This is a genomic window from Chromobacterium sp. W521 (assembly GCF_052805975.1).
Map to the genome: position 1 here is coordinate 1 of NZ_JBRBAF010000001.1, position 57671 is coordinate 57671.

Genomic DNA, 57671 nt, shown 5'->3' on the forward strand with positions numbered 1-57671 from the left:
ACGCATGCGGTTTCTCCCGGGATGGCGGATTCGGCCGGCGCGGGCGGCGGCAACGGCACGCCCTCCCCGTCGTCGAAAATCAATTCCAGCTTGTCGGCGGCGCTCAAGCGCACGCTGCGCAAGGCGCGGTCGGCGGCGCGCGCCTCCAGCACCCCGCGGGCGATGGCCGGCATCACCCGCTGGCGGAGCAAGTCGCCCACCGCGCGGCCGCTGGCCGGGTGCCTGGCCACCGCGCGGGCGATCCAGTCCGCGGCCTCGGCGTCGGCGCGCCAAGCCAGGCCATTGGCGCTCAGGCGCAGGCCGATGTCGTCCAAAGCCTGGCGCGCGATGCCGGCCAAGGCCGGTTCGCCCAGCGGCCGGAAGGCCACTACCCGCATCCGAGCCAATAGGGCCGGCGCGAAACGGCGCTGCAAGCGTTCGCGCGCCAGCGCGTCCAGCCGGGACTGCGAGACTTCGGGCTCCGCCGCGCAAGCAGCCTCGATTTCGGCGTCGCCCAGATTGCTGGTCAGCAAAATCAGGCAGTTGCGGAAGTTGATGTGCCGCCCTTCGCCGTCCTCCATCCAGCCCTGGTCGAACACTTGGTAGAACATTTCGTGCACGTCCGGGTGGGCGCGGTCGAACTCGTCCAGCAAGAGCACGCTGTAGGGTTTCTTGCGCACCGCCTCGGTCAGCCGGCCTCCTCGGCCGTAGCCGACATAACCCGGCGGTGCGCCTTTCAGCGTGGACACGGTGTGGGCTTCCTGGAATTCGTTCATATTGAAGCGCAAGAGATTGCGCTCGCCGCCAAACAGCGCCTGCGCCAACTCAGCAGCGGTCTGACTCTTGCCGGTGCCGGTGGGGCCGGCCAGCAACATCACCGCCAGCGGCCGGCGCGGATCGCCCAGGCCGGAGTGCGCCACTTGCAGCGCCTCCACGATGGCGTCCAGGCCGCTCTCCTGGCCCCGTATCCGCTGGTTCAACCCTTCGCGCAGGGCCATCAGGCGTCTCGCCTCGTCTTGCGCCATCTGGGTGACCGGCACCTGGGTCCACTCCGACAGCACTTCGGCGATGGCGTGAGCGTCCACCCAGGGACGCACCAGCCGATCGGCCCCGCTCAGGGCTTCGGCCCGCTCAGAATCGCCGGCGCCCGCTTCCAGACCGCCCAGCCAGGCGCCCACTTCGGCGCGCTGCTCGCTCAGGGCCGCGTCCAGTTCGTCGGCGCGCGCGGCGGTGTCGGCGCGTTCCCGCTCCAGTTCCGCCGTGTCTTCCGGCGTGGACAGCCCCAGCCTCGCATCGCTGGCGCGCCAGTTCAGCGCTTGTTCCAGCGTCATGGCGCGGTGACGCAGCCGGTCCAGCGCCGCCGGCTGGCAGCTCTGGCTCATCGCCACCCGCGCGCAAGCGGTATCCAGCAGGCTGATGGCTTTGTCCGGCAACTGCCGCGCCGGCAGATAACGGCGCGACAGCGTCACCGCCGAGCGCAAGGCGGCGTCGGCGATGCGTACGCCGTGATGGCCGGCGAAGCGCGGCGCGATCATGCGCAGCATGTCCACAGCAGTGTCGTCGTCCGGCTCGTCCACCGCCACGGTCTGGAAACGGCGCACCAGGGCGGCGTCCGGCTCGATGAACTGCTTGTACTCCGCCCAGGTGGTGGCGGCCACCATGCGCAGCTGGCCGCGCGCCAACATCGGTTTGATCAGGTTGGCGGCGTCGCCGGTGCCGGCGTTGCCGCCGGCGCCGATCAGGGTATGGGTTTCGTCGCAGAACAGAATCACGGGGGCCGGGGACGCGATCACCGCGTCTATCACCGAGCGCAGCCGCTGCTCGAACTCGCCGCGCGCGCCGGCGCCGGCTTGCAGCCTGGCCACGTCCAGGGCCCAGATTTGCGCGCCGCGCAGGCCGGGCGGCACTTCGCCCCGATGAATGCGCTGAGCCAGCGCCTCGGCCACCGCGGTCTTGCCCACGCCGGCCTCGCCCACCAGGATGGGGTTGTTCTGCCGGCGCCGAGACAGCACGTCGATCACCGCGCGTAATTCGGCGTCGCGGCCTATCACCGGATCCAGCTCGCCGGCGGCCGCCTGCTCGCTCAGGCTCACCGCCCATTGCCGCAGCACCGCGCCTGGGTCGGCGGCCTCTCCGGCGGCGGCTTGCGAGACAGGCGCGTCGGACGCTTCCGGCCAAGCGCCGGCCAGCGCCTCGTAACGCTCGACAATATCGTCCAGCGACAACTTCGCCAGCGCCTGGCCCACTCTATGCTGCAGCCAGCGCCGCGTAGGCTCTTCGTCCAGCCAGGCCAGCAAGAGATGGCCGCTGCGCACCTTGGCGGCCGGCGCGGCCACCTGGCTCCAGCTGATGGCTGGCGCCACGCTGCGCTCCAGCGCCGGCGAGATGTCGCGCAGCGATTCTCCGCCGGCTTCGGCGGCCTCCAGCGCCTTGCCCACGCGTTGCAGCGCGGCGACCGGATCGCAATCCAGCGCCTCCAGCAAGAGCGCGACGTCGCCGCCGCCTCGGCGCAGCAGGCAGAGCAGCCAATGATCTAAATCCACCAGCGCGTGCCGGCGCGAGCGCCCCAACGCGGTGGCTTCCACCAAGGTGTCGTATGCGGTTGGGCCTAAGCGGCCGAAGATGCGTTCTCGGTTCACAGCGGATCCTGGAATGATTCATACACGGTGAGAGTCCGGAGCGAGACGCCGGGGCGGGACCATGCGTCCACCCCCAGGCGCATGCGCCCCACCTTGCCTGCCAGTTCCGGCCGGGTGCGGACCTGGACCTTGATGACCGGAGCGGCCCGGCCATCAGCGAAATCGGCGGCGACGGCGAACATCGCCAGCACCGCGGGCGAGCCGCGCCGCCAGCGGGCAAACTCGGAGGCGTCGATCGGCCCTATGGTGATGTCCAGCGCGTGCTGGGCGTCCCAGACCCGGCTGCCGACGCGCCAGTTTCCCAGCCGGCGCGGCCCTCCGACGCCGCGCAGCGGTATCCAGCGCCCCTGGCGCGGGGACAGGCGCACCGGCGCGCCGAAATAGCCGGCCAGGATTTTTCGCAAGTCCGCCAGCGAACGGCGCGGCGCGTGATAAGCGCCGGGATGGCTGCGACGGCAGGCGGCGGCGTGCGGGTCCAACAGAGACTCCGCGTCCGGCGCGGCGCCGGCCAATGCGGCGACGCGTTCAGCGAAGGGGTGGCGACCGCGCTCGTAGCCCAGCGCCGGGTGCATCGCCGCGCGGGCGGCGTAATGCAACCAGGCCAGATCGCCGCAAGCCAGATTGACGAAGCGTTCGAAGGCGGCGTTGCGCTCCAGCCGGCGCTCGTGCAGCGCGTGCTCGGTGATGTGCAGCGGCAAGGGGCCGTAGGGCGCGAACAGACCGAAATGGCGGCACACCACGCTGACGCGCGGCGCGGCGTCGTCCTCAGCTTCCTCCACCCTCACCCCGCTGATTTCGCCGCTGGCGAAGTGCATGTCGGCGGCCTGCTCCAGGCCCAGCCAGTCCGGCCGGCGACGCAGCCGGCTTGCCGCGGACGCGTCCGGCAAGCGCCATTGCCAGGTTTCGACGCGGCGCATCAGTTCGAAGAAAGTGCGCTGCGGGCTCAGCTCCCGGATCATCTGCTGCCGTTTCATTGCAGTTCTCCGTCTGTACGCAGGGTATTGCCGTGCCGGCTGACCAGCTCTCCGTCCAGCCGCAGGCTGACCTCGATGCCGTCGTTGAGCGTGACCGCCTGGGCCAGCGCCTGCGCCAGCAGCCGGCCGAACAGCCAGCCGCCTCGGTCCGCGTGCATCACGGCGGCAATGTCGATGTCCACCAGGGCGGCGCGCACCAGGGCTTGCGGCGAGCTCCGGCCTGCGGGCAAAAAGCCGGCTTGCAGATGCGCGGCCTTCAGGCTGTCTATGCGCTGCCGGTCCAGCGCCAGCTCCGGCTGAGCGGCCAGCCGCAGTTGTTCTGTCAGCCGCGCGCTGATGTCTTGACGGCCGGCGCCGCGCAAGCTGAGCGGATTCAAGCCGATATGGGCCACCGCTTGCCAGCAGCGCTCCTGGTCCGGGATCGGCCGCGGCGCGCTGGCAGGCCACAGGCATTCCAGCCGCGCCACCGCGCCGCCCTCGGCCCGCAGCTCCGCGGCAGGCAAGTCCTCTGGCCGCCAACCGCGATCCGCCACCAGCGCGCGCCCGGTCAGCGTGGCGATGTCGTCCAGACCGATGTCGCCGGCGCAGGCGGAAATGGTGATCAAATCGTGGCTGCCCAGTGTGTCGGGGCGCGCCTGTCGCGGGCCCTCGCTTTGGAGCGCCGGCTCGCGGCGCAACGAGTAGCGCGCCGCCGCCGGGCCGCTCTGGTAGCCGCCGGCGTCCAGAGCCGGCCGCGCTTCGCGAGAACGGCCGTTGCTATCGCACACATTGACTTCCAGCAAGCGCCACAAGTGGTGCTCCGCCGGCCGCATCCGGTCCACCGGAATCCATTGTTCGGTCTGGTTCGGGTCGTAAGGCACCGGGTCCAGCCGCTTGGGGTAGAGATTGATTGCCGGGGTGGCGAACAGACGGAACTGGTCCGCGTCGACTTCGCCTATCAAATCCAGCGGCGCCTGGCGCAAAGCCAGGATCAGCTCGAAGCCGCGCGCCGACGGCGCCCGCGCCGCCAAGGCCGCCAGCGCGTCCAATTCCACGCTGAGCAGCCGCGCCGGCTGGGCGAAGTATTCGCGCAGCAGCCGCAAGCCCGGCAAACCGCCCGCGTCGGCGGGCAGCAGCGCCTCGGCCTCGTCGGCCGCGGACAGGCGCAGGCCGCTGAGCGGCAACTCCAGCAGGACTTCGCCGCCGCGCCCGTCGTCAGCCGTGGCGTACCAGGCGCCGACGTCGGCCAACATGGCCCGGTGCAGCGCGTAAGCGCGCGGCAGATCGCCGGCCAAGCTCAATTGCAAGGGTTTGGCGCCGCCTTCCACGGCGGCCAGGTCGCCCAGCGCCACCGTGCCCTCCAGCTTGAAGCTCAGTCGCAAGGCGGCCTGGGACGAGGCCAGCCGCCGCGCCAGTTCGGCGGATATCCGGGCCAAGCCGCGGCCGCATTCCGCTCGCTCCAACCTAAGCGGCAACAGCGTCACTTCGCGCCCGGTGGAGAAAGTGACGGGCCGGGCCGCGCCCGGCAGCGTCGCCTGGATCAGCGTGCCGCGCGGCATGCTGCGGCCGCGAAAGGCCTCAGGCGAAGCAAAGTCCGGATGGAAGGCGAAACTGCTGATCGCCGGCGTGGCGCTGAGATAAAGCGGGCAGACCCGGGCCAGCGCCTGACGCGCGAATTCGGCGCATTCCAAGTCCAGCCGGGTTTGCACTCGGGCCGACAGAAAAGCCACGCCTTCCAGCAGACGCTCGACAAAGGGGTCCGCTACCGAATTTGGCCGTAAGCCGAGCGCCGGAGCGATCTGCGGATGCTCGCGGGCGAAACGCGCGCCGGCTTCGCGCAGATGGCGCAATTCATTATTGTAGTGATCGAGGAAATTCATCCGGCTACCCCTGCCTCCGCCGTGCGCGGCAGGCCAAAATAGCCGTCCAGATAGTTAAGCGTCAGGCAAAGCCGCAATGTTTCTCCGCCTTCGCGGGTCTGTGCGGCCACGTCGAAATACAGCAGTTGCCGCGCAAGCGGCCCGCTGCCGGCGCGCGCGCTCACTTCCACTCGCTCCGGGTCCAGCCTCGGCTCGAAGCGGCGGATCGCGTCGCGAATGTGAGCGCAGACGCGCGCCGGGTCGATCAGGCTGGACTTCCTCTCCGCCAGCGGCGGCCGCCCATAGTTCCACACCGAAGTCTCCAGCTGGCTGCCCGGCGCCAGCGGCAGGCGCGCGCCGCGCAGCGCGGCGTTCATCAAGTGCGCCAGATCGCGCGCGATGCTGACGGCGAGCGTCTCTCGCCCGGCGCGGGCGGACAGTTGGTCGAATAATCGTGGCGTCATGGCTGCCCGGCGCCGCCTGAGCGGCGCCGTCCCGATAGTGATAGAGAAGAAGGCCGGAAAGACCCGGCTCAAATGGCTTAAACCGCGGCGTTCAGCTTCAGGTCGTAACCGGCCTTGATCACCGCGCCCATGGTTCCGTCGTTACGCTGTTCGCGATATTCGAACTCGATCTTGGCGAAGTTGATCTTGATCTCGTCGGTGGGGAGCACGCTTTCCACATCGCCGCTGCCGTGGCCCATGATGGCGTAGGGCATATTGCCCAGCGTGCGGAACGAGGACACCAGGCCGCTGGCGAAGGTGATGATCATGAAGTCCTGCTGCCCGTTGCCGGACTTGCGGCAGATCAACTTGGCGCGCGGGATGTGCTCGCCGGTGGCGCACATCAGGAACAGCTTGGGCGAGGCCTTGTTCGAAACCATGCGGAACTCGAAGTCTTTCATTTCCACCTTGCCGGCGCCGCCGCCGCTGCCGAAGCCCCATTTACCCGAGTTCTCCTCGGCCCATTGCCAGCTTTGGATCTGGATCAGGCCCGAGTACTGCTGGTCAGTTGATTCCCCTTCGACTCCTTCAATCTGTAGAAAGTAGTCAACCAATGCATTTGCCATGTTGCGATACTCCGAAAAAAAAGTGATGGACATGTCAGACCTGAAATGGAATGCAAGCGCCGGGGCGACTCAGGTCGTTCCCGCCCCGCGCCAAACCGGCCGCCGTCAAACCCCGCTCACAGCTTCGAAAGCTGGGGAGAAACGAGCCGAAAACGCTTGAAAAAACGCAATGCGCGAGCGACGCTTGAGCCTTTGGAAACGGCTTCCAACGCGGCTTCACCAACACGCGGCGAACCTGGAGCGGCTTCTCAGCGGGCGCCCTCCTGCTTGGCCGACGGCAGTTTGGAAACCAGCCGCAGCGACACGGTCAAACCTTCCAGCTGAAAGTGCGGCCGCAGGAAGAACTGAGCGCGGTAATAACCCGGGTTGTCCGGTAGTTCATCCACCAGCACCTCGGCCGCGGACAAGGGGCGCTTGGATTTGGTGATCTCGCTGGAAATGCTCGGGTCCCCGTCCACGTAGTTCATCAGCCAGTCGTTGAGCCAGCGCTGGGTGTCTTCCCGCGACTTGAAGGAACCGATCTTGTCGCGCACGATGCACTTGAGGTAATGGGCGAAACGGCAGGTGGCGAAGATGTAGGGCAAGCGCGAGGACAGATTGGCGTTGGCGGTGGCGTCGTCGTCCTCGTACACCGCCGGACGGTGCACGGTCTTGGCGCCGATGAAGGCGGCCATGTCCGAGTTCTTGCGGTAAACCAGAGGCATCAGGCCGGATTCGGACAACTCATGTTCGCGGCGGTCGGAGATGGCGATCTCGGTGGGGCAATGCAGCTCCACTTCCTTGTCCTGCGACGGCAGCACGAACTTGGGCAACACTTCCACCGCGCCGCCGGACTCCACGCCGCGGATCTTGGTGCACCAGCCGTAGGTGCTGAAGGCGCGGGTGATGTTGGCCGCCATTGCGTAAGCGGAGTTGGCCCAGCAAAAATCGCTGGCGCGGTTGGGATCCACCTTCTCCTCGAAACCGAACTCCTCTATCGGCTGGGTCTTGGGCCCGTAGGGCACCCGCGCCAGGAAGCGCGGCAGGGTCAGCGCCAGGTAACGCGAGTCGTTGCTTTCGCGCAGCCGGCGCCAGAAGGCGTATTCGGTGGAGGTGAATATCTTGGACACGTCCCGCGGATTGCCCAATTCGCTCCAGTCGTCCATTTGCAGCAAGCTGGGCGCGGCGGCGGAGATGAAGGGCGTGTGCGCGGCGGCGGCGATCTTGGACATCTCGGTCAGCAAGGCCACATCCTGAGCGCTGTGGTCGAAGTGGTAGTCGCCAACCAGGCAGCCGAAGGGCTCGCCGCCGAACTGCCCGTACTCCTGCTCGTAGATCATCTTGAAGATCGGGCTTTGGTCCCACACCACGCCCTTATAACGGCGCAGGGTCTTGCCCAGCTCTTTCTTCGACACGTTCAGGTAGCGGATTTTCAGGTTCTCCGTGGTGTCGGTGTTGGAGACCAGGTAATGCAGGCCGCGCCAGGCGCCTTCCAGCTTCTGGAAATGCTCGTTGTGCAATACCAGGGTGAGCTGTTCCGAGATCTTCCGATCCAGTTCGGCCACCAGTTGCTCCACCGTCTGCGCCACGTCTTCGCGCACCACAACCCGGCTGCGGCGCGCATAGGCCAGCAAGGTCTGTACCGCGCTTTGCACCGCTTCGGCGGCTTCATTGGTGCGCGGTCGGAAAGAACGGCGCAGGATGTCCTTCAATCCGTCGTCTACCGTCGTTTCGGTCTGCCCGGCCGCGGCCGGCGCCAGCATCTCGGCGTGGGTGCTCATTTCGCCTCCCCGTCGGCTTGGACCGCGTCGCCCGGCGCGGCGGCGTCGTCCGCGGGCAAATGCAGGTCTTTCAGCAGCTGCTCGATCAACTCTTCGGCCGCCACCTTGCCGTCCATATAGGTCAACAATTCCTTCAACTGGCTGCGCGCATCCAACAACACCGCCAGTTCAGGGATCTTTTTCACCACTTCGGCCGGCTCGAAAGACTCCATGGAATCGAAGCTCAAGTCGATCGGGATCAAGGTTCCGTCGTCGGTGATCACGTTCTTCACGTGGTAGCTGAGTTCCGGCGCAATCTGCGCCATCCGCAGGTCGAAGTTCTCCACGTCGATTTCGGTAAAACGACGGTCTTCTACCGCGCCCAGCGGCTCGGTGTTGTCGCCGGACAAGTCCGCCAACACCCCGGCCACAAAGGGCAGCTCCACTTTTTTCTGCGAACCGTAAACTTCCACGTCGTATTCGATTTGCACGCGGGGCGCACGACTTTCCCCGATGAACTTCTGCGCATCCTTCTGTCGCGCCATGGCATATGTCCTTTCCCTGATATTGGTTGACTACCCTTGTGAAGACCGGGGGCGATCCAATTTCGCCACCAGCGCATCCGATTCGGCGAACAACTCCGCCATCAACTCCTCAAAACCCGCGCCCAACATCCTCTTGGCGCGCAGCAAAAAAATCGGCGCCGGATGTCCTGGCTCGTGTTCGCGGAAATACGCGACGATCAAGTCCAGCGCCGCCGCCACCTCCTCCCGGCTCTTTAAGGCGCCGGCAGGCAGCGCCCTTGCCGCCGGGGCCGCCTCGCTCAAGGCGGGCGCCTCATCGGGGAGCGCGGCTAACGCCGGCGTCAGCGCGGCTTCCAGCTCGTCCAGCAAGGCGATCAGACCGGCGCAGTCAAACTGCTCGGCAAAACCTTCGCTCTCGCTCAGCGCCGTCAAGCCCGCCAGGCCGGCGCGCAGCCGGGACAGGTCCCGCAGCGCACGCTCCCGCGCCGCCGGCCCGGCTGCGGCGGGGTCCTTGGCCAATTGACCGACACTGACCTCGCTGTCCGCGCTTAGCCGGCTGTGCGCCAGTTGATGCAGGAAGGCCGGCCCGCACAGCCAGGCCAGATGCAAGGCATGGGTTTCGCCCGCCGGCGCGTCCGGCTGACCGGCCGGGCGGATATTTTCCAGCGGCTGCGCCGCTATCGCTCCCAACGCCGCCAAGCCTTCCGCCGCGCCGGCCAGCCCTCTCTGAGCCACCGCCGCGCGCAGCAGCCACACCCCTACCCGCACATCGGCCGCCTTGCTCAGCAAAGTGCGGCACGCGCTTTCCACGCTGGTCCAATGGAAGGGTTCCGCGCCCTTGCGCAGAGGAACGTGGCCCACCGCGTCGTATTCGCAGATCGCGGCGTCGACGCGGGCAAAATCGGCGTCGAAATCCAACTCGTCCAAGACTGGACTTTCCGGCAAGGCGATATCAGCGATGGCGTAACTCATGGTTTCAGCGTTCATGGCGAAAGTTTGATCCCGGCTGCTGCCCTGCATAGGGCAGTCTCAATATTTTGAATAAGGCGCCGATAAATACCTGGCCCTCTTTCTCAAAAACTCGAGAACAAAGTTATAAGCAAACGCTTGAGCCTGTCCAAACAAAAAGGCCAACGATTGGCTTGCGGAAAAACAGAGGGGAAATGGAAAAAAATCGCACGGCAATACAAATGCATGCCACGCTTTTCATGACAGACGCGCATGCGTGCCATCAGCGAATGGCTTAGCGGACCCTTGAAGACAAGGCTTGCCGAAGGGGTGGCGGGAGACAAAGAAGACAAGACAGGAATGCTGCGAAAAGTTTAATCGCAGTCTATTTTCAAGGAGGCTTTAAAAACATACGCCTCGTTCACAAGCTGCGGATTTTATTTGCACTTTCTTCGGAGAAAGGCGGACGCGCGCTTGCGCGGGCCCGGCATGCTTGCGTGCCGGCCCGCATAGCCTCGGCCTTTATCTTCATCCGTATTGCGGGCCCTCTAAAAAATGGTGAGACAGGCTTGGGCAATGTGAAAAATACATACTTATTAGTATAATTTTGAGAAAAGTTTTTTATATTATGATTTACTTAGTGTAAATTGGCATAAACTCACGAATTGCTGAAAACTTGCCTCGCATTTCGGTTTTATTAAGCCAATACTTAAAAAATCGATGTACCCCAGCTTGTGCCCCGCTCAAAAGCGCAAGGTGCAAATTCACATTCCGGTCAAACATTGTTGCATTTGATACACAAAACCCACCGACTGGGAATGGCGCCATTTTTGCACGTTAGCATATTTAGATGATTGGGCACGTCTTAAGGCCTTATCGGCATAAATCAAAAACAAGATTAGGGTTATCCCTAATCTTGCACAATAAAATAAACGATTGTTTAATTTTGAAAGTGTTTAGATATTTTTATTAAAATTCTTGCCGGCGATCAAAATAATAAACCCCGTCATTGACGGGGTTTATTATTGCCAGCAATCGCCTATTAGATTTGCGTTCAGACCTAATCCAGCACACGATCACGTTTTTTCAAGCAAACTCGCCGGCCTCCAGCGACTTGCCCACCAAGCGCTCACGCAGATCGAGAATTTCCTTGACCAGAGCCGCGCGTAGTTCCAGTACCAAAGCCAGCAAAGTGGCCATGCGCCGGCGCGGCTCCAGCTTAGCCAGATCTTTGGGTTTCATTTGCCGCCCTTCCGCCGCCAGCTTGCCCATTCGCTGTTGCGACACCAGGTTCTGCAAGCCCGTAGGCAGCGATAAGGCATCTATCGCCTTCAGCTTTTCCAGATTCTGCAGCATCCGCAGCAAAGCCGCGCGCGCCTGCAAAACAATGGCCACCAGCATGGCCATGCGCCGCTGCGGCTCAAGCTCGGCCAGGTCATGACAACTCATGCCGTCGCCCGAGCGCGCCCACTCCAGCATCCGTCTCGGCCCCACCAACTGAGTCAAATTCGAAGGCAAGGCCAAGGCTTCCACCACCCTTAAGCGCTCCAGTTGCGGCGCGGCGCCGCGCGCGCGCTCAGAATTCAGCCGCAGCCAGGCCAATGTCGTCAGCTTTCCGCCCTCCCTCAACTCCAGCAAAGCATCCAGCCGTTCGCGCTGGCCGGCGCTCAAAGCGTCGTTAAGCCGAGCGTAGACTTGACGCGAGCCCAAGGTCAGCGCGGCCGCGCAACTGCGGTCTATCACCCCGATGCTCGGCAAAACAATGCGGCGCTCGCGCAACCAGGACACCATCGCTTGCGCCAAGGTCAACGCCTGGTCGGTTTGATTGGCCAGCCTGGTCAGATGGCGCAATGCCGCCTGGCCGTCCTCGGCTCGGTAAGGTCTCAAGCCCAGATAAGCGTAAAGCTTGACCAGATGTTCGCGCCGGGTCTGATCGCGGGTGGCGTAGCGATCCCAGTCCGACTCCTTTGCCCCCAATGCGGCCGCCACCCGCCGCAATAGCCGGGGAGCCGGCTGGCAGCCCTCGTCCAAAGCGATGCCCGGGTGGCGCAGATAGCACAGCAGTACAGCCACCCCCAGCCGATTGGCGCTACCGCGGTGCTGCTGGATCAAGGCGAAATCCTGTTCGCTGAAAGCGGTTAACTGATTTAGCTCGTATTCGTCCTCTGGAGGCTCCAGCAAGCTGGCGCGCTCCAATGGCGAGAGCAACGGACGTCTTGGCATGATTCTCTTCCCCTGGCCTTGGCCAATGTGTGCTGCGCCGGACAGGCAGCCCGCCGGCGGTGTCACCATGCTCCCCGCTCTGGCGGCGGTATGGAGCCCTTAGAACCTGTTCAAAGCCTGCTGCGCGTCTGCGATACGGCGGTAAAAACCGCTTCGAAATGCTCATGCATCTTGATGTACGCTCCGCATTCTCATCCGTTCCGCCTTGTCTCGCGCTAGCTTGCGGGCCTTTGAACAGGTTCTTACCGCCCGCCGTCGCGGGCATGACGCCAGCGACGAAAGGGCTAATTAAAACATTTTGAAGATATGCTTTCTTCTATGGTAAGCAAATATTTGTGATAGCTAGTATCGGGTGGAGTTCCCAAACTTATGCCATTTTCTTATGGCGAGATATGTATTAATCATTCGACACTTATTTATTCATGAATAAAATGACATTGGGTTTAACCGAACAGCGCCAGGCCATGAAAAAACCCGCCGGCGGCGGGCTGTGCGACTGGCGGTTTTAACGCCGAGTCAGGCATCTCACAAGCGGTATTGCGATAGGGTGGCGATCTGTTCCTTGGCCAACCGGTCCAGTTGCTGCGCGCTGCTAGCGGTTTCCTGCGCCGCTGAGCTGGCTTCCTCCGACATCTGGGCAATGCTTTCCACCTGCACCGCGATATTGTTGGTTGCGCTGCCCTGCTCCTTGATCGCCGCGGAAATCTCGCTCACCATGCGCACGGTGTCGCCGGTTGCGCCCCCTATCTGACGGATGGCGGTATCCGCGTCATCCGCCCTCTCCACACTGTTTTTCACAAGATCTTCCGCGGTTTGCATCTGGGTGCTGGCCTGGCGCGAGCGCTCCTGCATCGCCGACAAGGTGCTGGAAATTTCCTGAGTGGAACTGGTGGTGCGCTCCGCCAGCATGCGCACCTCGTCCGCCACAACCGCGAAGCCACGCCCCATCTCGCCGGCGCGCGCCGCCTCTATAGACGCGTTCAGCGCCAACAGATTGGTCTGATCGGCAATGTCCTTGATCACACTGACCACGGCATTGACCTGGCCGCTGAATTTTTCCAGTTCGCGAATGCTGCCGGCGGCTTCATCCACCGCCCGAGAGATTTGACGGATATCGTTGATGGTCTGGCTGATGGTGGTGGAGCCCTCCATCGCCATGGTGCCGGCGGAGCTGGCCAAGCTATGGGTTTCCTGTGCGCGGTCGGCCACATGGTTGACGCTGACCGTCATCTGTTCGATGGTGGCCGCCACATTAGCCGAAGAGCTGCTTTGGGACGCTGCCGCCGTGGCCACTTGCTCGGCAGTCTGGTTCAGCGCCTGAGAAGCGCCGGCCACCTCCTGGGCGCCTGACAGAATGGCGCCGAGATTTTGCTGCAAGCGGCCCAGCAAATCATTGAAGGCGCTGGCGGTTACGCCGATCTCATCCATGCGCGCCACCGGAGCGCGACGGGTGAAATCCAGCTGTGCGCTGACCTGTTGGATGGTGTCTTGTATCTGCGCCAGGCCGCGGCGGATCACCGAGAGCACCTGACCGCCCAACAAGGCAACCAGCGCCACCACGAGCGCAATGAAACCGGCCATCATCCAGAGTGTGCGCTGAGAGGCGGCTTCGTTCGCCTTCTGGATTTCGGCGGCCACTTGCATATTGAAGGCAACGTGCGCGTCAATCGCCTTGCGAAACGCTTTGGTGCTCACCCCTATCGCTCCGCTGATGAACTCCTTATTGGTCGCGGCGATATCATTGGTGTTGGAGATGGCGAATAATTTCTGTCTGCCTTCTCGCAGTTGCGCCAAGGTGCGAAGGTCTTCATCCAGCAGTTTGCGGTCGCGCTCATCGTAAACGTCGCTCTTGCCGTAAGTGTCGAAGGCGCTGTCCAGTACCTGGTCTGCTTGCTTGACCATGTCCTCGGCCGCCCGCTTGTCTTCCGGCCGGCTGGCCAATACATGGCGGATAATCCCGCTACGCATATCGATGAAGCCGCTAGTCGCCTTGTTCAGGTCTCGCACGCTGGGAATCAGATTGCCCAAGGCATCGTCGAAACGATGCTTGGCCTGTTGTTGTTCCCACAGGCCGTAGCCGCCTACAGCCAGCACCGCCAGCAAGCTGGCCGACAGCAGCATTACTATTCTTTGCACAATCGTCATCAACGCTCTCCTCTGTTTTTACCGCGCATGCCAGGATGGACGGCTTCCATGCGATCACTATAGGCGATTGAGCCGGCAAACCGACGGGTAACGCGGATTCATGCATTTGGGAACTTCTGTCCATGCCAACCAATCTCACCCCACCAATAGTGATTAATATAGTCAGTTTCACCCGGACACATGGCCTCAAGGGAGAACCGAATGTTTGAATCCTGGATCCGTTTTTCCGTACTCCTGTCTATAGGAGTGACTGTGCTGTCGCTGGCCATCACCGGCTTTCTGCTGTTTCGTTCTTTCGACTGGACCTCGCAACTGCGCGGCCTGCCCGGTCCATGGCAGCGCGAAAGCGTGAAAGACGGTATCCGGCTCAATGCCGACGTGCTGTCAATCCGCCAAACCGGCTTGCTGGTCAACCAAGTGCCTATGATGCGTTTGGAATTGAAAGTATGGCAGGACGGCTTTAGCCGGGAACTGACGATTGAACAACTGATAGACTTGGGCAATATGCCGCGAGCAGGTGAGAAAGTGGAAATCATGGTGGACCGCCATGATCCGTCTCGCGCTTCTTATCTGCGCTTGGCGCCGGCGGGAGACGCGCCGGCAACGCGTTTCCCCTAGAACGGTTTACGATTTTTCGTGCCAAGCCGAGACAAGGCGGAAACGGCTGAGAAAACGACGCGCGCCACGCTTCACAACGCACGGCAGATCGTAAACAGGTTCCGATAGATCGGGTTTGACGCGGCGCTAGGCCCGAGTCGATTTTCGCGGCCGCCTGGCGCGCCGCTGCAATAGTTCTTCCAACTGAGCGCTGATTTCCAGCGACGCCTTCACGCCCAGCCCCTGTTGCAGCGCGTCGCGCTGCGGCGGCGCGGCCTGGGCGAACAGCATGGTCTCCCTCAGCAAGGCGTTCATCGAATCCAGCCCACCCTGAGCATGCGTTTGCAAGCGCGCGTTGATGCGGCGCAGGCTGTCGGCCACGTCGATGGAATCCGTGACCGCGCTGTTCAGCCGCATCAGCTGCCCTATTTTCAGGTAGTCCTGCAACTTGATGGCGCCGCTTTGGCTCATGGTCAGCACCAGGCCTTCGATGATTCTCTCCAGCGCGGCTTGCCGCGCAACCAGCATCTCCAGAATGTCATCCATATCCACTCCTCAATATCAGGCGCGTCAAAGGCAGACTAACAAGTAAACAGTTTTAAATACATATTAATTTAGACCAGTTTACGCATCTGCTTTATCACGCCGGGTTTTTATCGGCTTATGGCATCAAATATTCAATATGGGAAACGGGTTTGGCAAGCGAAATACCGCAAGGCTCAGGCATTGTCAGCCTGGCTGTCGCCAAATTGCGTCGCGGCGACAAACAAAAAAGCGGCGGGCAATGCCCGCCGCCACTCGGAAATTGAATCCCTATTACATTAAATTCTGCTCGGCCACGTTCAGGTTCAAGTCAATCATCTGCTCGCTGCCGCTCCGCTCCGCTCCCGCCTTGCCGTCCAGCCGATCGGCCTCGATCGCGTCCAGATAGGCCGGCGTGATATCGCCGGTAATGTACTCGCCGTTGAAGCAGGAGGTTTCGTAGCTGCTCAGCTTGGGATTGACGCTGCTGACCGCCTCTTCCAGCGCGGACAAATCCTGATAGATCACCGCATCGGCGCCGATTTCTTCCGCGATTTCGGCCTCGTTGCGGCCCGTCGCCAGCAGTTCCGCGCGAGTCGGCATATCGATGCCGTAGACGTTGGGGAAACGCACCGCCGGGGCGGCCGAGGCGAAATACACCTTCTTGGCGCCGGCGTCGCGCGCCATCTGCACGATTTCCTTGGAGGTGGTGCCGCGCACGATGGAGTCGTCCACCAGCAGCACGTTGCGGCCCTTGAACTCGCAGGCCACCGGATTGAGCTTCTGACGTACCGATTTCTTGCGCACCGCCTGGCCCGGCATGATGAAGGTGCGGCCGATATAGCGATTCTTGATGAAGCCTTCGCGGTACGGCAGGCCCAGGTGGTTGGCCAACTGCAAAGCGCTGGGGCGACTGGTGTCCGGGATGGGCATGACTACGTCGATGTCCAGTTCCGGCAAGGCGCGGCGGATTTTCTCCGCCAGCTTCTCGCCCATCACGATGCGCGCCTGGTAGACCGAGGCGCCGTCAATCACCGAATCCGGCCGCGCGAAGTACACGTATTCGAACAGGCAAGGCGCGTGGCGGGTGTCGCTGGCGCAGCTGCGGGCGTGGAATTCGCCGTCGAAGCCGACGAACACTCCCTCGCCCGGCTGCACGTCGCGCAGCAGGTTGAAACCGGAACAGTCCAGCGCCACGGACTCGGACGCGAACATGTATTCGGTCTTGCCGTTATTGACGCAAGTGCCTATCACCAGCGGGCGGATGCCGTTGGGATCGCGGAAGGCCACCAGGCCGTAACCGGCGATCATCGCCACCACCGCATAGGCGCCGCGCACGCGGCGATGCACCGCTTCGATGGCGCCGAACACCGCGTCCACGTTCAACTCGTTGCCGCTGAGCCGCTGGGTCAACTCGTGGGCGAACACGTTCAACAGCACCTCGGAGTCGGAGTTGGTGTTGATGTGGCGCAGATCGTGGCGGAACATGTCCGCTTTGAGCTCTTCGGTATTGGTCAGGTTGCCGTTGTGCGCCAGCACAATGCCAAACGGCGAATTGACGTAGAACGGCTGCGCCTCGGCCAGGCAGGAGGCGGAGCCCGCTGTGGGATAGCGCACGTGGGCGATGCCGGCGGTGCCCAGCAGGGAGCGCATATTGCGGGTGCGGAACACATCTCGCACCATGCCGCTGCCCTTGTGCATGTGAAAGGTCTTGCCATTGGTGGTCACGATGCCGGCGGCGTCCTGACCTCGATGTTGCAGCACCTGCAAACCGTCATACAGCAACTGGTTGACCGGAGCCTGACCGACCACGCCTAGAATTCCACACATCTTTTGCTCTCTTCCCTACAACTAAAGAAACGGACAAAAAAACAAGACAAAGAAAAAGGCGGAATCTTGAAGTGAAGATATCAAGATATTCCGCCTTGTTCACCAGCTACCCGGTGTAGTGGAGGTTATCGGCCAGCATCGCCGGTAACCAGGGCCTTAATGATAAGGCCACCGATTCAAATGGCGCCGAGAGCACGGCATTCCTCCACATGGGTTGTCGCGGCAGATCGCTCAAGCCGCCCACCAAAACCAGGGCCGTCACCAGCACCAGCCCGCGAGCCAGGCCGAACACCGCCCCAAACAATCGATTGATCCCGCCCAGGCCCACACTGTCCAGCATGCCGGTCAGCGTGACCCGCAGCAAGGCCGTGGCCAGCCAGGCCAGGAAAAACACCGCTACGAAACCCGCCACCAGCCGCAAGCCTTCCGAACTGAGTTCGCCGGGCAAAAACGCCGACACCACAGGCGAAAACTGCTTGGCGCACCAGAAAGCGATCAGCCAGGAGCCCAGCGACAGCACTTCGGCCACCAAGCCGCGCATCATCGCCACGAGAATGGAGCCGGCGATGATGGCGATGGCAATATAGTCGAAGATGGTCATGACGGCTACTTGGTCACGATAATGCCGTTAACGCCGGCCTTGGCCAGCTTCTGCAAAGTGGCTTGCGCCTCGGCGCGGCTGTTGAACGGCCCCACCCGCACTCGGGTCACTTCGCCCTTGCTGGTCTGCACCTTGCTGAAATGGGCGGACACGCCTATCGACGACAACTTGGATTTCAAGGCGTCGGCCTTTTCCGGGTCCGATAGCGCCGCCAACTGGATGACCGATTTGCCCTCGCTCTTGGCGGAGGGCTCCTCTTTCTTCGCCGCGGGCTTGTCCAGCGAGTCGAAGCGCCCCTCAAGGATGGCCGCCGGGTCCGGCTTGCGCGCCGGCTTTTCATCCAGCTTGATCTCAGGCTTTTTATGCTCGGGCTTGGCTTCGGGCTTGGCCGGCTTTGGCTCCGGCTTGTGTTCGGGTTTGGGCTTGGCTTCCGCTTTCGGCTCGGCTTTGACTTCCGGCTTGGGCTCCGGCTTCACCGCTGGGGCGGGTTGCGCCGCCGGCATGGCCGGCGTCACGGAAGACAGGTTGGCCGCCAGTTCGGTGGCGCCTGGCTTGGACGCGGGCGAGACTTCGGCCAGCGCCGCGGAGGCCGGCTGGGCCGGCGGCGGCACGGCGCCCGCAGGCGCTTCGGCGTGATTGGCCGCCGGCGCGGAAGCGCCCGCGCCCAGCACTTCTATGGATTCCGGCTTCATCTGCTGCTCGGGCAGGCGGCCCACTACATTCCACAAAACGACGGTGGCGACGGTAACCAATACCACAGCGCCCACCAGACGGCGTCTGGCGCGCTTGCGCAACAGGATCAACTCCTCGTGTGTGGATAAAGCCATGCTTTCCTCAAGCCGGGTGTTGCCGGGCTTCCATCACCTCGGCAACGGTGTGGAAGGAACCAAAAACGACAATTCTATCACTCTCCTCCGCCTGCGATAAGGCCGCCGACCAGGCTTGCGCCACCGTGGCGAAGGATTGCACCCGCGCGATGCCCATTTCCGCCAGCCTGGCGGCGATGCGCTCGCCGCTCTGCCCGCGCGGCATGTCGAGGCCGCCGACGAACCAAGCGTCGAACTCCTCCCGCGCCAAAGACGCCACCTGCTCCAGATCCTTGTCCTCCAGCATGGAGAACACCGCCAGCCGGTTGCGGGCGAACGGCAGCTGTTTCAGGCTGGCCGTCATCGCCTTGACCGCGTGCGGATTGTGGCCCACGTCCAGCACTACCGCCGGTCGCCCCGGCAGCACCTGGAAGCGGCCCGGCCACTCCACCTCCAGCAAACCGCGCTTAACCGCGCCCAGGCTCACCGGCAGACGAGGCTTCAAGCACTCCAGGGCCGCCAGCGCGGCGGAGGCGTTGATCATCTGATAACCGCCGCGCAAGGCCGGCAGAGGCAAGGCGTGGCGGTGGGCGTCGCCCATGTGGAAGGACCACTGGTTGTCCATGCGCTGATAGCCGAAATCCGGCCCGTACAGCTTCAAATCCGCGCCGATGGCCCGTGCGTGCTCGATCAGACGCCGCGGCGGATTCGGGTCCGCGCACAGGGCCGGCTTGCCGGCCCGGTAGATGCCGGCCTTCTCGAAGCCGATATCCTCGCGGTTGTCGCCCAGGATGGCTTGGTGATCGATATCCACGCTGACCACCACCGACACGTCCGGCTCGAAAATGTTGACCGCGTCCAGGCGTCCGCCCAGCCCCACTTCCAGCACGATCACATCCACCTTTTCCGCAACGAAGCTGTGCACCGCCGCCAGGGTGCCGAACTCGAAATACGTCAGGGAGGTGTCGCCGCGCGCGGCGTCTATCGCCTCGAAGCTGGCGACAATGCGCTCGTCGCTGGCCGGGGCCAGATCGATGGCGATGCGCTCGTTGTAGCGCAGGATATGGGGAGAAGTGTAAGTACCCACCTTGAAGCCGGCGCAACGCAGCATCGCGGACAGCATCGCGCAGACCGAGCCCTTGCCGTTGGTGCCGGCCACCATCACCACAGGGCACGACGGTTGCAGTTTCATCGCGGCGCGCACCCGCTCCACGCGGGCCAGGCCCATATCGATGGCGGTGGCGTGCAGGCTTTCCTGCCAGCTTAGCCACTCGGCCAGAGTCTTGTGTCCAGTCATTTCGTCTCAGTATCGTCCGAGGCTTGAAACCACAGCAAATAAGTCCGCAAGCGGCGGCGGCCGTCCGCCGGCGCCGAATCCGGCCACAACATCAATGCGCGCCGGCGGCCGCCTATGCTCACATTCAACACCGTCAGCCACGGAGTGACGAAGCAGTCGTCCAGCGGGCTAGCCGGCAGCGCGGACTCGCGCCATAAGGTCAAACGCCCCAGGCTGTCCACTTCCAGCCGTCTGAAACGGCCGGCGTCGCCCCAGCCGTCGGCGTGCAAGGCCCGCCAGAGCAAGAAGGCCGCAACCGGCAGCAAGGCCAGCCAGGGCGTCGGCAGATAGCGGACCACCGCCCAGGCCAGCAGCGCGCCGGCGGCGGCCGCCAGCGACAGCCAGAGGCGGGAGGGCCTCAACTCGAAGCCGAAAGACTCCAGCCGCTGCCGCCGGCTCATTGCTTAGAGATCCAGCGCCGGGTTGTTGCTGATGTCGGCGTCCACGCTGTCTATCACCGTGGAATGGATCTCCACGTCGAACCACTCCCAGAATGCCTTCAAGGACAGATCCTTGGGCCATGTTTCTTCGTCCTCGTACCAGGACGCCAGTTCCATCTTGAACAATTGTTCATAGATTTCGTCGATGTAGGCGACGCCCTCTTCCGGCTCGTCGAACTCCGGCAGCAGGATCACGGTGCAGTCGGTGCGCAGGCTGTCCAGCGCCAGATCCATATCGTTGTCCGGGGCCTGGTTCAGCCAATCCAGGAACGGTTGTTTCGGTTTGATCACGGCCACCGAGCGGTCAACGAAGTACATAGCATGCCTTTCATTCAAGTTTGGCCGGCATTGTAACAGCACAAACCGCGCGGCGCTAAGCGTGGAAGCGTGACCGGCATGTTACAATCCGTGCATTTTTCCATACAGAAAACAACACGCACCATGGCTCTGATTACCGTCGAAAAAGCCTGCCTGGCTTTTGGTCACCACGCATTGCTGGATAACGTCGATTTTGCGCTGGAGCCGGGCGAAGTGGTCGGCTTGATCGGCCGCAACGGCGCCGGCAAGTCCTCGCTGCTCAAAAGCGTGGCCGGCGCGGTGGCGCTGGACGACGGCCGCGTCAACATCAAGGGCGACGTCAAGGTAGCCTATGTGCCGCAAGAGCCGGAGCTGGCCCCGGAGCACACGGTGTTCGAAGCCGTGGCCGAAGGCCTGGGCGACTTGAAAAGCCTGCTCACCGAATACCATCAGGTCACCCATCAACTGACCCAGGCGGACGCGGACCACGAACAGGCGCTAACGCGGATGGAGCATATCCAGCACGAACTGGAAGCCCGCGGCGGCTGGCAGTTCGACGCGCTGATCTCCTCCACGCTCTCGCATCTGAACCTGAACCCGGACGCGCGGATCAGCGAACTGTCCGGCGGCTGGAAAAAACGCGTGGCTTTGGCGCGCGCGCTGGCCGCCAAGCCGGACGTGCTGCTGCTGGACGAGCCCACCAACCACCTGGACGTATCCGCCATCGAATGGCTGGAAACCCTGATCAAGAGCTATGGCGGCAGCGTGCTGCTGATCACCCACGACCGCCGCTTCCTGGACAATGTCGCCACCCGCATCGTGGAGCTGGACCGCGGCATTCTGCGCAGCTATCCGGGCAGCTTCTCCAGCTACCATGTGCGCAAGGCGGAAGAACTGGCCATAGAGGAAGAGCAGAACCGCATCTTCGACAAATTCCATGCCCAGGAAGAAGTGTGGATCCGCAAGGGCATCGAGGCGCGCCGCACCCGCAACGAAGGCCGCGTGCGCCGGCTGGAAGCCATTCGCCGCGAGCGTTCGGCGCGGCGGGAGCGTGTTGGCCAAGTCAACTTTCAGCTTAACGCCGGCGAGCGCTCCGGCAAGCTGGTGGCGGAGCTGGAGCACGTCAGCAAGGGTTTTGAGGGCAAACCCCTGATCCGCGACTTCACCACCCGCATCCTGCGCGGCGACAAGATCGGCCTGATCGGCCCCAACGGCGCCGGCAAAACCACGCTGCTCAAACTGATTCTGGGCCAGCTGGACGCGGACAGCGGCAGCGTCAAGCAAGGCAGCAAGCTGGAAATCGCCTATTTCGACCAGTTCCGCGAGCAACTGGACGAAGACAGCAGCGTGGCCGACATCATCAGCCAGGGCAACGACTTCGTGGAAGTCGGCGGCGTGAAGAAACACGTGATGAGCTATCTGGAAGACTTCCTGTTCTCGCCGCAACGCGCGCGCAGCCCGGTGCGCTCTCTGTCCGGCGGCGAACGCAACCGCCTGTTGCTGGCCCGGCTGTTTACCCGCCCGGCCAATGTGCTGGTGCTGGACGAGCCCACCAACGACCTGGATATCGACACGCTGGAACTTCTGGAAGACGTGATCGCTCAATATTCGGGAACCGTGTTCCTGGTCAGCCACGACCGGGCTTTCCTCGACAACGTGGTCACCCAGGTGATCGCCTTCGAAGGCAACGGCCGGCTGGAAGAATATCCAGGCGGTTACCAGGACTGGATCGACACCAAGGCGCGCATGGCGGCGATGAAACCCGCGGAAAAGCCCCGGGAAGCCGCCGCTCCGCAGGAAAAGGCCAAGGACAAGCCCAAATCCGCGCGCAATAAACTGTCCTACAATGAGACGCGAGAGCTCGCCGCGCTGCCGGACGAGATCGCCGCGCTGGAAACCGAGCAAGCCAGCCTGAATCAGCAATTGCTGGACCCCAACTGCTACCGCGACACGCCCAAGGAGGCCATCGCCTGGCAGCGCCGGGTGGAGGAAATCGACGAATTGCTGATGGACAAGCTGGCGCGCTGGGAAGAACTGGAGTCAAAGCAACAATGAGCAAAACCCTGCCGCCTTCGCCTTCTTCGCCGCTGGACCGGCGCGCGCTGCTGCGCGGCGCCGCGCTGCTGTCGCTGGCCGGCTTGCTGGCCGCCTGCGGCACCACGCCCTCCAAGGTGGCGGGCGGCCGAAAACCCCGCCCCTCCGGCGACCTCAGCCTCTCCGGATTGAAAGCCGACGGCGCCAGCCGGGAAATCCTGATCTACACGCTGGGCCTGCTGGGCCTGGACTACAAGTTCGGCGGCACCAATCCCGAGGCCGGTTTGGATTGCAGCGGCATGGTCGGCTACATCTACCAGAACGCCGTCGGCGTCACGCTGCCGCGCACCGCCGCCGAAATCGCCAGCGTGGCGCGCCCCATCCCGGACAGCCGGATGCGGGTAGGAGACCTGGTGTTCTTCAACACCATGAACCGCCCGTTCTCCCACATGGGCATCTTCATAGGCGACGGCAAGTTCGTGCACGCGCCGCGCACCAATAGCTCCATCCGCGTGGCGCGGCTGGACAACAGTTATTTCGCGGCCCGTTACGAAGGCGCGCGCACGCTGTTCAGCTAAGAGCGGCTAACAAAAATCAGCTTTACGGCTGAGGCAAGGCGCGCCGACGCAGGCGGTACTTGAGTGAGTACCGCTTCAGAATGCTCATGTACCGTATGTACATTCCGCTTCTTCAGCCGTTTTCTCCTTGTCTCGCTCTTGCTCGAGAGGCTTTGAACGGGCTCTATAAGGCCAATGCCGCGGAAAAATGTGACCACGGACGGCTCGTTATGAGCAGGTTGAATGGGACGCTTGCCCCAGCAAGGCCTTCTCCACCTCATCCAGCGCCCGCGTCGCGCCCTCCTCGGCCGCCATTCTCAAGGCCAGCTCACGGCAGGCTCGGCCCACGCCCGGCTCCGCCAGCAGCCGGCCCAGCAAGCGCTCCATCCTCCCCGCGGACACGCGCCGCGCCGGCAACACTTCCGCCACGCCCAGGCTCTTGGCTCGCTGGCCGTTGTCGAATTGGTCGTAGGCGTAAGGCACGATCAACTGCGGAATCCCGGCGCGCATCGCGTCCGCCATCGTGCTGACGCCGCCGTGGTGGGCCAGCGCCGCCGCCCGCGGCAACAACGCGGCGAAAGGCGCGTGCGCCTGCCACAACACGCTTTCCGGCAATGCCGGCGGCAACTGAGCCGCATGCGAGGTGATGAACAGCCCGCGCCGCCCCATCCGTTTCAAAGCCTGCAGCGCGGCGGCGAAATAAGCCGCCGCGTGCCGATGACCCGTGCCCGGCGTGAATACGATGGGCGGGTCGCCAGCGGCAAGAAAGGCCTCCAGTTCGCGGGACAGCCCCGGCGCCTCCGCCGCCGCGGGCAGCACAAAGTCGCCCTGCGAGAATGGACGCGGCCAGTCCGGCTGCATGGCGGCGAACCAGCGCGGAAACAGACTGACAGAGGCGTTGGGCGCCCTCAGCACATGCTCGAAAAAGTGCGGCTCCGCCGGCAAACCGCGCTGGGCGCGCGCCGCGTTCAAACCGGGCAGCGTTCTGGCGTTGAACCAGCGGTGCAGCGCCCGCCACAACAGGCCAACCCCGGCCGGCGGCAAGCAGCGGGGAATCCTCAGGGAGCCCATGGTGCGCAAATCGTGGCGGCTGCATAGATTGGACGGCGCGAGATACGCCGTCACGATACGCAACTCCGGCCTGGCCGCCCGCGCCAGAGCCGCCATCGGCACCAGAAGGGGGTGGCACAGCACCACGCAATCCTCGGCGTCCGGCAGGTCTTGCGCCAACTCGCACAAAGCGACCAGGTCCGGAATCAAACCGTTCCAGATCACATCCCACCCTTTGCGCTCATGCCATAGATCCGGGTTGTCCAGCACCGCCTGTCCTTGTTCGCGGCTGCTAAACAGCCGATACGGCAGCCCGGCGGCGCGCACCGCCTCCTCCTGCAGCGCCGGCGCCAGCAGCAACGCGCGGTGACCGCGAGCGCTCAAACCGCGCGCCAGCGCGATGAAAGGCTGCATGTCCCCGCCGGTGCCGCTGGAGGCCACGATGATCAAAGGCCCGCGCGTCGAATCCGCGCCGGCGTGCGGCGGCTCCTGACTCATCGCCTGCCTCCTTTTGCTATTGCGACAAGGCATTTTAAGTCAATGTCATTTCAAGAACAAAAAGAAAACCGCCCCGGAGGGCGGCTGGCTTGCCGGCGGCGACCTGAAACCGTTTTCATCAGCTCGCCGACGCGCGGTAGATCGTAAACAGGTTCTAGAGAGTGAACTGCTGCACCACCCCGCGCAGCGACACCCCGCGCTCCAACAGATTGACCACGCCTTGCTGCGCTTCTTCCGCCGCAAGCCGGTTTTCCTCCGCCGAGCTGCTGACCGACTCCACGCTGCCGGCCAGATGCTGGGAGGCGTTGGCCTGCTCGCGCACCGCCGCGGAGATATCGCCCATGCCGCGCGACACGCCCTGAATCTGCACCGAGAAGCCCTGCAAGGTGTCCTGGGCCTCGCCGGCGTGATTGACGCTGGCGTCCACGCGGTTCACCGCCGCGCGCATGCCGGAGATGGCGGAAGCGGAATCCTGCTGCACGGAATCAATCATCGAACCTATCTCCACCGTCGCATTGGCCGTGCGCTCGGACAGCTTGCGCACCTCATCTGCCACCACCGCGAAACCGCGTCCCTGTTCGCCGGCCCGCGCCGCCTCGATCGCCGCGTTCAAAGCCAAGAGATTGGTTTGATCGGCGATATCCTTGATCACCGCCACAATCATATTGATCTCATTGGTGCGCGAATCCAGTTGATCCAGCTTGCCCGCCAGCTGGGTCACTTCCTGCTGCACCGTCCGCATGCCCTCCACCGCGTTCTGAATGTATTGCACCGTGGTCTGGGTCTGTCCTTCGAACGAAGACATCAGCTTGGCCGCGTCCTCGGCGATTTCCGAGACATGGGCGATGCTCACCGCCAGCTCTTCCACCGCCGCCGCGCTGCCGCGCACGTCTTCCGCCTGCTGACCGGAACGCGCGGCCACGCCGCCCACCAGTTGATCTATGTGCTGGGACTCGCTCTGCACCGCGTCGGATTCGCCGCGGATCTCCAGCAGGCGCTGACGCAGCGCCTCCATGAAGGTGTTGAACGAAGACGCGATTCGGCCCACTTCGTCTCGGCTGCGCACCGGCATGCTGCGCGCCAGGTTCCAGTCGCCGCCGGCCAGCTGTTGCAAGGCCACGTTCAACTCATTCACCGGCTGCACCATGCGATTGGCCAACAGCAAGGCCACCAGCTGGGACATCAGCAACAGGCCCAGGCCCACCGCCCCGCTTTGCCACAACACCTGAGTGCGCAAGGCCTCCACTTTTTGCAAGGAGGTGTCCACCCCCACCACGTAGCGCATGCCGCTGGCCGAGGTGAACGGCACGAACACCGAACGGAACAGGCCGAACTCGCCCTGGTACTCCTCGTACTGGACGCTGCCGCTATTGAAGGCCGCGGCCAGGCCGGCCGGCACATCCTTGTATTCCGCCAGGAACCACTGCTGGTACTGGCCGGACTTCACCTCGTTCGGGCTGGCGGAAGAACTGGTGTACAGCACGCGGCTCCCGCGCTGAATGGTGGAATACGCGTAAGCCAAGCCGCTGTCCCTCGCAAAATCGGTCAGTTGCTTGGTGGTGACCTGACTATTGGGATTGCTGTCCGGCAATTGATCGTGGAAATTCTCGCCCACCATCTGGCGCGCCGCGTAGGCGGCGGTCAGCAAGGTCTGATCCACGCCTTTCATTTCGGAGTCCACGGTGCTGCGATAGGCGTAGATCGAATAAACCGCCACAATCAGCAAGCTCACCAAAGTAAAAGCGGCGGATAGTTTGGCCCGCAAGCCCCAGTCCTTGTTCAAGACACTCATACGGATGCATTCCCTCGACATTCATTCCAAAAACAACTCCCCGCCGGCGGTGTATCCGGGACGCGCCGGACCGGCGCCGCAAGTCCAGGCAGTGGATCATTCAGTAATCGACAAGAGGCGATGACGACGCCGCAAAGTGGTGCGGAGCGAGCGGGGAAAGATAGACAGGCGGCGGCGCGCGGGGACATGCGGCCCGTTGCGGCGGCGAGCGCTGAATATGGAAAGTGATGATAACGCCAATTAAACGCGAATCAATGCGAGGGGCTTTGGTAGTTTGCACATAGCAAGTGCATAATCGCTTTTTCTCCAGATAAAGCGACTCGTCCCCGCTTTGTTTTTAAAGGATATTTTATAAATAAGCGTCGGAAAACCATGGTGTTTACGTAAAAACACCTATCGCCGCTGTATCTATCTTCAGGCCCTGCGTATCCCCGACGCCCGGCGGGTGGCAAGCAGCTTCACGGGTCTCAGAACGTGTTTACGATCGTCAACAGGCTCTCAAGCGCGCAAACCCTGCAACAACCTCGCCAAGCGCTCCAAAGACATCACCTCGTCCACCCCGCCGCGAGCAATGGCCGCCTGCGGCATGCCAAACACCACGCAGGAGGCCTCGTCCTGGGCCAGCGTGCGCGCGCCGGCGTCGTGCATCTCGCGCATGCCGCGCGCGCCGTCGTCCCCCATGCCGGTAAGAATCACCCCCACCGCATTCGCCCCGGCGCTCACGGCCACCGAACGAAACAGCACGTCCACCGACGGCCGGTGCCGCGACACAGGCGGCCCGCCCTTGACCTCGGCCACAAACTGTTTCTGCCGGCGATGCAGCAACAAATGCTGGCCCCCCGGCGCAATCAACACCTTGCCGGCGCTGACCACGTCGCCGTTCCTCGCCTCCCTCACCTCCACCTGGGCCAGTTCGTTGAGGCGGCTGGCGAAGATAGACGTAAACCCCTCAGGCATGTGCTGCACCACCGCCATGCCCGGGCAGTGCGGCGGCAAGCGTTGCAGCAGGAACTCCAGCGCCTGGGTGCCGCCGGTGGACGCGCCCAGCGCGATGACGCGCTCCGTGCCCTGCGCCGGCCGGCGGCGCTCCGGCGGCGCGTCTAGAATGGCGTCGGCGGTCAGCTTGGGCGCCGGATAGCCGGACGGCGCCGCTTGCTTCAGCGCTTCCACCCTCACCCCCGCCGCAGCGTACACCTCGTCCACCAGCCGTTTGGCGTTCTCGGCGAAATTCGTCTTCGCGTTGACCAGCGGCTTTAGCAACACGGACACCGCGCCGGCGCTCATCGCCTCCAGCGACACCCGCGCGCCCTCGGTGGTCAAGGCCGAGCAAACAACCACCGGCGTGGGCCGCTCCGCCATCACCTGACGCAAAAAGGTCAGCCCGTCCATTCGCGGCATCGCCAGATCCAGAATGATCACGTCCGGCCAGCGGATTTTCATCCGATTCATCGCGTAAATGGGGTCCGGCGACGCGCCCAGCAGCTTGATGTCCGGCGCGGTGGCCAGCATTTGGCTCAGCATCTCGCGCGCCACCGCGGAGTCGTCAACTATCAGAACATTGATGCTCATCGATTCTTCCGCTCGCAAGGTGAGAATCCAGCCGGTACCGCGACGGCGCCTCTTGCGCCAGAGGCAGCGTCAGGTGCCGGATGGATTCCGAATGTCCGATGATCAAATGCCCGCCCTGCCGCAGTTTGTCGCACAGCGACAGCAGCACTCGCAGCTTGGTGGCCTCGTCGAAGTAAATCAGCACATTGCGCAGGAAAATCACATCGAAATGGCTATGGGCGAAGTGAGAGGCGTGCAGCAGGTTCAAATTGGAGAAGCTCACCTTCTTCGCCAGCGCCGGCGCCACTCTCACCATGCCGGCGTATTCGTCGCGGCCGCGCAGAAAATAACGCCGCCACAGTTCCGGCGGAGTCTTGCGCGCGCGCTCCACCGAGTAGACCGCGCGCCGGGCCAGGAGGGTAACCCGGGTGTTGATGTCGGAGGCGTACACCCGCCAGTTGCCCTGCAAGCCCAGCGCCTCCGCCAAAACCATCGCCACCGTGTACGGTTCCTCGCCAGTGGAACAGGCCGCGGACCACACCCGGAACTCGCCGTTGCCCTGCAGGCGCGTCGCTTTTTGCCGCAGCCAGAAAAAATGCTCAGGTTCCCGGAAAAAATAGGTTTCGTTGGTGGACAGCAGATTGATCGCATATTGCCGTTCCGCCTCGTTGGCCGGGTCCGAAATCAAGCGCCAGTAAGCCGCGTAGCTGTTCAGGCGCAAATGGCGGATGCGCTTGGCCAGCCGGGACTGAATCAGCGAACGCTTGCTCACCGGCATGGAGATGCCGGCGGTCTGGTAGATGAAGCGGCGCAGCTGGAAAAACTCCCCGTCCGTCAGCAAGGGCGTGGCAAGCAGCGACTCCTCCAGGGCAAGCATCTATAGCGCCTCGATGTCGTCGCTCAGAAACTGTTGAGTCACCACCTCCGCCATCTCGCTGAGCTCGGACACCGACAGCGCCTGACGCACATTCAGCAAAATGGCGAAGCGCTGATTGATGGTGGCGATGCCTTGTATGAAGTCGCTGCGGATATTGGAACCAAAGCTGGGCGAGGGGTCGATCTCGCTTTGCGGGATCTCCAGCACCTCGCACACCGAATCCAGCAGGATGCCGATGTCCGCGTAACCGCCCTCCAGTCCCGGCAGCGACAAAATGGCCACGCAGGTGGACGCCTTCAGGGCGGTTTGGCCGCGGCCGAAGCGCACCGACAAATCGATCACCGGCACCACCGCGCCGCGCAGATTGATGATGCCGCGCACGAAATTGGGCATCATCGGCACCTCGGTGATGCCGTCGAACTCGATGATTTCCCGGATGAAGTTGATCTGGATGCCAAACAAATCCTCGCCCAGGATGAAAGTGACGCAATGGAATTTCTGGCCCCCGCTGTCCTGGCCGGCCGGCTGCTCGCTGTTTCTCATTGCCGCGCTCCTCTCAATACTTGGAGAACTTGTCCTCGTCCACGCTCAGGTCCAGGTCGTCATCGTCGTCCATCGGCGGCGGCGGCGCGGCCTTGCCGGCGTGCAGGTGACCAATGTGCACCATGCGGGACTTGCGCCCTCGGGTATTGCGCAGCTTGAATTGCTGCATCAGCTCCTGCAACTGCATCGCCGCGGAGCTCAATTCCTCGGAGGTGGAGCTTAACTCCTCTGCGGAAGTGGCCGAGGACTGCATGCCGCTGCTGATTTGCGTCACCGCGCTGTTGATCTGATCGATGCCGGAGCGCTGCTCGCGCGAGGCGGCGGAAATCTCCTGCACCAGGCTGGCGGTCTGGTCTATGCCGGGCAGCATTTCTTGCAATAGCGTGCCGGCTTTCTCCGCCACGCTCACGGAACGGCTGGCCAGATCGCCTATCTCCCTGGCCGCCACCTGGCTGCGCTCCGCCAGCTTTCTCACCTCCACCGCCACCGTGGCGAAACCCTTGCCGTGCTCGCCGGCGCGCGCCGCCTCGATCGCCGCGTTGATGGCCAACAAATCGGTTTTGTTGGCGATATCGTTGATCACCGTGATCCGCGACGCGATCTCCTTCATCGCGTGCACCATATCGCTGACCGCGCTGCCGCCCTGAGTCGCGCTGGACGCGGACTTGGACGCAATGCTCTCGGTTACGCGCGCATTGTCCGCGTTCTGCGTCACCGTGGCCGCCATCTCCTCCACCGAGGCGCTGGTCTGCTCAATGCTGGACGACAGCTCGGACGAGGTTTGCGCCAGGGAATTGGCGGTGGACGACACCTCCTCGGACGCCGAGCCTATCGCCTCCGACATCGCGCTGACCTCGGACAGCGTCTCGGACAATCGGTGCGCCATGGACTTGATCGAATACAACAGGCTGGAGGTGTCGTCCGGATGCAGCTTCACCGGCACGGACAAATCCCCTGCCGCCACCCGGCTCACCACCTGCACCGTATAGGAGGGGTCCCCGCCCAGTTGCTTGAGCAGGCTGCGCGTCACCATCACCCCCAGCGCGATGCTCAACAATACCGCCGCCACCGCGATGCCCACCAACATCCGCAAGGCGTCCGTGCTGATGACCTTGGTTTCCACCAATGAGTTATCGGCCAGCTTGGCGTTCAGGTTCACCAATTCGGTCAGCACCGCGTCTACGGCCTGAAAGGCTGGCCAGCCCTTCTCCGCCATCAGCTTCAGCGCCAGCTTGTTGTTCTCGCCGTCGCCGCGGTCGGTGTAAGACAACCGTTTCACCTCGGTGGCGTAGGGCTGGTAAATGGCCCAGGCGGCGTCAAAGCGACGCAGCGCGTCCACTTCCGGCGGCGTCAAATCCGTCTTGCGGTAAGTGTCCAGGCTGGCGTTCATGCTTTTGTCAAAGCCCGCCATTTCCAGCTCCACCGCGTCCATCGTCTTGGTGTCCGTTTCGGCGATATAGCGGTACAAGGAGCGGTTGCTCGCCATGGCGTAGCGCGCCGCGTTGCCGATATCTTTTATCGGCATCAGCTGATTATCGAACAAGTTCACCATCACCATGGTGATGCGCTCGGTGGCGGTGTAGCTGACAAAGCCCAGCGCCAGCAAAAAGCACAGCACCACGCCAAATGAAAGACCCAGCTTGGTCTTGACCTGCGCATTGTGAAACCACTGCATGGCTTACCTCCCGGCGCGCACAAGCGCGCTAAATAACGTCGCTCGCCTGCGCCTCGCTGGACTGGCGAATCCGCCTGCGCTCGCGACGGCAGGCGTGATGAATCAACTGCGGAATATCCAGCACCAGCGCCGGCTTGCCGTTGCCCAGGATAGTGGAGCCGCTGATGCCGCGCAGCGATCGGAAAATCTCGCCCAAGGGTTTGATCACCGCCTGCACTTCTCCCATCAAACGGTCCACCACCACGCCGGCGCGGTTTTCCCCGTAATGCACAATCACCACGTACTCCGGCTGCGCGGCCGGCGGCAGATTGAACAGCTCGCGCAAGGACACGAAAGGCAGCCAATCGCCGCGCACATTGATCTGACGCGCGTTCTGCCGCATGGCCTCCTCCGGCATGTCCACGCACTCGATCATCATGTCCAGCGGCATCACCAGCGACGAATCGTTCACCTCCACCCGGAAGCCGTCGATGATGGCCAGCGTCAGAGGCAGCCGCAGCCGGAACGTCGTACCCTGGCCCGGCAGGGAAAAGATTTCGATCTCGCCGCGCAATAGCTCGATATTGCGCTTCACCACGTCCAGACCCATGCCGCGGCCGGACAGATCGCTTAAAGCGTGTGCAGTGGAAAAGCCGGGCAGGAAAATCAGCTGCAGGGTTTCCTGCTCGCTCAACTGGCGGCCCTCGCTCAGCAAACCGCGCTCCAGCGCCTTGGCCAGTACCTTGTCGCGGTCTATGCCGCGGCCGTCGTCCCGGATCTCCACCACCACCGATCCGGCGTCGTGAAAGGCGTTCAACGTCACCTTGCCCATTTCCGGCTTGCCGGCCTCCAGCCGCTCCGCCGCCGTCTCCAGTCCGTGATCCACCGCGTTGCGCACCAAGTGCATCAGCGGATCGGTCAAGCGCTCCACCATGGATTTGTCGATCTCGGTGTCCGCGCCTTGAATCGTCAGCTGTATGGATTTGCCCAATTGCCGCGACACCTCCCGCACCATGCGCGGGAAACGGCAGAACACCTCATCCACCGGCACCATGCGCAAGGTCAGCGCGTCGTCGCGTATGCTTTCCACCAGCGTGTTGATGATGGCCACCGACTCCAACAGCTCCGCGTCGCAACGGTTCTGTGCAATCAGCTTGGTGCCTGCGGACGCAATCACCAGCTCGCCCACCCGGTTGATCAGCCGGTCCAGCTTGCCGGCCTCCACCCGGATATAGTGACTGTCGCCGCGGGCCGCCCTGCCCGTCGCCGCACCCGGCTCGCCGCGCGCCTCGCTCTCCGCCCTCGCCCGCCAGGGCGCCTCGCGCACCCGCTCCGCCTCCGCCGCCGTCAAGGCCCCTCGCGCCACCCAGCGCGACAGCTGCGGCTCTATCGACTCGCCCAGACGCTCCGCCAGCGAGCGGAACGCCGCCAGCGGCGCGTGAGGCGGCAGAATGCCCAGCAAGCTGCCCTCGGCCACAAACTCGAAAGCATCGCGAACCTGCTCAAGGCCGGCCTTGGACTCCAGGCTCAACTCCAGGCCGATGAAACAATCCGTCGGCTCCAACTCCGCGAAGGCCGGCAGCGGGGGCCAGACCAACTCCACCTCTCGCAGCACGCCCAACTGGCTGAGAAAGCGCAAGCAGGACAACGGATCAAAGCCGTCTCGGAACAAATCGGGATAAAAACGCAGCGACAATTGCCATAGCGGCGTGGCGGCGGCGTCCAGCGCGTCTTCGCCTGCCACCGCGCAGGCCGCCCCGTCCAGCAGGAACAGCTGCAAACGCTGCAACAGCGGGGCTCCATCCGGCCAAACCGGCTCCGCATCCAGCGCGGATGCCTCCACCGCCTCCAGCATTCGTCGTAAATGATCGTTGCAGCTCAATAACAGGCTAACCAGGTCTTCGCCCAACGCAAGCTTGCCGCGGCGCAGCCGTTCCAGCACGCTCTCCATCGCATGGGCAAAAGCCACCAGCGCGTCGAAACCGAAAGTGCCCGCGGAGCCCTTGATGGTGTGCGCGGTGCGCAGCAACAGGTTGAAGGTTTCGGCGTCGGAGGGAAACGCCGCGGGGTCCAGCAGCGCGCCTTCCAGCGCGTCGCACAACTCGCGGGATTCCTCCAGGAAAATCGCCCTGGCCTTACTCCAGTCCATCCACGCCTCCCGCCGGCGGCGCGGCCAAGGCCACGCCCAGCAACTGAAACGCCTCGCTGACCAAGGGGTTGTCCGCCAGCAGTTCCAGCTGCCGCAACTCCCGCCCAAACGCCAGCAGCAATTGCACCGCGCAGCCGTCCACCTCCGTCACCCCGGCAAAGCTCAGCGACACCGCCTCGTGCGCCAGCAGCGGCAGCAAGTCGCTTTTCAGTTGCTCCGCCGTGTAAATACTCAATTCGCCGCTCAGGCTGGCCTTGGCCCAACCCTCGCCGATTTCGACATGCAAGGTCATTCCGCCCCCAGACCAAACGCCAAGCGGGTGTTAACTCAATGTTTTTACTTAAGTGTCCACACTAAAAGTAGTCAAGAAACAGATTGTTTTATACAAAACAGTAACCAGTCCTGGCGCGCGGCGGCGCGGACAGGGCAAATGCAGCATGGCGGGAGGCCTATGAAACTGAGCATCAAATCCCTGCTGACGGCCAGCGCCAGCGTCTTCGCCCTGCTCTTGCTGCTGCTCCTGCTCTGCACCCTGCGCCTGCGGCATGAGTTGGGCCTGCAAGCCCAGGTGGAATCGCAACGCAATCAAAGCTACCTCTTGGCCAACGAGCTGCGACAAAGCTCGGACGACCTCACCCGCCTGGTTCGCACCTACGCGGAAACTGGGGACCCGCGCTATGAACGGCAATACTGGGCCGTGCTGGCCATCCGCAACGGCCAGCTGCCGCGCCCTGAGCACTACAATCGCATCTATTGGGACTTCATGGCCGCTAACGACAGCAAGCCGCAGCCGGACGGCCCGGCCGTCCCCCTGCAACAGCTGATGCGGCAGGCCGGTTTCACTCAGCAGGAATTCGACAAGCTCGGGCTGGCCCAGGCCAATTCGGATCGTCTGGTCAAAACCGAAACCGTGGCGATGAACGCGATGAAGGGGCGCTTCGCCGACGGCCAGGGCGGCTTCACCCGGCAAGGGCCGCCCGACCCCGAGCTGGCCAGGCGCATCCTGCATGACCGTCAATATCATCTAGACAAAGCCGCCATCATGCAGCCGGTTGACGTGTTCTATCAGTTGATGGAACAGCGCACCAACCAAGCCGTCGCCCAGGCTCAAACCCAGGCCGGCTTATGGCTGGCCATCGTCATCGGGCTGATGCTGGCCTGCTGCGCGCTGGGTCTGCTGATGTTCTGGAGCATTTACCGCCGCCTGTTCGCCATGCTGGGAGACGAGCCGCTGCGCGTCACCCAACTGATGCGGGCGGTGGCCGCAGGCGATCTAGCCGCCGCCGCCCCGCCGGGCGGTTACCCGGCGGACAGCCTGACGGAGGCCATACTCCAGACCGTCACCACGCTCAGCCGCGCGATAGCGGACTCCCAGCGCGGCGCCGGCCATCTGTCGATGATGTCGGCCCAGATCAGCCACAGCTCCCAGCAACTTTCCCTCAATACCAGCGGACAAGCGGCCGGCCTGGCCGAGGCCGCCTGCTCTCTGGAACAGATCTCCTCCGCCATCACCCAGAGCAGCCACAACGCCACGCTCACCGAAACCATGGCGGCCCAGGCCGCGGACGACGCGCGTCAGGGCGGCGAAATCGTCGACCACACCGTACGCAGCATGGAGCGCATCGCCGAACACATCTCGGTAATCGACGACATCGCCTACCAAACCAACCTGCTGGCGCTCAACGCCGCCATCGAGGCCGCCCGCGCCGGCGCGCAAGGCAACGGCTTCACCGTCGTGGCCCAGGAAGTGCGCAAGCTGGCGGAACGCAGCCAGGTAGCCGCCAGGGAAATCAGCGGCATGACCACAAGCGGCGTTCAGCTTGCCGGGCAGGCCGGCGCGCAACTAGCCGCCATCGTTGCTTCCAGCGGAAAAACCGCCAGCCTGATCCGGGAAATCGCCATCGCCGCCAATGAGCAAGCGCAAGGCGTCGGCCAAATCAACGCCACCATCCAGCAACTGAGCGCCGCCACCCAACAAAACGCCAGCCTGGTGGAAGAGCTCGCCGCCATCTCGGCGGACAGCCGCGGCCATGCGGACCAAGTACACGCCCAGATCCAGCGTTTCCATGCCGCCCCTGCTCCCCCTGCAAGAGGAGAAACCAGCGCCGCCGGCCGCGTCCCCGCGGGCCATGCGCCCCGTCATTGACCGGCCATCAGCACATCGTTCAGCCGCACTGAGAGGACATCTCCAACATGAAAAACCTACGCGCAAATCAGGCCATCACCGGCCTGCTGCTGCTCATCGCGCTCACCTTTATCGGCGTGATCTACACCTTTGTTTCCATGCGCCAGGCGGTGGACGTGATGAGCGCCGCCAGCGAAAGCCGCTACCACTCCTACCTGCTGGCTTCCGAGCTGCGACAAAACTCGGACGACCTGACCCGGCTGGGCCGCACCTATGTCGTCACCGGCGACCCCGGCTATGAGCAGCAATACAACCGCGTGCTGGACATCCGCAACGGCAAGGCGCCGCGCCCGCAGGAATACAACCGCATCTACTGGGACTTTGTCGCCGCCGGCCAGGAAAAACCCAGGCCGGACAGCGAAACCGTGCCCTTGCAAACCCTGATGCAACAAGCCGGTTTCACCGATGCCGAGTTCGCCAAGCTCAAAGAGGCTCAAGCTAATTCCGACGGTTTGGTCAAGCTGGAAGTGCGGGCGATGAACGCGGTCAAAGGCAAGTTCGCCGACGCCCAGGGCCAGTACACCGTCAGCGGCCAGCCGGACATGGAACTGGCGCGCAAACTGGTGCACAGCAAGGAATACCACCAGTTCAAAGCCCAGATCATGAAACCCATCGACGACTTCTTCGTGTTGCTGGACCAGCGCACCAACGCCGCGCTGGCGCAGGCCAAGGACAGGCTGTCCAATGCCCAGTTGCAGTTCCTTACCGCCATCGTGCTGCTGGTGGGCGAAATCCTGCTGCTGATCCTGCTGGGCCGCCGCCAGATCCATACCCAGTTGGGCGGATCCGTCACTGAAATTGAAGGCGTGCTACAGGAAATCGCTTCCGGCAACCTGGCGGTGGAGGTGCCCAAAGCGCCGGAAGCCAGCGCGCTGGGGCAAATCGGCGTGATGAATCAGCGGCTGCGCCGGCTGATAGGCGAAGTCAACAACAACGCCGGAGAACTGGTCAGCGCCGTCGGCTCTCTGCACCAGACCACCAGCCGGATCAGCGAAGACGCGGACCAGGTCAACCAAGCCATCAGCTCCAGCGCCGCCACCATTGAGCAAATCACCGTCAGCGTCACCCATGTGGCCGACACCACCGCCGACGCCAACGCCATCATCTCCCAGGCCAATAACAGCGCCGAACGCGGCCGCCATGCCATGCACCAAGTGTCCGCCGAAGTGGGCAAACTCTCCCAGGCCATGTCCACCCTCAGCGACACCTTGCATTCGCTGGGCACCCGTTCCGAGGAGATCAGCTCCATCGTCAATGTGATCAAAGACATCGCCGATCAAACCAACCTGCTGGCGCTCAACGCCGCCATCGAAGCGGCCCGCGCCGGGGAAATGGGCCGCGGCTTCGCCGTGGTGGCCGACGAAGTGCGCAAGCTGGCCGAGCGCACCGCCCAGGCCACCACCGAAATCACCAATATGACCGAAGGCATGCGCCAGCAAACCGCCGGCACCGTCGCCAGCATGCAGCAGGCCCGCTCCACCGTGGACCAGAGCGTGGACCTGGCCCAGGGCGCGGCCAGCGAGATCGAAAACATCGGCGGTCTGATGCGGCAAGTGGTGGACACCTTTACCCAGATCACCCACGCCACCCGCGAGCAATCCACCGCCGTGGGCAATATTGCCCACACCACCGAGCACATCAACGGCATGACCCGCAGCACCTCGGAAGTGGCACAAGACGCCAGCGCCACCCTCAGCGAACTGAACGGCCACGCCAGCAAGCTCAAAAACGTGGTGGAACGCTTCCATCTCTGAACCCGGCTCCACGCAAACCAAGAGGGCTCCGCATTGCGGAGCCCTCTTGGTTTTGACGTTCAGAAAATAGCGCCGGCCCTCAGAACCTGTTCAAAGTCTGCCGCGCTTCGTGAACAGGTTTTAAGCCGGCACCAGGCTGGCCGACAGCGGCAGATGATCGGACAAACGGGACCACGGCGCGCCCTTCAGCACCTCCGCCTCCAGGGGCTTCAACCCGCGCACGTAGATCCGGTCCAAGGGCAGCATCGGCATCCGCGCCGGAAAGCTGCGCGCATGGCGGCCAAACAACTGATCGAACACCTCTACCAAGCCCAAGCTGTCCATCAGATGGTCGGTGGCTTCCTCCCGCCAATCGTTGAAATCGCCGGCCAAAATCAGCGGCGCATCCTCCGGCACGTTCTCGCGCACATAACGCGCCAGGTCCAGGAACTGCTTGCGCCGGTCCCGCGCCAGCAAATTGAAATGGCCGCACAGCGTCACCACCGGCCGCTTCCAGCCCGCCGGCGTCAGTTGGCAATGCAGCAGGCCGCGGCTTTCGAAGCGGTTGACCGAAATATCGCGGTTGCACCAGGTATTGATGGGGAAACGCGTCAGCAAGGCATTGCCGTGATGGCCGTGCTCATACGCCGCGTTCAGGCCGTAAGCCGCCTTGTGATCCAGCCGGCGCGCCAGGAAATGATGCTGCGGCAGCTTGGGCCAGCTGGCATGCTGCAAGGCGCGCTCGATGTTCTTGCCTTGCACCTCCTGCAAGAACAGCACATCGGCGTCGATGGACTCCAGCGCGGAAGCCATATCGCCCAGCCGCACATGGCGGTTCAGCGGCGACATGCCCTTGTGGATGTTGTAAGTGGCTACGGTAATGGCTTTCATAGGATATGCTTCTTTATCGGGCGGGCGCTCGGCCCGCCGCTTTTAACTGCCCCGTGAACAAGCTAACTCAGACCACCGGCCGCAAGCCCCGTTCCCCACGCCCATTGTCCGCGCCTCAGTTTCAAAGATAAGCGCTGACGGCGTAATTTCAATCTTCGCGCCCACTCATGCTAGTCACTCAAAACAATTATTTTAATAAGTATTGAGCTACTGAAAAATATCCAACATCAAGCATTGCAAGATGCATACAGCTGCACTACACACTTATAACAGTAGCTAGAAAACAATGTGTGGTCATCGGCGGAAGTTTAGGGAGCGAGTGATGGGAAACTTTCTTGCGCAGTTCAGCATCAAGGTCAAGATATTTGGGCTGATCGTGCTTGGCGTGCTGGCCAGCGTGATTATTGGTGGAGTGGGCGTCAGAAGCACGTCGGATATGAACGACCTCACCATTGATATGCACGACAATTTATTGATGTCCGTCTACTGGGTGGCGGTGGCCAACCAATACGCCATCTATGTCAGCCGCTCCGACTATCGCTTCATTTCCGAACCCGACAAAAAGCGCAAGGACGAAGGCTCGGCCAACCGCAGCAAGTACGTAGCGGAAATGAACCGGCTGATGGACCTCTATCGCAAAACCGTACTCACCCCGCCGGAAGTGGACGCGCTTAAGCGCTTTGACGCCGCCTGGCCGGCCATGGAGGAAGCCTGTAAAAAAGCGCGCGACCTCAGTTACGCCGATACCGGCGACGGCGTCAGCAACAAAAAGGCGCTGGAAGTGATGCGTACCGAATGCCGGCCCAAATTCCAGATCGCCGACGACATCATGAGCCAGATCGTCGACATCAACGTCAAGTCGGCTGACCAGGCTTTGAAAGACGCCGCGGCCAAATATGAACGCGCGCGCAATGTGGTCATCGGCGTGCTGGTAGCCGCCATCATCGTGCTGCTGGCCTTGGGCGTGATGATTCAAAACGGCATCGTCGGCAGCCTGAAAAAAGGCATGGCGGCACTGTTCCAGCTGGGCAGCGGCGACCTGACCGGCGAGATCGAAGTACAGGGCAAGGACGAAGTGGCCCAGATGATGCAATCGCTGTCCGACACCCAGAAAAAACTACGCGTTACCGTGGGCGACATCATCAACTCCGCCTCCAGCGTGGCCGCCACCGCCGAGCAACTGGCCGCCTCCACCGAACAAGTCAGCGCCAGCATCGGCCAGCAGGTCAACGCCACCTCCAGCGCCGCCGCGTCAATCGAAGAGCTGACCGTCAGCATCGACCAATGCTCCAATAACGCCTCGTTGGCGGACTCCCAGGCCAGCGAAGCCGGCAGCCAGGCCAAGATAGGCAATAAGGAAGTGCAGGACTCCACCCAACAGGTGCGCAAGGTCAACGACAGCGTGGCCGCCTCCGCCAACAACCTGGAATCCTTGTCCGAGCAGGCGCAGATGATCAGCAGCATCGCCACCGTCATCAAGGAAGTGGCGGACCAGACCAATCTCTTGGCGCTCAACGCCGCCATTGAGGCCGCGCGGGCCGGCGAACAGGGCCGAGGCTTCGCCGTGGTGGCGGACGAAGTGCGCAAGCTGGCGGAACGCACCACCGGCTCCGCCACCGAAATCACTCAGATGATTGCCAAGATCCAGGCCGGGGCCAAGGAGGCGGTGGACAGCATGCGCAACAGCCGTCACATCGTCAGCCAGGTCGTGGAGTCCTCGGAACATGTATCCACCACCATTAGCTCGGTGGAGCAAAGCGCGGAAGGCGTGGTAGGCGCCATCAGCGACATCGCCATGGCGATGCAGGAGCAGCGCCAGGCCAGCACCGATCTGGCCGGCCGCGTGGAGGCCATCGCCCAAATGTCCAAGGAAAACGGCATAGCGGTGGATGTATTCTCTCAAGCCACCCGTGAACTGGCGGTGGTGGCGGAGCGGCTACAGCAGACCACCCTCGCCTTCAAACTTTAAGAATCGGTTCACCATCCGCTGCGCGTCGGCGGAAAACAGATTCTGCAATCAAGCGGCTTCATCCCCCGCCCCGCCGGCCTGGTCCGCGGGGCGGTTTTTTCATCCTTGCCGTCCCTGCATTGACAGCAAGCGCCCGCCTCGCCAACAATAGCCCCGCGCCGCTGCAACTGCGGCGCTCGGGCTTGGACTCCCGATAGTGATTTTCCGGCAGACCGCGGCCTCCCCGCGCTCTGTCTCGCTATTGCTTTGCCCATTTGGGCGGGCCGTGGCGAGGGCACCTCGCGGTGCGCCGGTCTTGGAAAGTCACCCGGTAGTCCAACCTTGTCATGCGCCCGCCTAGCCGCGCCCCGCGGCCAGGCCGGCATCCGCTTGAGGAGGTAGCAATGTCGACATCCATTAGGCGCGTATCCCGCCCCGTTTCCCGGTTTTCCCCCGCATCGGCGCTTGCCTGTTTCAACCAGGAGGCCCGCCATGAGTAAATCCAAAGAAGAACTGCGCGCCTTCTACCGCTTGCTGGAGGCCCGCGAAGCCAAACTGCCCTTTGTCGGCTCCTCCCCGGACCGCAGCCATCCGCATTACTGGCGCGTGCCTCGGTGCCGGGACTTTTCGGAGGCCTACGCGCTGGGCGAACGCTACGGCCGCGCGCTGGTTGATCTGTTCCGCCAATACCCGGAGCACGCCGGCCACGGCCTGCTCTCTCGCATCGCCCATGATATGAACTTGTTCGATTTCAGCCCGCAACGCGGCGCCTGGGCAGGTTTCTTCGATCAACTGGAAGTGCTGATCGCCGTCGGCACCCACGTGCACGAAAGCGATGCGGAGGCGCAAGCCCAACGCCCCTAAGCACGTGATTACGATCTCGCGCGCAAAGGCGAAAACGGCTGAGAAAGCGGAATGGTCGAGTGGTGCATGAGCATTTCGAAGACGGTTTCAACGCCCTTGTCTAAACCATCCCGCCGATGCGCGGCAGACTTTGAACAAGCTCTTAGCGCCCGGATCATCCTTGTCCGGGCCACTCCTCGACGCCACAATAGGGAATGTGACGATAGCTGGCGTGGGCAATCTATGGTAAAAAGCCTGAAATCCTTGTCTGTGCAACGCTGGCAAGGCGGCTGCGCGAGTCACCTGTTTGATCCATTCACCCTCCCTCTTGGTGCCGGATAAAAACCACAGGCGGGTGACTCGCCCAGCCGAAATGCTTGTCATTTTCACCTCCCCCCTGGTTTCCGCGCCCCTAAAAACGTGTTTACGATCACGCAAGACAAGGCGAAAACGGCTGAGAAAGCGGAATGCACGCGTGATACATGAGCATTTTGAAGACGTACTCACCGTAAACGCTTCACGGCGCGCGGCAGATCGTAAACAGGTTCTAACTGCATTCGCGTTCATCCCCCCGCTGTCAACGATCTGAAAGGCCCGGTGTTTATTCCCCCCCACGCAGTACCATGGGGGTTCGATTCATCAATCCGTAAAGGAGAGTCTGAATGGCCAAGATCAAACGCGCCGCAAAAAAACTGGCGGCGTTGGCGGACAAGGTACGCGGGCAGAAGAAGGCCACTAAATCGGCTAGAAAGCTGGCCGCCAAGGTGCTGAAGCATCCGATGACCGACAAGCCGACCAAGAAGAAGGAACAAAAACGCGCCAAGCGGGACAAGGCCGAAAAGCAGCAAGCTGAATAAGCCTGACGCGCAACTCCGCCAAGGCCTTGAATAGGCCTGCGGCTTCGTCCAAGGGCGGCGTCGGCGTTTCCGCCGCGCCGCCCTTGGAACGTGTTGACGGGCGGGCCGCCCTTACACCTGATAAGCCGACACCGTCTGCAAAATCACCCGCGCTTGCTGGCTCAACTGCCCGGCGGCGTCCGCGGAGCCGCTGGACGCCGAAGAGTTTTCTTCCGCCATCTGGGCAATCTGCTCCACGCGCTGAGCAATGGTGTTGCTGGCCACGCTCTGTTCCGCAATGCTGTTGGAAATATCGCGCACCAGTTCCATCGCCTTGCCGCTGCTGTTCCGTATCTGGTCTATGGCGTCGTTGGCGGCGCGGGCGTTGTCGGTTTCCTGGTGCACTTGTTCCACCACTTTTTCCATGCTCTGCACCGCTTCCATCGTGCTGCCCTGCATCTTGTTGATGATGGCGGCAATCTCGGTGGTGGAACTGGCGGTGCGTTCCGCGAGCTTGCGCACTTCGTCCGCCACCACGGCGAAGCCGCGTCCCATCTCACCGGCGCGCGCCGCTTCGATTGCCGCGTTCAGAGCCAGCAGATTGGTTTGATCCGCGATGTCCTTGATCACTCCCATCACCGAGGCGATAGTGGCGCTGTCTTCTTTCAATTGTCCAATGCGCTGCGCGGCGTCGGTGATCGCGCCGGCCACCTCGGTGATGCCGCGCACGGTGGCGGAGATCACTTGGCCACCTTCCGTCGCCATCTCGCCGGCCTGCTGCGACTGACCCCGCGCCTCCACCGCGCTGGAGGCGACATGATTAATGCTCACCGTCATCTGCTCCACCGCCGCCGCCATCGCCGCGGCGGATTCGCTTTGCATTTCCGAACTGCGGGCAATCTCATGGGTATTGTTGGCCAGGCCGGACATCGCGCCGTCAATGGCGCCGATGCTGTCGCGGATTTCACGGAAGCTGCGTTGCAGATTCTCCAGCAATTGGTTGAAGGCGGATGCGGTTTCCCCCACCTCGTCCATGCGCCCCACCGGCGCCCGCAAGGTGAAGTCTTTTTGCTGGTTCACATTGAACATGGTGGAGCGAATCTGATGCAGGCTCAGACGGATATGGCTGAACAACAGCCAGCCCAGGCCGCCGCTCAGTAATAAACAAGCCGCTATCACCGCCACGGAGCTGCCGAAGGCCATGCTATAAGCGGCGGCATTGTCTTTTGAAAGGCTGTCGGCCAATGCGTAGTTGAAGTCGATATGGTCGTTGAGGTCCTTGGCCAGCGCCTTGGCGGAGTCCGGGAGCGGCCCTGCCACCAACATCGCTTGCGCCTCCGCGCCCGGATGCTCGCGCGAAGCTTTCAAAAAGCTCTCTCGGTTATTACGGTAGGTTTGCAGATCCGCCCGGTCCTGCTGCAACAGCTTGCGGTCCGCGTCATTGGACAGCAGGTCTTTTTCATAAACGGCCAACACCTGATCCAGCGCTTTATCGCTTTCGGCGATCTGCGCCTCGGCCTCCGCCTTGCGTTTGGCGTCGACGGCGATGCCGTGGCGATATGCGGCGACGCGTATCTTGGTTAAGGCCTGCAAGCCCTGATCCAATGCCTTGATACTGGGGAAGGTATTGACCTTCAGATAATCAAACCGCTCATTAGCGCTGTGCAATTGCCACAGGCCGTAACTGCCGACGCCGATCAAGGCCAGCATGGCCACCATCATGGTCAACATAAGCCGCTGTGAGATATTCATCCTTATTCTCCGTTTCTTCACCCGATGCCGCATGTAGCTTTGTTATAGGCATAGCGATAAAACAGAAGAAAGTACTAAATAAGAATATCCATTAAGCGCGCAAATTCAGCCGCCGCGCGGCTTTACACTTGATATTGGGTCACGGTGTCCAGGATGTTTTTGGCCTGCTGTTGCAATTGCTCCGCCGCATCCGCCGAGGCGCTGGAGGCGGACGCGTTCTCTTCCGCCATCTGCGCGATCTGCTCCACCTTCTGAGCAATGGTATTGCTTGCGCTGCTTTGCTCGTTGATGCTGCCGGAAATGTCCTTGACCAGCTCCATCGCCTGACCGCTGCTGTCCTGAATCTTTTCAATCACATTGCTGGCTTCGCGGGCGTTGTCGGTTTCCTGATGCACTTGTTCCACCACTTTTTCCATGCTTTGCACCGCTTCCAACGTGCTGCTTTGCATCTTGTTGATGATGGTGGCGATTTCCGTGGTGGAGCTGGCGGTGCGTTCGGCCAGTTTGCGGACTTCGTCCGCCACCACCGCGAAGCCTCGGCCGGTTTCACCGGCGCGCGCCGCCTCGATCGCCGCGTTCAGGGCCAAGAGGTTGGTCTGATCGGCAATATCCTTGATTACTCCCATGACCGAGGCGATGGTGGCGCTGTCCTCCTTCAATTGTCCAATGCGATGCGAGGCGTCGCTGATCGCGCCCGCCACCTCGGAAATGCCGAGCACGGTGGCGGAAATCACCTGCCCGCCCTCGTTGGCCATGCTGCCCGCCTGCTGAGCCTGGGTGCGCGCCTCCACCGCGTTGCTGGCCACATGGTTGATGCTCACCGTCATCTGTTCCACCGCTGCCGCCATGGCTCCGGCGGATTCGCTCTGCACCTCCGAGCTGCGCGCAATCTGATTGGTGTTGGCCGCCAGGCCGGAGGTGGCTTTGTCTATCTCGGAAATGTTGTCGCGTATGCCTCGGAAGCTGTGTTGCAGGTCTTCCAACAAGCGGTTGAACGCCGCGGCGGTGCGGCCAATCTCATCCTTGCGCAAGACCTGCGCGCGTAGGCGGAAGTCCTTGCTGGCGCTGACCTGATCCAGGGTTTCGCCTATCTGGTTGAGGCTGCTGCGGATGCTGCGGAACAAAGCGATGCCCAGCGCGCCGCTAAGGATCAAGGCGGCCACGATGGCCACCAGCGAGGAGACGAAGGCCTGCTCGTAGGCCACGGCGTTGTCCGCGGACAGCTGCTTGGCTAGCTTGTAGTTGTAGTCGATGTGGTCCTTGATGTCCTTGACCACGGCCTTGGCCACGGGCAGCAGCGGCCCGTTCACTAGTTCCTTGCGGGTGATTTCCGGCGGCTGCTCGCGCGAAATCTTGAACACGCTGTCGCGCTGCTGGCGGTAGACCCGGATGTCCGCGCGGTCCTTTTCTATCAGCCGCCGGTCTTCGTCGTCGGACACCAGTTCTTTCTGATAACGATCCAACGCCGTGTCCATCTGCTTGTCCAGCTCGGCGATGCTGGCTTCGATATCCGCCTTGACCTTGGCGTCTTCGCTGATGCCGTGGCGATAGGTCAACACCCGCATATCGGTTTGCGCCTGCAAAGCCTGATCCAGAGTTTGGATGCTGGGAAAGGAATTGATCTGCAGATAATCGAAGCGTTCGTTGGCGCGATGCAGTTGGAGCAGCCCGAAGCCGCCGACAACGAACAAGCCGAGCAAGGCAACCGCCAAGGTCAGCAGCAAGCGCTGGGATATGCTCATGGTAACCCCCTAGGTTCATCACTTATGAAGCTCGATTCTTTATAGGCTTGCTTCCTTGGAGTTTTCAAATCATTTGGCATGTAAAATCAGGCTTTTGCGACTTGCGCCGGCACCGTAGAATGTTCTCGCAATCACAACATTCATAAAACACAAACAACAAAGGAGAACTATCATGACGCCATTCCGTCCCCGCCCAAGACTGCTGCTGAGCGCCCTGGCCCTAAGCTTGAGCCTGGGCTTCAACGCCCCGGCCCTGGCGCTGAGCCCGCCGGCGGCGCCGCAGGTCAAATACGATTATGACTACGATGTTTTCCATCCGGTCTACGCTCGCAACGGCATGGTGGCCACCGAGCAAGGCCTGGCCACCCAAGTGGGCTTGGACATTCTGCGCCAGGGCGGCAACGCGGTAGACGCCGCGGTGGCCGTGGGCTTTGCGCTGGCGGTGACGCTGCCCAACGCCGGCAACCTGGGCGGCGGCGGCTTTATGGTTTTGCACGACGCCAAGAGCGGCCGCAACATTGCGCTGGATTTCCGTGAGATCGCGCCGGCCAAGGCCAGCCGCGACATGTATCTGGATGCTCAGGGCAAGGTGGTTGACGGCCGGTCGCTGTACACCCACCTGGCGGTGGGCGTGCCCGGCACGGTGGCCGGGCTGGCTCACGCCCAGCAACGCTGGGGCAGCCTGCCGCTGGCCAAGGTGATTGCTCCGGCGGTGAAGTTGGCGGAGCAAGGCTTCGCGGTGTCGCAGACGCTGGCGGAAATGCTGGAGGTGGAAAAAGACAATCTGGGCCGATGGGACAGCAGCCGCGCGGTGTTTTTCCGCGACGGCCGCCCGCTGCGCGCAGGCGAAAAGCTGGTGCAACGCGATTTGGGACAATCTCTGCGCCTGATCGCGAAACAAGGGCCAAAAGCCTTTTATCAGGGCAGCATCGCCGACAAGATCGTGGCGGAAATGGCGCGTCACGGCGGCCTGATCAACAAGGCTGACCTCGCCGGCTACAAGGTGGAAGAGCGCGCGCCGGTCAGCGGCAGCTACCGCGGCTACCAAGTGGTGTCCATGCCGCCCCCCAGCTCCGGCGGCATCCACATCGTCCAGATCCTGAATTTGCTGGAACGCTATCCGCTGGCCGATTACGGCCCCAACAGCGCGCAAACCATCCACTATCTGGCCGAGGCGATGAAGCTGGCCTACGCCGACCGCTCCGAATACCTGGGCGACCCGGCTTTCGTCAAAGTGCCGCAGGCCGGACTGACTTCCAAGCGCTACGCCGACCAATTGGCAACAACGATAGACCCGGTCAAGGCCAGGCCCGCCGCCGAGATCAAGCCCGGCAAGCCGCAGCCCTATGAAAGCGACCAGACCACCCACTATTCCATTGTGGACAAGCAAGGCAACGCGGTGGCGGTGACTTACACGCTGAACCTGAACTTCGGCAGCGGCATCATTGCCGGCGGCACCGGCATTTTGCTCAATAACGAGATGGACGACTTTTCCGTCAAGCCGGGCGTGCCCAACGCCTTTGGCCTGATCGGCGGCGACGCCAACGCAGTGGCGGCCGGCAAACGGCCCTTGTCGTCGATGTCCCCAACGCTGGTGCTGAAAGACGGCAAACCCTGGCTGGTGACCGGCAGCCCTGGCGGCGCTCGCATCATCACAACCACTTTGCAAACCATCGTCAACGCCATCGATTTCGGCATGAATCCGGCCGAAGCCGCCTCCACGCCGCGAGTTCACCACCAGTGGCTGCCGGATGAGCTGAGAGTGGAAAAAGGCCTGAGTCCGGACACGCTGCGGCTGTTGCGCGAGCAAGGTTACAAGATCTCGCTCAAGCCCAGCATGGGCCGGACCCAAACCATACAACTGCGCGACGGCGGCTTGTACGGTTATTCCGACCCGCGCAACCCGGACGGCGCCACGATGGGCTATTAAGAACCTGTTCACGATCCGCTGTGCTTCGTGAGCCGCGACACGGTGATTACGGCTTCGAAATGCTCATGTACCGCGTGTACACTTCGCTTTCTCTGCCGTTTTCGCCTTGTCTCGCTCTTGCTTGCAAGATCGTGAACGCGTTCCAAGTCGCGCCGGCCAGGCGGCTCCCCGCTCTCCGCATCAAGAAAGCGCCTGGCTGGCCGATAAAGCGTTAAACCGGCATGGAAACTCAACCATAATGTAACAAGGCATCCGAACCTGGCCGCCGGTCCAGCGCCGTTCATTGGGGAGAAGCCCGCACATGCTGAAATTGCTGAGCAGCGCCGCGCTGGCCTTGTCTCTGCCGCTCCATGTCGACGCGGCCACCCTGCACTTCGTCACCCAGGATTTCCCGCCTTTCATAGAAGTGACCGACAAACCCCTGCCGCAGGGCCTGATGGTGGACACGCTGGTGGCGGTATGCCAGCGGCTGAACTGGAGTTGCGAAGTTCAGGCCATGGTGTGGCGCCGCGCCTTGTTGCTGGCAGAGGAAGGCAAGGTGGACGGCATCTTTCCAGTCCAGGACACGCCGGAGCGCAGGATATCGCTGGCCTTGAGCGCGCCGGTGTACAACAGCAGCTACGGCCTGTTCGCCACCGCCAGCTCCACCTTCCGCTACCAGCAAGCGCAGGATCTGCAAAACCACCGCATTGCGGTATACGGCCCATCGGTGACGCAGAACGCCTTGGACAAGCTGATTGCCGGCCTGCCCAATATGAACATTTCCGTGGAAAACAACCAGGAAACAGTGTTAAAGAAATTGGCCGCCATGCGTTACGGCTCGGACGCGGTGGCTTTTGCCAATGAAGACGTTACTCGCTATATCATCCGCCGCGAAGCGCTGAGCGGCCTCCGCCCGCTGGCCACCATCCAACCGCTGACCTACCTCTACGGTTTCCCGTTAAAGTCAGTCAAACCGGGCATGGTGGCGGACTTCAACCAAGCCTTGAACGCGCTGTGCCACGACGGCACGCTGCCTCGTCTGGCGCGCCGCTACAACGTCCGGCTGGCTGCTTGCAAATAGTATTTGAAAGTTTTTGCTATCAATTAAATTGAACATCCATTAGCGATGTGTTATATTTGTTCAAAATTTCAAACAGCCACCATAAGCGCCACGCCATTTTGGCGCTTATCTTGCGCTTCAATGCGATAAACAACCCTTCTGCCCCAAACGGTTTTACGGGGCGGTCTAAGCGACCGACTGTCTTTGCTGACGGCGTCATCCGCGCTTTTCGCGGAGCGTTGTTGCGCCTCTAGCGCATGTGGCTTCCGGATTTCCAATCACAGGAGCGTAGCATGCAAACTCAATCTTCTCCCCACCCCTGGCTGGGCTGGGCTTTTCTGTTGGTGGCTATCGGCACCGAGATCTTGGGCACATCCTTCATGGCTTACGCCGCCCGCACCGAAAGCTACTGGGGCTATGGCGTGATGGCAGCGGCATTGGCGCTGTCCTATTACTTCCTGTCTCTCGCCATCCGCACCATCTCCGTGGGCGTGGCTTACGCCGCCTGGGAAGCCCTGGGCCTGGCCGGCCTGGCGCTGATCGGGGTCTATCTGTTTGGCGAAACCTTGCTGACTCAGGAAATCATCGGACTGGGTCTGTCCGTGGCGGGCATTGCCTGCGTGGTGTCCGGCGAAGCCGATGAACAAGCCCAGGAGCAAAGCGCATGAAAACCGTGTTCTATTTATTCGTGGTGTCCTCGGCCCTGATCGAAGTGGCCGCCAACCTGATGCTGGAAAAGTCCAACGGCTTCCGCAACAAGGCCTGGGGCTTCGGCGCCATCGCCATGGTTTGGGTGGCATTCGCCCTTCTGGGCCAGGCGGTGCGGGGCATCGACCTTGCCGTGGCTTACGCGCTGTGGGGCGCGCTGGGCATCATCGGCACCGCCATCGGCGCGCGCATCTTTTTTGGCCAGCGGCTCAAGCCGCTGGGCTGGGTGGGCATGGCGGTCGTGATTTCCTCGGTGGTGGTGCTGACCACCGCCTGATAAACCGCGGCGGCGTTCAGTGACGCTTTTATGACGCGCCGCCGCCTGCAACCTGTCCTATCTGAGTATGGCGACCCGCGCCATAACGGTTTAGGGTACGGGCTCCATCCAAGCAATGAAAGGCTGAGACATGCAACAGTATCGAGTTGTGAGCAGCATGAGCCAAGAGTCCTTGGAAAACACCCAAGCCTTGCTCACCCTCTGCGAGCACTGCGCCAGCGATGTCGGCATCCTGGCCATCCATGGCGAAACAGATCAACCTTGCGAGCTGTGCGGCGAAGCCGATTGACACGCCGCCTTCGACCACACAGCGGGCCGGCCATGCCGGCCCTTTGTTTTTCCCGGCGCCTCCGCGCCGGCACAGGAATACCGATGCCGATTCAAAAACTGGACCGCGCCGCCCTGCCAGACTGGGTGGCGCTGCGCCAACAACTCTGGCCGCACCATGCCCCCACCAGCCACTACCAAGACGGCGAGGCCATTCTCGCGTCGGGCCACCTTGCCGCCTTCCTGGCGCGGGACGCCGCCGGCCAGGCCGTGGGCTTCGCCGACGCCGCGATCCGGCACGACTACGTCAATGGTTGCGCCAACAGCCCGGTCGCCTTCCTGGAAGGCATTTTCGTGTTGCCCGCCTGCCGGCGAAACGGCATCGCCCGACAATTGGTGACGGCGGTACAAGCTTGGGGCCTGGAGCACGACTGCATGGAACTAGCGTCCGACGCGCCGCTGGACAATCTCGCCTCACAAAGCATGCATGCCCGCTTGGGCTTCGAGGAGACGGAGAGAGTGGTGTTCTATCGAATGCCGCTGCGCTGAATCAGGCTTGCATCCAATAAAAATACCCCGCTTGCGCGGGGTATTCTTTTGGGGGTGCGTCCAGGGGTATTCAATGATACGCTCCGGACGCCTCGCCAGGACTTAGACAATCAAATCATTGATTTGATTACACCTTCACGGTGTCCGCCAGCTCCTGGTAATCGGCGATCTCGTTGAAGTTCATGTAGCGGTAAACTTCGCTGGCCTTCTGATTCAGCACGCCGATGTCGGCCATGTATTCCTCCTTGGTCGGGATGCGGCCCAGACGGGAGCAGATCGCGGCCAGTTCGGCGGAACCCAGGTAAACATTGGAGTTCTTGCCCAGACGGTTGGGGAAGTTGCGAGTGGAGGTGGACATCACGGTGGCGCCCTCCTTCACCTGCGCCTGGTTGCCCATGCACAGCGAGCAGCCCGGCATTTCCATGCGCGCGCCGGCGGTGCCGAAGGTGCCGTAATGGCCTTCCGCGGTCAGCTGTTCGGCGTCCATCTTGGTTGGCGGCGCCACCCACAGTTTTACCGGGATGTCGCGCTTGCCTTCCAGCAGCTTGGAAGCGGCGCGGAAGTGGCCGATATTGGTCATGCAAGAGCCGATGAACACTTCGTCGATCTTGGCGCCGGCCACGTCGGACAGGGTTTTCACGTCGTCCGGGTCGTTCGGGCAAGCCACGATGGGTTCGTGGATGTCGGCCAGGTCAATTTCAATCACCGCCGCGTATTCCGCGTCGGCGTCGCCCTTCAGCAACTGCGGGTTGGCGATCCAGGCTTCCATCGCCTTGATGCGGCGCTCCAGCGTGCGCGCGTCCTGATAGCCGTTGGCGATCATGGTCTTCATCAGGGTGATGTTGGAGGTCATGTATTCGATGATGGGCGCCTTGTCCAAGTGCACCGTGCAGCCGGCGGCGGAGCGCTCGGCGGAGGCGTCGGACAGCTCGAAGGCTTGCTCCACCTTCAACTCCGGCAGGCCTTCGATTTCCAGAATCCGGCCGGAGAAGACGTTTTTCTTACCGGCTTTGGCCACGGTCAGCAGGCCTTGCTTGATCGCGTACAGCGGGATGGCGTTGACCAGATCGCGCAGGGTCACGCCTGGCTGCATCTTGCCCTTGAAGCGCACCAGCACCGATTCAGGCATGTCCAGCGGCATCACGCCGGTGGCGGCGGCGAAGGCCACCAGGCCGGAGCCGGCCGGGAAGGAGATGCCGATCGGGAAACGGGTGTGGCTGTCGCCGCCGGTGCCCACGGTGTCCGGCAGCAGCAGTCGGTTCAGCCAGCTGTGGATCACGCCGTCGCCCGGACGCAGCGACACGCCGCCGCGGGTGGAGATGAAGGCCGGCAGTTCTTTGTGCATCTTCACGTCCACCGGCTTGGGGTAAGCGGCGGTGTGGCAGAACGACTGCATCACCAGATCGGCGGAGAAGCCCAGGCAGGCCAGGTCTTTCAGTTCGTCGCGGGTCATCGGGCCGGTGGTGTCCTGCGAGCCGACGGTCGTCATCTTCGGTTCGCAGTAAGTGCCCGGGCGCACGCCCTGGCCTTCCGGCAGGCCACAGGCGCGGCCAACCATTTTCTGAGCCAAGCTGAAGCCCTTGCCGGAATCAACCGGGGATTTGGGCAGACGGAACTCGGTGGACGCCGGCAGGCCCAGCGCTTCACGCGCCTTGCCCGTCAGGCCGCGGCCGATGATCAGGTTGATGCGGCCGCCGGCGCGCACTTCGTCCAGAATCACTTCGGACTTGAGCGCGAAGTCCGCGATCTTCTGACCGGCCTTCTCGATCTTGCCTTCATACGGGTAGATGTCGATGACGTCGCCCATCTCCATCTTGGACACGTCCACTTCGATCGGCAGCGCGCCGGAGTCTTCCTGGGTGTTGAAGAAGATGGGGGCGATCTTGCCGCCCAGGCACACGCCGCCGAAGCGTTTGTTCGGCACGTAGGGGATGTCTTCGCCCGTGCCCCAGATCACGCTGTTGGTGGCGGATTTGCGGCTGGAGCCGGTGCCCACCACGTCGCCTACGTAGGCAACCAGATGGCCTTTTTTCTTCAGGTCCTCGATGAACTGCATCGGGCCGCGCTTGCCGTCTTCTTCCGGAGTGATGCCGGGACGGGCGTTCTTCAGCATGGCGAGATAATGCAGCGGGATGTCAGGGCGGCTCCAGGCGTCCGGCGCCGGGGACAAGTCGTCGGTATTGGTTTCGCCGGTAACCTTGAACACGGTGACAGTGATCTTCTCAGCCACCGCCGGGCGGCTGGTGAACCATTCGGCGTTGGCCCAGGACTCCACCACCTGCTTGGCGAAGGCGTTGCCCTTGTCCATTTTTTCCTTCACGTCGTGGAAGGCGTCGAACATCAGCAGGGTTTTCTTCAGGCCGTCCGCGGCGATCTGGGCCACGGCGGCGTCGTCCAGCAGGTCGATCAGCGGCTTGATGTTGTAGCCGCCCAGCATGGTGCCCAGCAACTGGGTGGCCAGCTCGCGGGAGATCAGCGGGGATTGGACGTCGCCCTCGGCCACGGCGGCCAGGAAGGAAGCCTTGACCTTGGCGGCGTCGTCCACGCCCGGCGGTACGCGATGGGTGATCAGTTCAACCAGGGTGCTTTCTTCGCCCTTGGGCGGATTTTTCAGCAGTTCCACCAGCGCTTCCACTTGCTTGGCGGACAGCGGCAGCGGCGGAATGCCCAGCGCGGCGCGCTCGGCCACGTGTTGACGGTAAGCTTCCAGCATGACTTTGGACCTTTATGGCTTGGGTTGTTGGCAGCGTCCCCGGCAAGGCCGGGACTCCGACGCTGCGGGACAATGGGGTAAGGCTATGGCTGCGGCCACCAAGGCCGCGCTGCGACACCCATTGGCGCGGCCTTGATTTCATGCCTGAAGATTACGCTGTTAGCCGTCCGCTTTCAAACGAGTTATCGCAACATAGATTGTGAGTTAAAATCACAGCATGAGCACTTACCCCCCTCTCAACACTCTGCGTATTTTTGAGGCAGCGGCCCGGCTGGAGAGCTTTTCCGCCGCCGCCGGCGAACTCTTCGTCACCCATGGGGCTGTGAGCAAGCAGATCAAGCAATTGGAGGATTGGCTGGGCGTGCCGCTGTTCGAACGCAGCGGCGGCAGGGTCAAGCTGACCGACCCCGGCTGGCGCTATCTGGTGCAAGTGCAAGACGGCCTGGACCTGATCGCCAACGCCACTTCCCAACTGCTGCAAGCGGATAGCCGGCGCCGGGTCAGCATCAATTCCACGCCCACCTTCGCCATGTACTGGCTGCTGCCGCGGCTGAGCCGTTTTCGCGAGCAGTTTCCTGAACTGGAACTGCACCTGGCCACATCGGACCGCGACATCAGCCGGCTGGACAGCCCGTTCAACATCGCCATCCGCCGCGGCCCCGGCGATTGGCCCGGCCATATCGCCAAGCCCTTCCTGAAAGAATGGGAGCTGCCGCTGTGCAGCCCGGCGCTGCTGACCGCCGCGCCCATCGCCAGCCCGGCGGATCTGGCGCGCCACACCCTGCTCTACGCCGACACCCGCCCCACCGCCTGGCCGCGCTGGCTGACCTTGGCCGGAGTGCCGGGGCTGAAACCGGCCAGCGCCCTGCACTTCGATAGTTTCTCGCTGGCCTTGCAGGCGGCGATGGACGGCTTGGGGGTGGTGCTGGGCCCCATGCCGATGGCACAGGCGCAGATAGACGCGGGCGTGCTGCTGTCGCCGTTGCCGGCGCCGGTGGCCACGGTGCGCGATTACTGCTGGGTGGCGCCGCGCGCGGCGGCGGAGGATGCCGCCGTTGCCGCGTTCTGCCGCTGGCTGGAGAGCGAGGCCACCCGCCCCGACGCGATCTGAACGCATGTTCAAAGCCGCGCGAGCATGAACGAGATCAACGCCCGGAACCAGGCTGCAGGCCAATCAGTTTGACATCCATAGGCGCAACGTCGCGCGGCAGCCATTTGTTGTAGATGCGTTTAAAGCTCCCGTCTTTCTTGACGGCGCTGAACGCGGTCTGCCAGCGCTTCACCTCCGCCGCCGAGGTGCCGCGGGAAAACGCCAGATACAACTCCAGCGTTTCCAGCACTCGCACCACTTCCACCGCTTCCGGCGGCTGATGGATGTCTTTCAGCACCGATGCGACGACAAACCCGCCTTCCGACCACATATCGTAGCGGCCCACCAGCAGCTTCTGCGCGGTGATCTGCGGGGTTGGCGCCAGGTCCACCTCCACAAAACCGGCCGCAATCGCCGCGTCGGCGAAAATGCTGCCGCGGTAAGCGCCCACCGGCCGGTGATAGATGCCGTTGCCCAAGGCCAGCAAGCCGGCCGCTTCGCCCTTTCGCGCCAGCAACACGGTCTGAGAAATGGCGATGGGCCCCAGCAGCGTCATCTGCTTCTCCCGTGTGTCGTTGCGCCCCACGGTGAACAGCATCACCCCCGGCGTAGTCAGCAACTCCTTATAGCCGCGCGCCCAGGGCACCACGTCGATGGCGCTGTTGTCGTGCATCCGCGCCTGGATTTCACGCACCACTTCCACCGCCATGCCGTCCGGCACGCCGTTGTGTTGGAAAGTGATGGGAGGCCAGTCTTCGGTGTAAATGGTGATCGCCCGCGCCTGCCATGCCGCCAGCAGCAATAGCAGCGCCAATAAACCCTTAGCCATGATCTTTCCCCGTACCGCGTGAACCCGATTTTATTCATAGCCGTTTCACGCGTCGCCTGCCGGCCATTTCCGCCCCCCGCCGCGCCGCCAGGGGCATGACGACCGCAAGACGCTTATCCGTTATAATATGGCGGTCAAGCCGGCGCAGCCGGCATATCGAGCATTTGTTTCGCGCACCCACCCAAAGCTAAGGATTGCCATGAGCCGCATCACCCTCTCCCGCTTTTTGATCGAACAGCAACGCAAGGCCGGCACGCTGCCGCCCGAGCTGCGCCTGCTGATCGAAACCGTTGGCCGCGCCTGCAAGGCCATCAGCTATTCGGTAAACAAGGGCGCGCTGGCCGACGTGCTGGGCGAAGCCGGCACCGGCAACATACAGGGCGAGGCGCAGAAAAAGCTGGACGTGATCGCCAACGACTACCTGCTGGACGCCAATGAATGGGGCGGCAGCCTGGCGGCGATGGCCTCCGAGGAAATGGAGCTGCCTTACCACATACCCGGCGAATACCCGAAGGGCGAGTACCTGTTGATGTTCGATCCGCTGGACGGCTCATCCAACATCGACGTCAACATCTCGGTGGGCACCATCTTCTCCATCCTGCGCTGCCCCCAGGGCATCGACCACGCCACCGAGAGCGCCTTCCTTCAGCCCGGCACTGAGCAAGTGGCCGCCGGTTACACCGTGTACGGCCCGCAAACTCTATTGGTGCTGACCTTCGGCAGCGGCGTCCACGGCTTCACGCTGGACCGCGAACAGGGCTCTTTCGTGCTGACTCACCCGGACATGAAAGTGCCGGAAAGCACCGGCGAATTCGCTATCAACATGTCCAATATGCGTCACTGGGACGCGCCGGTGAAACGCTATGTAGATGAACTGCTGGCCGGCAGCACCGGTCCGCGCGGCCGCGATTTCAATATGCGTTGGGTGGCGTCCATGGTGGCCGAGGTGCATCGCATCCTGACCCGCGGCGGCATCTTCATGTACCCGCGCGACGCGCGCACGCCGGATCAGGCCGGCAAGCTGCGCCTGATGTACGAAGGCAACCCGATGGCCTTCGTGGTGGAACAGGCCGGCGGCGCGGCCACCAACGGCCATCAGCGCATCATGGACATCCAGCCGCAGAAGCTGCACGAGCGGGTGGCGGTGTTCCTGGGCTCCAAGGAAGAAGTGGAACGCGTCACCGCCTACCACGCCGAACAGCGGTAAGCGCGCGCCAAACAAAAACCCCCTGTCGAAACCGACAGGGGGTTTTTCTTGTTCGCCGCCGGCGCTAGCGCAAGCGCTCGCGCACTTCCATCAGCACAAAGCCCAGCAGATTGCTGCCGTCCCACATGTCCGGCAGACTGGCCTGCGGGTCGTCCTCGGCCCAGCCTATGCCCCAGACGCAGTCCACCGGGCTGGCCTCCACCAGAATGGCGTCGCCGGTGCCGCGCAGAAAGTCCCCCAGCGCCGGGTTTTGCACGAACTTGGCCAGATTGCCCCGCATCACCACCTCGCAGCTGCACTGCCGCCACAAGGCGCTGTCGAAGCCCCGCACCTGGCGTCCCAAGGCCTTGGCCTCGGCCGGCGTGGCCGCGGCCAGTATCCTGCTCCGAATCTCCCCGTCTTCGAACAAACGCGCTTTTTCCGCCATCATGTAATGCTCGGCGCTGGCATACCCCACTCCGTCAAGTTCAAAACCAGCGGGGAACCACTGACTCAAACAGCTCTTGCAAACACTGTGTTCATGTTTAGGTCTATGCCCCCAGAAAAACAGAAAATCCAGGGTTTCGCCGGCCGCAGCCCGCTTGCGCAACTCACTTACTGTCCGGATCGCCATGGTCCGCGTCCTCCACTTCCTGCGCGGCCATATGCCGCAAAAAATGCCAAGAGCCCCCTCTTTGTCCGCTGTCGCCGCGGCGCTGAACATCTGCATGGCCATCACTATAAGGAGCCGGAATCGGGTTAGACAAGCGCGGCGAGCAGCCGGCCCGCGCGTGAATCCACCGGTTTTCACGCAAACAGACAAAAACAATGATTAATTACCGCATGACGATGATTTGGCCGCATCCGCCCATATTCCGGGCGCAGTGGATATGCAACACCGCCTTACCAACATAGGACCGGCCACCCCGCTTGCCCATGGGTAAAACTACTCAGCGCAAGCGCAACCGTCCGCATTGCCATGAAGCGGCGTAGCGGAGTATGTTTTCCCCCATAAGCCTGATAAGCCGCTGTTGGAAAAGACATTACAAGCCCTGGGGAGACCGGCATGGCTATTGTGATCACGCTGGACATCATGCTGGCGCAACGCAAGATCAAATCCAAGGATCTGGCGCGGGCCATCGACATCACGCCGCATAATCTGTCGCTACTGAAACTGGGCAAAGTCAAAAGCCTGCGCCTGGATACGCTGGACGCGCTGTGCCGGCAGTTGGGCTGCCAGCCAGGCGATTTACTGACCCACGTGCGGGAAGCGGACCCGACGGACGGAGAGCCGTCGGTCTGACTCTCCGCCCGCCCGCGTCAGCGGGCTGTCTGACGCGCGCCGCGCGCCGAGGTGCGGCCCGAATTCAAATAGCCGGCAATGTAGTCTTGCGACACTTCGCCGTTATAGCGGCCGTCCCCGTCCAGCACCGGCATCCAGGTCAGGTTGTGCTCGTACAAGCGGGACAGCACCACGCGCAGGTTCTCGCCCGCCGCCGCGGTCACGCTCACCGGCTTGATCTTGTCCGCGCACACGCCGTCCGCGCCGCGCGCGTCGCGGCGACGGACAAAGCCCAGCGGCTGGCCGTCTTCGTCCACCACGGTCAAATGCAACAGGTCGTTGTCGTCCATCAGGGCGTAAGCGGCCGCCAGCGGCGTATCCAGCCGGGCGGTCAGCGTTTCCTGCTGATCGGCCACTTCGCCGGCCTGCACCAGCAGCAGGCGCTTGAGCGTGCGGTCCTGGCCAACGAAGCTGGCGACGAAATCGTCCGCGGGACGCGCCAGAATCTCGTCGGATCCGGCGCACTGCACCATGCGGCCCTGACGGAACACCGCGATGCGGTCTCCCAGCTTGATCGCTTCGTCGATATCGTGGCTGACCAGCATCACGGTCTTGCCCAGCTGCCGCTGCATTTGCAGGAACTCGTTCTGGATCTGCTC

Annotated in this window: 49 protein-coding genes (1 of these 49 running past the window's edge); 17 read left to right on the top strand and 32 right to left on the bottom strand. The window is 62.7% G+C overall.

The window, feature by feature from the left end:
- The 10 genes from tssH to ACUXV1_RS00050 all read right to left on the bottom strand — a co-directional run.
- Positions 1–2618, bottom strand: a 2618-nt coding sequence (gene tssH, locus ACUXV1_RS00005) for a type VI secretion system ATPase TssH (protein WP_446014476.1), incomplete at its 3' end; no start/stop codon positions are given.
- The gene (locus ACUXV1_RS00010; RefSeq protein WP_446014475.1) at positions 2615–3592 is read right to left on the bottom strand and encodes a type VI secretion system baseplate subunit TssG; all 978 of its coding nucleotides are present in this window, start codon (positions 3590–3592) and stop codon (positions 2615–2617) included. The genes tssH and ACUXV1_RS00010, both read right to left, overlap by 4 nt.
- A complete protein-coding gene (gene tssF, locus ACUXV1_RS00015) occupies positions 3589–5451 on the bottom strand; it encodes a type VI secretion system baseplate subunit TssF (protein WP_446014474.1) in 1863 nt (620 codons plus the stop codon). Before tssF ends, ACUXV1_RS00010 begins: the two co-directional genes overlap by 4 nt.
- Entirely contained in the window at positions 5448–5894 is a 447-nt protein-coding gene (locus ACUXV1_RS00020) for a type VI secretion system baseplate subunit TssE (RefSeq protein ID WP_043631825.1), read from the bottom strand. Before ACUXV1_RS00020 ends, tssF begins: the two co-directional genes overlap by 4 nt.
- Positions 5895–5971: 77 nt before the next feature.
- A complete protein-coding gene (locus ACUXV1_RS00025) occupies positions 5972–6499 on the bottom strand; it encodes an Hcp family type VI secretion system effector (RefSeq protein WP_039755389.1) in 528 nt (175 codons plus the stop codon).
- Positions 6500–6747: 248 nt separating this feature from the next.
- The gene (gene tssC / locus ACUXV1_RS00030) at positions 6748–8259 is read right to left on the bottom strand and encodes a type VI secretion system contractile sheath large subunit (RefSeq protein WP_114152925.1); all 1512 of its coding nucleotides are present in this window, start codon (positions 8257–8259) and stop codon (positions 6748–6750) included.
- On the bottom strand, positions 8256–8783 hold the full coding sequence (gene tssB / locus ACUXV1_RS00035; RefSeq protein ID WP_019102291.1) for a type VI secretion system contractile sheath small subunit: 528 nt from the start codon (positions 8781–8783) through the stop codon (positions 8256–8258). The genes tssC and tssB overlap by 4 nt, the downstream gene beginning before the upstream one ends.
- A gap of 30 nt (positions 8784–8813) precedes the next feature.
- The gene (locus tag ACUXV1_RS00040; protein WP_446014472.1) at positions 8814–9749 is read right to left on the bottom strand and encodes a type VI secretion system ImpA family N-terminal domain-containing protein; all 936 of its coding nucleotides are present in this window, start codon (positions 9747–9749) and stop codon (positions 8814–8816) included.
- A 1047-nt stretch (positions 9750–10796) separates the two neighbouring features.
- Positions 10797–11933 (bottom strand): DUF4158 domain-containing protein, encoded by a 1137-nt coding sequence (locus tag ACUXV1_RS00045; protein WP_162179183.1) that lies wholly within the window; start codon positions 11931–11933, stop codon positions 10797–10799.
- Between the two features lie 525 nt (positions 11934–12458).
- A complete protein-coding gene (locus ACUXV1_RS00050) occupies positions 12459–14078 on the bottom strand; it encodes a methyl-accepting chemotaxis protein (RefSeq protein WP_446014471.1) in 1620 nt (539 codons plus the stop codon).
- Between the two features lie 201 nt (positions 14079–14279).
- Here ACUXV1_RS00050 and ACUXV1_RS00055 point away from each other — a divergent pair, with 201 nt between their 5' ends.
- Complete coding sequence (locus ACUXV1_RS00055) at positions 14280–14696, top strand: hypothetical protein (RefSeq protein ID WP_196783766.1); 417 nt, start codon at positions 14280–14282, stop codon at positions 14694–14696.
- Positions 14697–14822: 126 nt separating this feature from the next.
- On the opposite strand, the gene ACUXV1_RS00060 is transcribed toward ACUXV1_RS00055, so the two are convergent.
- The 7 genes from ACUXV1_RS00060 to ACUXV1_RS00090 all read right to left on the bottom strand — a co-directional run bounded on the left by ACUXV1_RS00060 (position 14823) and on the right by ACUXV1_RS00090 (position 20528).
- The gene (locus ACUXV1_RS00060) at positions 14823–15221 is read right to left on the bottom strand and encodes a hypothetical protein (protein ID WP_043631820.1); all 399 of its coding nucleotides are present in this window, start codon (positions 15219–15221) and stop codon (positions 14823–14825) included.
- Between the two features lie 270 nt (positions 15222–15491).
- Entirely contained in the window at positions 15492–17027 is a 1536-nt protein-coding gene (purF, locus tag ACUXV1_RS00065) for an amidophosphoribosyltransferase (protein ID WP_081555775.1), read from the bottom strand.
- 106 nt (positions 17028–17133) lie between these two features.
- Complete coding sequence (locus tag ACUXV1_RS00070) at positions 17134–17628, bottom strand: CvpA family protein (protein WP_019102285.1); 495 nt, start codon at positions 17626–17628, stop codon at positions 17134–17136.
- Between the two features lie 5 nt (positions 17629–17633).
- The gene (locus tag ACUXV1_RS00075) at positions 17634–18455 is read right to left on the bottom strand and encodes an SPOR domain-containing protein (RefSeq protein WP_446014470.1); all 822 of its coding nucleotides are present in this window, start codon (positions 18453–18455) and stop codon (positions 17634–17636) included.
- 7 nt (positions 18456–18462) lie between these two features.
- Positions 18463–19731: a bifunctional tetrahydrofolate synthase/dihydrofolate synthase gene (gene folC, locus ACUXV1_RS00080; RefSeq protein ID WP_043631810.1), complete on the bottom strand. Its 1269-nt coding sequence runs from the start codon at positions 19729–19731 to the stop codon at positions 18463–18465.
- Positions 19728–20171 carry a protein YgfX gene (locus ACUXV1_RS00085; RefSeq protein WP_446014469.1) on the bottom strand — a complete coding sequence of 148 codons (444 nt, stop codon included), beginning with the start codon at positions 20169–20171 and terminating at the stop codon, positions 19728–19730. Before ACUXV1_RS00085 ends, folC begins: the two co-directional genes overlap by 4 nt.
- Before the next feature lie 3 nt (positions 20172–20174).
- Positions 20175–20528, bottom strand: a complete 354-nt coding sequence (locus ACUXV1_RS00090) for a hypothetical protein (protein ID WP_019102281.1) — start codon at positions 20526–20528, stop codon at positions 20175–20177.
- 123 nt (positions 20529–20651) lie between these two features.
- Between ACUXV1_RS00090 and ACUXV1_RS00095 the strand changes: the two genes are divergently transcribed.
- Positions 20652–22562, top strand: a complete 1911-nt coding sequence (locus ACUXV1_RS00095; protein ID WP_446014467.1) for an ATP-binding cassette domain-containing protein — start codon at positions 20652–20654, stop codon at positions 22560–22562.
- A complete protein-coding gene (locus ACUXV1_RS00100; RefSeq protein WP_019102279.1) occupies positions 22559–23119 on the top strand; it encodes a C40 family peptidase in 561 nt (186 codons plus the stop codon). Before ACUXV1_RS00095 ends, ACUXV1_RS00100 begins: the two co-directional genes overlap by 4 nt.
- 207 nt (positions 23120–23326) lie before the next feature.
- Here the strand turns inward: ACUXV1_RS00100 and ACUXV1_RS00105 are convergent, their stop codons facing one another.
- The 8 genes from ACUXV1_RS00105 to ACUXV1_RS00140 form a co-directional block, all read right to left on the bottom strand.
- Positions 23327–24646, bottom strand: coding sequence for a glycosyltransferase (locus ACUXV1_RS00105; RefSeq protein ID WP_446014465.1), 1320 nt, complete (start codon positions 24644–24646; stop codon positions 23327–23329).
- 154 nt (positions 24647–24800) lie between these two features.
- Complete coding sequence (locus tag ACUXV1_RS00110) at positions 24801–26438, bottom strand: methyl-accepting chemotaxis protein (protein ID WP_446014464.1); 1638 nt, start codon at positions 26436–26438, stop codon at positions 24801–24803.
- A 498-nt stretch (positions 26439–26936) separates the two neighbouring features.
- Positions 26937–28007 (bottom strand): protein-glutamate methylesterase/protein-glutamine glutaminase, encoded by a 1071-nt coding sequence (locus ACUXV1_RS00115; protein ID WP_043631787.1) that lies wholly within the window; start codon positions 28005–28007, stop codon positions 26937–26939.
- Positions 27982–28863, bottom strand: coding sequence for a CheR family methyltransferase (locus ACUXV1_RS00120; protein ID WP_043631784.1), 882 nt, complete (start codon positions 28861–28863; stop codon positions 27982–27984). Before ACUXV1_RS00120 ends, ACUXV1_RS00115 begins: the two co-directional genes overlap by 26 nt.
- The gene (locus tag ACUXV1_RS00125) at positions 28864–29406 is read right to left on the bottom strand and encodes a chemotaxis protein CheW (RefSeq protein WP_446014462.1); all 543 of its coding nucleotides are present in this window, start codon (positions 29404–29406) and stop codon (positions 28864–28866) included. It abuts the gene before it with no gap.
- A 13-nt stretch (positions 29407–29419) separates the two neighbouring features.
- On the bottom strand, positions 29420–31081 hold the full coding sequence (locus tag ACUXV1_RS00130; RefSeq protein WP_446014460.1) for a methyl-accepting chemotaxis protein: 1662 nt from the start codon (positions 31079–31081) through the stop codon (positions 29420–29422).
- Positions 31082–31109: 28 nt separating this feature from the next.
- The gene (locus ACUXV1_RS00135; protein ID WP_446014458.1) at positions 31110–33209 is read right to left on the bottom strand and encodes a chemotaxis protein CheA; all 2100 of its coding nucleotides are present in this window, start codon (positions 33207–33209) and stop codon (positions 31110–31112) included.
- Positions 33196–33501: an STAS domain-containing protein gene (locus tag ACUXV1_RS00140; RefSeq protein WP_446014456.1), complete on the bottom strand. Its 306-nt coding sequence runs from the start codon at positions 33499–33501 to the stop codon at positions 33196–33198. The genes ACUXV1_RS00135 and ACUXV1_RS00140 overlap by 14 nt, the downstream gene beginning before the upstream one ends.
- 159 nt (positions 33502–33660) lie before the next feature.
- On the opposite strand from ACUXV1_RS00140, the gene ACUXV1_RS00145 reads away from it, so the two are divergent.
- Positions 33661–35355, top strand: coding sequence for a methyl-accepting chemotaxis protein (locus ACUXV1_RS00145; RefSeq protein ID WP_446014454.1), 1695 nt, complete (start codon positions 33661–33663; stop codon positions 35353–35355).
- Between the two features lie 47 nt (positions 35356–35402).
- A complete protein-coding gene (locus ACUXV1_RS00150) occupies positions 35403–37148 on the top strand; it encodes a methyl-accepting chemotaxis protein (protein ID WP_446014452.1) in 1746 nt (581 codons plus the stop codon).
- A 120-nt stretch (positions 37149–37268) separates the two neighbouring features.
- Here the strand turns inward: ACUXV1_RS00150 and ACUXV1_RS00155 are convergent, their stop codons facing one another.
- On the bottom strand, positions 37269–38018 hold the full coding sequence (locus ACUXV1_RS00155) for an endonuclease/exonuclease/phosphatase family protein (RefSeq protein ID WP_043631767.1): 750 nt from the start codon (positions 38016–38018) through the stop codon (positions 37269–37271).
- A gap of 322 nt (positions 38019–38340) precedes the next feature.
- On the opposite strand from ACUXV1_RS00155, the gene ACUXV1_RS00160 reads away from it, so the two are divergent.
- From ACUXV1_RS00160 to ACUXV1_RS00170, 3 genes are all read left to right on the top strand, one after another.
- Positions 38341–39987, top strand: coding sequence for a methyl-accepting chemotaxis protein (locus ACUXV1_RS00160; RefSeq protein ID WP_052370257.1), 1647 nt, complete (start codon positions 38341–38343; stop codon positions 39985–39987).
- Between the two features lie 471 nt (positions 39988–40458).
- A complete protein-coding gene (locus ACUXV1_RS00165) occupies positions 40459–40830 on the top strand; it encodes a hypothetical protein (protein ID WP_043631764.1) in 372 nt (123 codons plus the stop codon).
- A gap of 641 nt (positions 40831–41471) precedes the next feature.
- Positions 41472–41666: a hypothetical protein gene (locus ACUXV1_RS00170; protein WP_043631761.1), complete on the top strand. Its 195-nt coding sequence runs from the start codon at positions 41472–41474 to the stop codon at positions 41664–41666.
- Positions 41667–41777: 111 nt separating this feature from the next.
- Here the strand turns inward: ACUXV1_RS00170 and ACUXV1_RS00175 are convergent, their stop codons facing one another.
- Both ACUXV1_RS00175 and ACUXV1_RS00180 read right to left on the bottom strand, forming a co-directional pair.
- Complete coding sequence (locus ACUXV1_RS00175) at positions 41778–43397, bottom strand: methyl-accepting chemotaxis protein (RefSeq protein WP_446014450.1); 1620 nt, start codon at positions 43395–43397, stop codon at positions 41778–41780.
- Between the two features lie 122 nt (positions 43398–43519).
- Complete coding sequence (locus ACUXV1_RS00180) at positions 43520–45139, bottom strand: methyl-accepting chemotaxis protein (RefSeq protein WP_043590660.1); 1620 nt, start codon at positions 45137–45139, stop codon at positions 43520–43522.
- Positions 45140–45311: 172 nt separating this feature from the next.
- Between ACUXV1_RS00180 and ggt the strand changes: the two genes are divergently transcribed.
- From ggt to aac(6'), 6 genes are all read left to right on the top strand, one after another.
- Positions 45312–47069 (top strand): gamma-glutamyltransferase, encoded by a 1758-nt coding sequence (ggt, locus tag ACUXV1_RS00185; protein WP_446014448.1) that lies wholly within the window; start codon positions 45312–45314, stop codon positions 47067–47069.
- Between the two features lie 301 nt (positions 47070–47370).
- A complete protein-coding gene (locus tag ACUXV1_RS00190; RefSeq protein WP_107731838.1) occupies positions 47371–48132 on the top strand; it encodes a substrate-binding periplasmic protein in 762 nt (253 codons plus the stop codon).
- A gap of 272 nt (positions 48133–48404) precedes the next feature.
- Entirely contained in the window at positions 48405–48779 is a 375-nt protein-coding gene (locus tag ACUXV1_RS00195) for a DMT family transporter (RefSeq protein ID WP_043631729.1), read from the top strand.
- Complete coding sequence (locus ACUXV1_RS00200; protein ID WP_043631726.1) at positions 48776–49096, top strand: SMR family transporter; 321 nt, start codon at positions 48776–48778, stop codon at positions 49094–49096. The genes ACUXV1_RS00195 and ACUXV1_RS00200 overlap by 4 nt, the downstream gene beginning before the upstream one ends.
- 157 nt (positions 49097–49253) lie before the next feature.
- Positions 49254–49385 (top strand): hypothetical protein, encoded by a 132-nt coding sequence (locus ACUXV1_RS00205; protein ID WP_254894676.1) that lies wholly within the window; start codon positions 49254–49256, stop codon positions 49383–49385.
- An 83-nt stretch (positions 49386–49468) separates the two neighbouring features.
- On the top strand, positions 49469–49912 hold the full coding sequence (gene aac(6') / locus ACUXV1_RS00210; protein ID WP_081555791.1) for an aminoglycoside 6'-N-acetyltransferase: 444 nt from the start codon (positions 49469–49471) through the stop codon (positions 49910–49912).
- A 127-nt stretch (positions 49913–50039) separates the two neighbouring features.
- Here aac(6') and acnB read toward each other — a convergent pair whose 3' ends face one another.
- Positions 50040–52625, bottom strand: coding sequence for a bifunctional aconitate hydratase 2/2-methylisocitrate dehydratase (acnB, locus tag ACUXV1_RS00215; RefSeq protein WP_081555792.1), 2586 nt, complete (start codon positions 52623–52625; stop codon positions 50040–50042).
- A gap of 217 nt (positions 52626–52842) precedes the next feature.
- On the opposite strand from acnB, the gene gcvA reads away from it, so the two are divergent.
- A complete protein-coding gene (gene gcvA / locus ACUXV1_RS00220) occupies positions 52843–53736 on the top strand; it encodes a transcriptional regulator GcvA (protein WP_446014446.1) in 894 nt (297 codons plus the stop codon).
- Between the two features lie 34 nt (positions 53737–53770).
- Here the strand turns inward: gcvA and ACUXV1_RS00225 are convergent, their stop codons facing one another.
- Positions 53771–54544: a substrate-binding periplasmic protein gene (locus ACUXV1_RS00225; RefSeq protein ID WP_052370255.1), complete on the bottom strand. Its 774-nt coding sequence runs from the start codon at positions 54542–54544 to the stop codon at positions 53771–53773.
- A 199-nt stretch (positions 54545–54743) separates the two neighbouring features.
- On the opposite strand from ACUXV1_RS00225, the gene ACUXV1_RS00230 reads away from it, so the two are divergent.
- A complete protein-coding gene (locus tag ACUXV1_RS00230) occupies positions 54744–55751 on the top strand; it encodes a class 1 fructose-bisphosphatase (protein ID WP_019101924.1) in 1008 nt (335 codons plus the stop codon).
- Positions 55752–55815: 64 nt separating this feature from the next.
- On the opposite strand, the gene ACUXV1_RS00235 is transcribed toward ACUXV1_RS00230, so the two are convergent.
- Positions 55816–56247 (bottom strand): NADAR family protein, encoded by a 432-nt coding sequence (locus tag ACUXV1_RS00235; protein ID WP_240314961.1) that lies wholly within the window; start codon positions 56245–56247, stop codon positions 55816–55818.
- Positions 56248–56796: 549 nt separating this feature from the next.
- On the opposite strand from ACUXV1_RS00235, the gene ACUXV1_RS00240 reads away from it, so the two are divergent.
- Positions 56797–57033 carry a helix-turn-helix domain-containing protein gene (locus tag ACUXV1_RS00240; RefSeq protein ID WP_043631712.1) on the top strand — a complete coding sequence of 79 codons (237 nt, stop codon included), beginning with the start codon at positions 56797–56799 and terminating at the stop codon, positions 57031–57033.
- 17 nt (positions 57034–57050) lie between these two features.
- On the opposite strand, the gene ACUXV1_RS00245 is transcribed toward ACUXV1_RS00240, so the two are convergent.
- Positions 57051–57671 carry the 3' portion of an osmoprotectant ABC transporter ATP-binding protein OsmV gene (locus ACUXV1_RS00245; protein ID WP_043631709.1) on the bottom strand. It continues 528 nt past the right edge of the window, so only the last 621 of its 1149 coding nucleotides appear in the window; the start codon falls outside the window, past its right edge; it ends in the stop codon at positions 57051–57053.

Coding starts and splice junctions, on each gene's coding strand:
- ACUXV1_RS00010 (WP_446014475.1), bottom strand. CDS start 3,592: ATGAAACGGCAGCAGATGATCCGGGAGCTGAGCCCGCAGCGCACTTTC.
- tssF (WP_446014474.1), bottom strand. CDS start 5,451: ATGAATTTCCTCGATCACTACAATAATGAATTGCGCCATCTGCGCGAA.
- ACUXV1_RS00020 (WP_043631825.1), bottom strand. CDS start 5,894: ATGACGCCACGATTATTCGACCAACTGTCCGCCCGCGCCGGGCGAGAG.
- ACUXV1_RS00025 (WP_039755389.1), bottom strand. CDS start 6,499: ATGGCAAATGCATTGGTTGACTACTTTCTACAGATTGAAGGAGTCGAA.
- tssC (WP_114152925.1), bottom strand. CDS start 8,259: ATGAGCACCCACGCCGAGATGCTGGCGCCGGCCGCGGCCGGGCAGACC.
- tssB (WP_019102291.1), bottom strand. CDS start 8,783: ATGGCGCGACAGAAGGATGCGCAGAAGTTCATCGGGGAAAGTCGTGCG.
- ACUXV1_RS00040 (WP_446014472.1), bottom strand. CDS start 9,749: ATGAACGCTGAAACCATGAGTTACGCCATCGCTGATATCGCCTTGCCG.
- ACUXV1_RS00045 (WP_162179183.1), bottom strand. CDS start 11,933: ATGCCAAGACGTCCGTTGCTCTCGCCATTGGAGCGCGCCAGCTTGCTG.
- ACUXV1_RS00050 (WP_446014471.1), bottom strand. CDS start 14,078: ATGACGATTGTGCAAAGAATAGTAATGCTGCTGTCGGCCAGCTTGCTG.
- ACUXV1_RS00055 (WP_196783766.1), top strand. CDS start 14,280: ATGTTTGAATCCTGGATCCGTTTTTCCGTACTCCTGTCTATAGGAGTG.
- ACUXV1_RS00060 (WP_043631820.1), bottom strand. CDS start 15,221: ATGGATGACATTCTGGAGATGCTGGTTGCGCGGCAAGCCGCGCTGGAG.
- purF (WP_081555775.1), bottom strand. CDS start 17,027: ATGTGTGGAATTCTAGGCGTGGTCGGTCAGGCTCCGGTCAACCAGTTG.
- ACUXV1_RS00070 (WP_019102285.1), bottom strand. CDS start 17,628: ATGACCATCTTCGACTATATTGCCATCGCCATCATCGCCGGCTCCATT.
- ACUXV1_RS00075 (WP_446014470.1), bottom strand. CDS start 18,455: ATGGCTTTATCCACACACGAGGAGTTGATCCTGTTGCGCAAGCGCGCC.
- folC (WP_043631810.1), bottom strand. CDS start 19,731: ATGACTGGACACAAGACTCTGGCCGAGTGGCTAAGCTGGCAGGAAAGC.
- ACUXV1_RS00085 (WP_446014469.1), bottom strand. CDS start 20,171: ATGAGCCGGCGGCAGCGGCTGGAGTCTTTCGGCTTCGAGTTGAGGCCC.
- ACUXV1_RS00090 (WP_019102281.1), bottom strand. CDS start 20,528: ATGTACTTCGTTGACCGCTCGGTGGCCGTGATCAAACCGAAACAACCG.
- ACUXV1_RS00095 (WP_446014467.1), top strand. CDS start 20,652: ATGGCTCTGATTACCGTCGAAAAAGCCTGCCTGGCTTTTGGTCACCAC.
- ACUXV1_RS00100 (WP_019102279.1), top strand. CDS start 22,559: ATGAGCAAAACCCTGCCGCCTTCGCCTTCTTCGCCGCTGGACCGGCGC.
- ACUXV1_RS00105 (WP_446014465.1), bottom strand. CDS start 24,646: ATGAGTCAGGAGCCGCCGCACGCCGGCGCGGATTCGACGCGCGGGCCT.
- ACUXV1_RS00110 (WP_446014464.1), bottom strand. CDS start 26,438: ATGAGTGTCTTGAACAAGGACTGGGGCTTGCGGGCCAAACTATCCGCC.
- ACUXV1_RS00115 (WP_043631787.1), bottom strand. CDS start 28,007: ATGAGCATCAATGTTCTGATAGTTGACGACTCCGCGGTGGCGCGCGAG.
- ACUXV1_RS00120 (WP_043631784.1), bottom strand. CDS start 28,863: ATGCTTGCCCTGGAGGAGTCGCTGCTTGCCACGCCCTTGCTGACGGAC.
- ACUXV1_RS00125 (WP_446014462.1), bottom strand. CDS start 29,406: ATGAGAAACAGCGAGCAGCCGGCCGGCCAGGACAGCGGGGGCCAGAAA.
- ACUXV1_RS00130 (WP_446014460.1), bottom strand. CDS start 31,081: ATGCAGTGGTTTCACAATGCGCAGGTCAAGACCAAGCTGGGTCTTTCA.
- ACUXV1_RS00135 (WP_446014458.1), bottom strand. CDS start 33,209: ATGGACTGGAGTAAGGCCAGGGCGATTTTCCTGGAGGAATCCCGCGAG.
- ACUXV1_RS00140 (WP_446014456.1), bottom strand. CDS start 33,501: ATGACCTTGCATGTCGAAATCGGCGAGGGTTGGGCCAAGGCCAGCCTG.
- ACUXV1_RS00145 (WP_446014454.1), top strand. CDS start 33,661: ATGAAACTGAGCATCAAATCCCTGCTGACGGCCAGCGCCAGCGTCTTC.
- ACUXV1_RS00150 (WP_446014452.1), top strand. CDS start 35,403: ATGAAAAACCTACGCGCAAATCAGGCCATCACCGGCCTGCTGCTGCTC.
- ACUXV1_RS00155 (WP_043631767.1), bottom strand. CDS start 38,018: ATGAAAGCCATTACCGTAGCCACTTACAACATCCACAAGGGCATGTCG.
- ACUXV1_RS00160 (WP_052370257.1), top strand. CDS start 38,341: ATGGGAAACTTTCTTGCGCAGTTCAGCATCAAGGTCAAGATATTTGGG.
- ACUXV1_RS00165 (WP_043631764.1), top strand. CDS start 40,459: ATGAGTAAATCCAAAGAAGAACTGCGCGCCTTCTACCGCTTGCTGGAG.
- ACUXV1_RS00170 (WP_043631761.1), top strand. CDS start 41,472: ATGGCCAAGATCAAACGCGCCGCAAAAAAACTGGCGGCGTTGGCGGAC.
- ACUXV1_RS00175 (WP_446014450.1), bottom strand. CDS start 43,397: ATGAATATCTCACAGCGGCTTATGTTGACCATGATGGTGGCCATGCTG.
- ACUXV1_RS00180 (WP_043590660.1), bottom strand. CDS start 45,139: ATGAGCATATCCCAGCGCTTGCTGCTGACCTTGGCGGTTGCCTTGCTC.
- ggt (WP_446014448.1), top strand. CDS start 45,312: ATGACGCCATTCCGTCCCCGCCCAAGACTGCTGCTGAGCGCCCTGGCC.
- ACUXV1_RS00190 (WP_107731838.1), top strand. CDS start 47,371: ATGCTGAAATTGCTGAGCAGCGCCGCGCTGGCCTTGTCTCTGCCGCTC.
- ACUXV1_RS00195 (WP_043631729.1), top strand. CDS start 48,405: ATGCAAACTCAATCTTCTCCCCACCCCTGGCTGGGCTGGGCTTTTCTG.
- ACUXV1_RS00200 (WP_043631726.1), top strand. CDS start 48,776: ATGAAAACCGTGTTCTATTTATTCGTGGTGTCCTCGGCCCTGATCGAA.
- ACUXV1_RS00205 (WP_254894676.1), top strand. CDS start 49,254: ATGAGCCAAGAGTCCTTGGAAAACACCCAAGCCTTGCTCACCCTCTGC.
- acnB (WP_081555792.1), bottom strand. CDS start 52,625: ATGCTGGAAGCTTACCGTCAACACGTGGCCGAGCGCGCCGCGCTGGGC.
- gcvA (WP_446014446.1), top strand. CDS start 52,843: ATGAGCACTTACCCCCCTCTCAACACTCTGCGTATTTTTGAGGCAGCG.
- ACUXV1_RS00225 (WP_052370255.1), bottom strand. CDS start 54,544: ATGGCTAAGGGTTTATTGGCGCTGCTATTGCTGCTGGCGGCATGGCAG.
- ACUXV1_RS00230 (WP_019101924.1), top strand. CDS start 54,744: ATGAGCCGCATCACCCTCTCCCGCTTTTTGATCGAACAGCAACGCAAG.
- ACUXV1_RS00240 (WP_043631712.1), top strand. CDS start 56,797: ATGGCTATTGTGATCACGCTGGACATCATGCTGGCGCAACGCAAGATC.